50 protein-coding genes (1 of these 50 cut by a window edge) are annotated in these 57671 nt (G+C 57.4%); 39 read left to right on the top strand and 11 right to left on the bottom strand.

All coding sequences use genetic code 11. The features are described from left to right. The 8 genes from cobU to NQL71_RS10010 form a co-directional block, all read left to right on the top strand. A protein-coding gene (gene cobU / locus NQL71_RS10045; protein WP_046819404.1) for a bifunctional adenosylcobinamide kinase/adenosylcobinamide-phosphate guanylyltransferase crosses the window boundary here: on the top strand, positions 1 to 172 show its final stretch. It extends 350 nt beyond the left edge of the window; 172 of the gene's 522 nt are visible here — the last part of the coding sequence; the start codon falls outside the window, past its left edge; it ends in the stop codon at positions 170 to 172. Then, the gene (cobT, locus tag NQL71_RS10040) at positions 169 to 1224 is read left to right on the top strand and encodes a nicotinate-nucleotide--dimethylbenzimidazole phosphoribosyltransferase (protein ID WP_166619434.1); all 1056 of its coding nucleotides are present in this window, start codon (positions 169 to 171) and stop codon (positions 1222 to 1224) included. The genes cobU and cobT overlap by 4 nt, the downstream gene beginning before the upstream one ends. Beyond that, complete coding sequence (gene cobC / locus NQL71_RS10035; protein ID WP_046819406.1) at positions 1221 to 1796, top strand: alpha-ribazole phosphatase family protein; 576 nt, start codon at positions 1221 to 1223, stop codon at positions 1794 to 1796. The genes cobT and cobC overlap by 4 nt, the downstream gene beginning before the upstream one ends. 2 nt (positions 1797 to 1798) lie before the next feature. Then, complete coding sequence (locus tag NQL71_RS10030; protein WP_077184026.1) at positions 1799 to 2530, top strand: adenosylcobinamide-GDP ribazoletransferase; 732 nt, start codon at positions 1799 to 1801, stop codon at positions 2528 to 2530. Between the two features lie 21 nt (positions 2531 to 2551). Continuing rightward, positions 2552 to 2956 carry a MarR family winged helix-turn-helix transcriptional regulator gene (locus tag NQL71_RS10025; protein WP_046819408.1) on the top strand — a complete coding sequence of 135 codons (405 nt, stop codon included), beginning with the start codon at positions 2552 to 2554 and terminating at the stop codon, positions 2954 to 2956. 52 nt (positions 2957 to 3008) lie between these two features. Continuing rightward, complete coding sequence (locus tag NQL71_RS10020; RefSeq protein ID WP_046819409.1) at positions 3009 to 4217, top strand: MFS transporter; 1209 nt, start codon at positions 3009 to 3011, stop codon at positions 4215 to 4217. Beyond that, on the top strand, positions 4214 to 4336 hold the full coding sequence (locus NQL71_RS10015) for a hypothetical protein (protein WP_256721527.1): 123 nt from the start codon (positions 4214 to 4216) through the stop codon (positions 4334 to 4336). The genes NQL71_RS10020 and NQL71_RS10015 overlap by 4 nt, the downstream gene beginning before the upstream one ends. A gap of 67 nt (positions 4337 to 4403) precedes the next feature. Then, positions 4404 to 4970 (top strand): glutathione peroxidase, encoded by a 567-nt coding sequence (locus NQL71_RS10010; RefSeq protein ID WP_274642596.1) that lies wholly within the window; start codon positions 4404 to 4406, stop codon positions 4968 to 4970. A gap of 163 nt (positions 4971 to 5133) precedes the next feature. Here the strand turns inward: NQL71_RS10010 and NQL71_RS10005 are convergent, their stop codons facing one another. From NQL71_RS10005 to NQL71_RS09995, 3 genes are all read right to left on the bottom strand, one after another. Further along, positions 5134 to 6405 carry an OmpP1/FadL family transporter gene (locus tag NQL71_RS10005; RefSeq protein ID WP_046819411.1) on the bottom strand — a complete coding sequence of 424 codons (1272 nt, stop codon included), beginning with the start codon at positions 6403 to 6405 and terminating at the stop codon, positions 5134 to 5136. Between the two features lie 146 nt (positions 6406 to 6551). Continuing rightward, positions 6552 to 7034: a hypothetical protein gene (locus tag NQL71_RS10000; RefSeq protein ID WP_046819412.1), complete on the bottom strand. Its 483-nt coding sequence runs from the start codon at positions 7032 to 7034 to the stop codon at positions 6552 to 6554. Between the two features lie 1154 nt (positions 7035 to 8188). Further along, the gene (locus tag NQL71_RS09995) at positions 8189 to 8413 is read right to left on the bottom strand and encodes a hypothetical protein (protein ID WP_007898912.1); all 225 of its coding nucleotides are present in this window, start codon (positions 8411 to 8413) and stop codon (positions 8189 to 8191) included. A 982-nt stretch (positions 8414 to 9395) separates the two neighbouring features. Between NQL71_RS09995 and NQL71_RS09990 the strand changes: the two genes are divergently transcribed. Together NQL71_RS09990 and NQL71_RS09985 are read left to right on the top strand one after the other, a co-directional pair. Beyond that, positions 9396 to 9719: an SEL1-like repeat protein gene (locus tag NQL71_RS09990; protein ID WP_077184024.1), complete on the top strand. Its 324-nt coding sequence runs from the start codon at positions 9396 to 9398 to the stop codon at positions 9717 to 9719. A gap of 175 nt (positions 9720 to 9894) precedes the next feature. Next, positions 9895 to 11259: a DNA recombination protein RmuC gene (locus NQL71_RS09985; RefSeq protein WP_162837845.1), complete on the top strand. Its 1365-nt coding sequence runs from the start codon at positions 9895 to 9897 to the stop codon at positions 11257 to 11259. A gap of 35 nt (positions 11260 to 11294) precedes the next feature. Here NQL71_RS09985 and NQL71_RS09980 read toward each other — a convergent pair whose 3' ends face one another. Further along, a complete protein-coding gene (locus NQL71_RS09980; RefSeq protein WP_046819416.1) occupies positions 11295 to 14765 on the bottom strand; it encodes a hybrid sensor histidine kinase/response regulator in 3471 nt (1156 codons plus the stop codon). Positions 14766 to 14990: 225 nt separating this feature from the next. Then, positions 14991 to 15527 (bottom strand): TetR/AcrR family transcriptional regulator, encoded by a 537-nt coding sequence (locus NQL71_RS09975; RefSeq protein ID WP_274642595.1) that lies wholly within the window; start codon positions 15525 to 15527, stop codon positions 14991 to 14993. Positions 15528 to 15654: 127 nt separating this feature from the next. Between NQL71_RS09975 and NQL71_RS09970 the strand changes: the two genes are divergently transcribed. The 3 genes from NQL71_RS09970 (at position 15655) to NQL71_RS09960 (ending at position 20082) form a co-directional block, all read left to right on the top strand. Further along, on the top strand, positions 15655 to 16845 hold the full coding sequence (locus NQL71_RS09970; protein ID WP_274642594.1) for an MFS transporter: 1191 nt from the start codon (positions 15655 to 15657) through the stop codon (positions 16843 to 16845). A 105-nt stretch (positions 16846 to 16950) separates the two neighbouring features. After that, on the top strand, positions 16951 to 18102 hold the full coding sequence (locus tag NQL71_RS09965) for a TDT family transporter (RefSeq protein WP_077184022.1): 1152 nt from the start codon (positions 16951 to 16953) through the stop codon (positions 18100 to 18102). Between the two features lie 105 nt (positions 18103 to 18207). Then, on the top strand, positions 18208 to 20082 hold the full coding sequence (locus NQL71_RS09960; RefSeq protein WP_274642593.1) for an MFS transporter: 1875 nt from the start codon (positions 18208 to 18210) through the stop codon (positions 20080 to 20082). A gap of 14 nt (positions 20083 to 20096) precedes the next feature. On the opposite strand, the gene NQL71_RS09955 is transcribed toward NQL71_RS09960, so the two are convergent. From NQL71_RS09955 to NQL71_RS09935, 5 genes are all read right to left on the bottom strand, one after another. Then, on the bottom strand, positions 20097 to 21023 hold the full coding sequence (locus tag NQL71_RS09955) for a GGDEF domain-containing protein (protein ID WP_274642592.1): 927 nt from the start codon (positions 21021 to 21023) through the stop codon (positions 20097 to 20099). Positions 21024 to 21384: 361 nt separating this feature from the next. Further along, a complete protein-coding gene (locus NQL71_RS09950) occupies positions 21385 to 22125 on the bottom strand; it encodes a YciK family oxidoreductase (protein WP_046819422.1) in 741 nt (246 codons plus the stop codon). Positions 22126 to 22300: 175 nt separating this feature from the next. After that, complete coding sequence (gene mupP, locus NQL71_RS09945) at positions 22301 to 22972, bottom strand: N-acetylmuramic acid 6-phosphate phosphatase MupP (RefSeq protein ID WP_046819423.1); 672 nt, start codon at positions 22970 to 22972, stop codon at positions 22301 to 22303. A gap of 4 nt (positions 22973 to 22976) precedes the next feature. Beyond that, the gene (ubiG, locus tag NQL71_RS09940; RefSeq protein ID WP_007973655.1) at positions 22977 to 23675 is read right to left on the bottom strand and encodes a bifunctional 2-polyprenyl-6-hydroxyphenol methylase/3-demethylubiquinol 3-O-methyltransferase UbiG; all 699 of its coding nucleotides are present in this window, start codon (positions 23673 to 23675) and stop codon (positions 22977 to 22979) included. 58 nt (positions 23676 to 23733) lie between these two features. Then, a complete protein-coding gene (locus NQL71_RS09935; protein WP_046819424.1) occupies positions 23734 to 25068 on the bottom strand; it encodes a TRZ/ATZ family hydrolase in 1335 nt (444 codons plus the stop codon). A gap of 108 nt (positions 25069 to 25176) precedes the next feature. On the opposite strand from NQL71_RS09935, the gene mtnA reads away from it, so the two are divergent. The 26 genes from mtnA (at position 25177) to NQL71_RS09805 (ending at position 57003) form a co-directional block, all read left to right on the top strand. Then, positions 25177 to 26253, top strand: coding sequence for an S-methyl-5-thioribose-1-phosphate isomerase (mtnA, locus tag NQL71_RS09930; RefSeq protein ID WP_046819425.1), 1077 nt, complete (start codon positions 25177 to 25179; stop codon positions 26251 to 26253). Positions 26254 to 26701: 448 nt separating this feature from the next. Further along, complete coding sequence (gene gyrA / locus NQL71_RS09925; protein WP_077184019.1) at positions 26702 to 29356, top strand: DNA gyrase subunit A; 2655 nt, start codon at positions 26702 to 26704, stop codon at positions 29354 to 29356. A 246-nt stretch (positions 29357 to 29602) separates the two neighbouring features. After that, complete coding sequence (gene serC, locus NQL71_RS09920; protein ID WP_046819427.1) at positions 29603 to 30688, top strand: 3-phosphoserine/phosphohydroxythreonine transaminase; 1086 nt, start codon at positions 29603 to 29605, stop codon at positions 30686 to 30688. Further along, entirely contained in the window at positions 30688 to 31782 is a 1095-nt protein-coding gene (pheA, locus tag NQL71_RS09915; protein WP_007939916.1) for a prephenate dehydratase, read from the top strand. Before serC ends, pheA begins: the two co-directional genes overlap by 1 nt. Before the next feature lie 13 nt (positions 31783 to 31795). Beyond that, positions 31796 to 32908 (top strand): histidinol-phosphate transaminase, encoded by a 1113-nt coding sequence (gene hisC, locus NQL71_RS09910; RefSeq protein ID WP_077184018.1) that lies wholly within the window; start codon positions 31796 to 31798, stop codon positions 32906 to 32908. A gap of 28 nt (positions 32909 to 32936) precedes the next feature. Next, positions 32937 to 35144 (top strand): bifunctional prephenate dehydrogenase/3-phosphoshikimate 1-carboxyvinyltransferase, encoded by a 2208-nt coding sequence (locus NQL71_RS09905; RefSeq protein ID WP_046819429.1) that lies wholly within the window; start codon positions 32937 to 32939, stop codon positions 35142 to 35144. After that, entirely contained in the window at positions 35141 to 35830 is a 690-nt protein-coding gene (gene cmk / locus NQL71_RS09900) for a (d)CMP kinase (RefSeq protein WP_046819430.1), read from the top strand. The genes NQL71_RS09905 and cmk overlap by 4 nt, the downstream gene beginning before the upstream one ends. A gap of 119 nt (positions 35831 to 35949) precedes the next feature. Continuing rightward, positions 35950 to 37647 (top strand): 30S ribosomal protein S1, encoded by a 1698-nt coding sequence (gene rpsA / locus NQL71_RS09895; protein ID WP_046819431.1) that lies wholly within the window; start codon positions 35950 to 35952, stop codon positions 37645 to 37647. A gap of 214 nt (positions 37648 to 37861) precedes the next feature. Next, on the top strand, positions 37862 to 38140 hold the full coding sequence (locus NQL71_RS09890) for a lipoprotein (protein WP_046819432.1): 279 nt from the start codon (positions 37862 to 37864) through the stop codon (positions 38138 to 38140). Positions 38141 to 38271: 131 nt separating this feature from the next. Then, on the top strand, positions 38272 to 38568 hold the full coding sequence (gene ihfB, locus NQL71_RS09885) for an integration host factor subunit beta (protein ID WP_003218804.1): 297 nt from the start codon (positions 38272 to 38274) through the stop codon (positions 38566 to 38568). Positions 38569 to 38595: 27 nt separating this feature from the next. Further along, entirely contained in the window at positions 38596 to 38832 is a 237-nt protein-coding gene (locus NQL71_RS09880; RefSeq protein ID WP_274642591.1) for a lipopolysaccharide assembly protein LapA domain-containing protein, read from the top strand. Between the two features lie 228 nt (positions 38833 to 39060). Then, the gene (gene rfbB / locus NQL71_RS09875) at positions 39061 to 40137 is read left to right on the top strand and encodes a dTDP-glucose 4,6-dehydratase (protein ID WP_274642590.1); all 1077 of its coding nucleotides are present in this window, start codon (positions 39061 to 39063) and stop codon (positions 40135 to 40137) included. Further along, positions 40134 to 41027, top strand: a complete 894-nt coding sequence (gene rfbD, locus NQL71_RS09870; RefSeq protein WP_274642589.1) for a dTDP-4-dehydrorhamnose reductase — start codon at positions 40134 to 40136, stop codon at positions 41025 to 41027. The genes rfbB and rfbD overlap by 4 nt, the downstream gene beginning before the upstream one ends. Next, a complete protein-coding gene (rfbA, locus tag NQL71_RS09865; protein WP_274642588.1) occupies positions 41024 to 41914 on the top strand; it encodes a glucose-1-phosphate thymidylyltransferase RfbA in 891 nt (296 codons plus the stop codon). The genes rfbD and rfbA overlap by 4 nt, the downstream gene beginning before the upstream one ends. 375 nt (positions 41915 to 42289) lie before the next feature. Next, entirely contained in the window at positions 42290 to 43336 is a 1047-nt protein-coding gene (locus NQL71_RS09860) for an LPS O-antigen chain length determinant protein WzzB (RefSeq protein WP_274642587.1), read from the top strand. Between the two features lie 221 nt (positions 43337 to 43557). Then, positions 43558 to 44859, top strand: coding sequence for a flippase (locus NQL71_RS09855; protein ID WP_274642586.1), 1302 nt, complete (start codon positions 43558 to 43560; stop codon positions 44857 to 44859). Continuing rightward, a complete protein-coding gene (locus tag NQL71_RS09850; RefSeq protein WP_274642585.1) occupies positions 44844 to 45662 on the top strand; it encodes a glycosyltransferase in 819 nt (272 codons plus the stop codon). Before NQL71_RS09855 ends, NQL71_RS09850 begins: the two co-directional genes overlap by 16 nt. Continuing rightward, a complete protein-coding gene (locus NQL71_RS09845) occupies positions 45655 to 46872 on the top strand; it encodes a glycosyltransferase (RefSeq protein ID WP_274642584.1) in 1218 nt (405 codons plus the stop codon). The genes NQL71_RS09850 and NQL71_RS09845 overlap by 8 nt, the downstream gene beginning before the upstream one ends. 149 nt (positions 46873 to 47021) lie before the next feature. Next, positions 47022 to 48290 (top strand): hypothetical protein, encoded by a 1269-nt coding sequence (locus NQL71_RS09840; RefSeq protein ID WP_274642583.1) that lies wholly within the window; start codon positions 47022 to 47024, stop codon positions 48288 to 48290. Positions 48291 to 48331: 41 nt separating this feature from the next. Further along, positions 48332 to 49366: a polysaccharide biosynthesis protein gene (locus NQL71_RS09835; protein WP_274642582.1), complete on the top strand. Its 1035-nt coding sequence runs from the start codon at positions 48332 to 48334 to the stop codon at positions 49364 to 49366. Between the two features lie 3 nt (positions 49367 to 49369). Then, positions 49370 to 50488: a UDP-2-acetamido-2,6-beta-L-arabino-hexul-4-ose reductase gene (wbjC, locus tag NQL71_RS09830; protein ID WP_274642581.1), complete on the top strand. Its 1119-nt coding sequence runs from the start codon at positions 49370 to 49372 to the stop codon at positions 50486 to 50488. Between the two features lie 23 nt (positions 50489 to 50511). Then, positions 50512 to 51642, top strand: a complete 1131-nt coding sequence (wecB, locus tag NQL71_RS09825; RefSeq protein WP_274642580.1) for a non-hydrolyzing UDP-N-acetylglucosamine 2-epimerase — start codon at positions 50512 to 50514, stop codon at positions 51640 to 51642. A 14-nt stretch (positions 51643 to 51656) separates the two neighbouring features. Beyond that, complete coding sequence (locus NQL71_RS09820) at positions 51657 to 52910, top strand: glycosyltransferase family 4 protein (protein WP_274642579.1); 1254 nt, start codon at positions 51657 to 51659, stop codon at positions 52908 to 52910. Beyond that, positions 52910 to 53872, top strand: coding sequence for a UDP-glucose 4-epimerase family protein (locus NQL71_RS09815; protein WP_274642637.1), 963 nt, complete (start codon positions 52910 to 52912; stop codon positions 53870 to 53872). Before NQL71_RS09820 ends, NQL71_RS09815 begins: the two co-directional genes overlap by 1 nt. A gap of 2 nt (positions 53873 to 53874) precedes the next feature. Further along, positions 53875 to 54909: an MraY family glycosyltransferase gene (locus tag NQL71_RS09810; RefSeq protein WP_274642578.1), complete on the top strand. Its 1035-nt coding sequence runs from the start codon at positions 53875 to 53877 to the stop codon at positions 54907 to 54909. Between the two features lie 99 nt (positions 54910 to 55008). After that, on the top strand, positions 55009 to 57003 hold the full coding sequence (locus NQL71_RS09805; RefSeq protein ID WP_274642636.1) for a polysaccharide biosynthesis protein: 1995 nt from the start codon (positions 55009 to 55011) through the stop codon (positions 57001 to 57003). Between the two features lie 100 nt (positions 57004 to 57103). Here the strand turns inward: NQL71_RS09805 and rfbC are convergent, their stop codons facing one another. Next, positions 57104 to 57649, bottom strand: a complete 546-nt coding sequence (rfbC, locus tag NQL71_RS09800) for a dTDP-4-dehydrorhamnose 3,5-epimerase (protein ID WP_274642577.1) — start codon at positions 57647 to 57649, stop codon at positions 57104 to 57106. Between the last annotated feature and the right edge of the window lie 22 nt (positions 57650 to 57671).

Genomic DNA, 57671 nt, shown 5'->3' with positions numbered 1-57671 from the left:
AATCATTTTTGTCAGCAACGAGACCGGAATGGGTGTCGTGCCCCTGGGCGAATTGACTCGCCGCTATGTCGATGAAGCCGGTTGGCTGCATCAAGCCCTGGCCGAGCGTTGTCAGCGCGTCATCCTGACCGTCGCCGGCCTGCCCCTGACTTTGAAAGGAACTGCGTTATGAACCCCTCCTGGTGGCTGAACCCGTGCCGACCGATCGACGCCCAGGCTGTCGAACAGGCGCAAGCCCGTCAACAGCAACTGACCAAACCGGCTGGTTCCCTCGGCCAGCTTGAGGCGGTGGCGGTGCAACTGGCCGGGCTGCAGGGGCAGGTCAAGCCGACTCTGGAGCGGTTGTGGATCGCGATTTTTGCCGGTGACCATGGTGTAGTGGCCGAGGGTGTGTCGGCCTATCCACAGGAAGTCACCGGACAGATGCTGCAAAACTTCGTCAGCGGCGGTGCGGCGATCAGCGTATTGGCGCGGCAGTTGGGCGCCTCCCTGGAGGTGGTCGATCTTGGCACCATCACGCCGTCATTGAACCTGGCGGGTGTGCGTCACTTGAACATCGGTCCGGGTACGGCGAATTTCGCCCAGGCTCCGGCGATGACCGTGGCTCAGGGTGAGCGTGCCTTGCAGGCCGGCCGCGACAGCGTGCAGCGGGCCGTCGCCATGGGCGCGCAACTGTTCATCGGTGGCGAAATGGGCATCGGCAACACCACGGCGGCCAGCGCCCTGGCCTGTGCCTTGCTCGATTGTCCGGTGGTGCACCTGGCCGGGCCGGGGACGGGGCTGGATGCGTCGGGGGTCAGTCATAAAGCCCGAGTGATCGAACGCGCGCTGGCCTTGCACGGCGCTCAGCGTGGCGATGCGCTGCAAACCCTGTTCAATCTCGGTGGTTTTGAGGTTGCGGCACTGGTCGGCGCCTACCTGGCATGCGCCCAGCAAGGCATCGCGGTATTGGTGGACGGGTTCATTTGCAGCGTCGCGGCGTTGGTGGCGGTGCGCTTGAATCCATCGTGCCGCCCATGGCTGTTGTTCGGTCATCGCGGGGCTGAGCCGGGGCATCGCCATGTGCTGGAAACCCTGAATGCCGAGCCCTTGCTGGACCTCGGCTTGCGCTTGGGCGAGGGCAGTGGCGCGGCGTTGGCGGTGCCATTGCTGCGTCTGGCCTGTGACCTGCACGGGCAGATGGCGACGTTCGCCGAAGCAGCGGTGGCGGACCGTCCGGCATGATCTTGCACCTGGACCTGTTGCGCCACGGTGAAACCGAACTCGGCGGCGGCTTGCGTGGCAGCCTCGACGACGCGCTGACGGACAAGGGCTGGGCGCAGATGCGCGCAGCGGTGGCGGAGCAGGGACCTTGGGATCGCCTGGTCAGTTCGCCGTTGCAGCGCTGTGCCCGGTTCGCCGAAGAGCTGGCGGTGCAATCGGGGCTGCCGATCGAGCTGGACAGGAACCTGCAAGAACTGCACTTCGGTGCCTGGGAAGGGCAGAGCGCTGCGGCGCTGATGGAGACCGACGCCGAGGATCTGGGTTTGTTCTGGGCTGATCCTTATGCCTTTACTCCACCGGAAGGCGAGCCGGTCACGGACTTTTCCGCGCGGGTGCTGGCGGCAGTGGCGCGTTTGCAGGCGGCGTACGCCGGGGAACGTGTGCTGCTGATCAGTCATGGTGGGGTCATGCGATTGTTGCTGGCCCATGCCCGCGGTTTGCCGAGGGAGCAACTGCTCAATGTTGAAGTGGCGCATGGGGCGCTGTTCTCGCTGGCGGTCGAGCCCGATGGCGTATTAAGGGAAGTGCGCTGAACATGTTGCCATTCTGGATCGCCCTGCAATTCCTGAGCAGCCTGCCGATTCGCTTGCCGGGCATGCCGACGCCTGAAGAACTGGGGCGCTCGCTGCTGTTTTATCCGCTGGTGGGTTTGCTGTTCGGCGCGATGCTGTGGGTGTTGAACTGGCTGTTGCTGGGTACGCCATTGTTGCTTCACGCGGCAGTGTTGCTGGCGGTGTGGGTGCTGCTCAGCGGCGCGCTGCACCTGGACGGCCTGGCCGATAGCGCTGATGCCTGGCTTGGCGGATTCGGTGATCGTGAGCGCACGTTGACGATCATGAAGGATCCACGCAGCGGGCCGATTGCAGTGGTCACACTGGTGTTGGTGATGCTGTTGAAATTTGCCGCCCTGGTTGCGCTGATCGAGCAACAGCAGGCACTGGCCCTGATCATTGTTCCCTTGATCAGCCGCAGCGCGTTACTGGGATTGTTCCTCACCACGCCTTACGTACGTCCCGGCGGTTTGGGGCAGGCCCTGGCCGATCATCTTCCGCGCCTGGCGGGCAAGCAGGTGTTGGCGGCAAGCAGCCTGTTGTGTGTGCTGATCGCCGGCCTCGACGGTGTTTGGGCGTTGCTGCTGGCGGCATTGATTTTTGTCTGGCTGAGGCAGGTGATGCGGCGTCGATTGGGTGGCACGACGGGAGACACGGCGGGGGCGTTGCTGGAATTGCTGGAAGTTGCGATGCTCGCAGGACTTGCACTCATCTAACCACGGGTATATACACGCATCATGCTCGACTCCCAATGTTTATGTATCAACCTGCGTCGCGCCGCCCGTGGCGTCAGCAGGCATTACGACGGCGCTCTCGATGGCTTCGGAATCAACGTTGCCCAGTATTCTTTGCTGTGCAATCTGCAGCGCCTGGACCAACCGAGTATTTCCACCCTGGCTGAGGCCATGGGGCTGGATCGCAGTACCCTGGGACGCAATTTGCGGGTGCTGGAAGGTGAAGGCCTGGTGATGCTGGTCGAGGGCGAGGACATGCGCAATCGCATCGTCCAGCTGACCGAAGCGGGCGCCGAGCGCCTCAAAGCCGCTTTGCCAGCCTGGGAGGCAGCGCAACAGCGATTGATCGATCGCCTGGGGGCCGAAAAACGCGAAACGTTACTCAAATTGCTGGACGAACTGGCATGAGGCCGGTTCGCTCGATCATAAGCGGGTATATACCCGCGACTGGAGAACAAGAATGACATCGATGTGGCGTACGTGCGGTTGGGTATTGGTGGGCAGTGCGCTGATCCTGGCGTTGTCCCTGGGAGTGCGGCACGGTTTCGGGCTGTTCCTGGCACCGATGAGCGCCGAGTTCGGCTGGGGGCGTGAGGTCTTTGCCTTTGCCATCGCTCTGCAGAACCTGATCTGGGGCCTGGCGCAACCGTTCACCGGTGCCTTGGCCGACCGTTTTGGCGCGGCGAAAGTGGTGCTGGTCGGCGGTGTCCTGTACGCGGCAGGCCTAGTGTGCATGGGGCTTTCCGACTCGCCGGGGACCTTGTCCCTGAGCGCCGGCCTGCTGATCGGGATCGGCCTGTCCGGCACCTCCTTCTCGGTGATCCTCGGCGTGGTCGGGCGCGCGGTGCCGCCGGAAAAACGCAGCATGGGCATGGGCATCGCCAGCGCCGCCGGTTCGTTCGGCCAGTTCGCGATGCTGCCGGGCACGCTGGGGTTGATCGGCTGGCTCGGCTGGTCCGCGGCATTGCTGGCGCTGGGCGTGCTGGTGGCGCTGATCGTGCCGCTGGTGGGCATGCTCAAGGACAAGCCGCTGCCGGTACTCGGCCACGAACAAACTCTCTCTGAAGCGCTGAAAGAGGCCTGTTCCCATTCGGGATTCTGGCTGCTGGCGTTCGGTTTTTTTGTCTGTGGGTTCCAGGTGGTGTTCATTGGCGTGCACCTGCCGGCCTACCTGGTGGATCAGCATTTGCCGGCGACAGTCGGCACCACCGTGCTGGCGCTGATCGGCCTGTTCAACATCTTCGGCACCTATACCGCCGGCTGGCTCGGCGGGCGCATGTCCAAGCCGCGCTTGCTCACTGCCCTGTACTTGTTGCGCGCAGTGGTGATCGCGCTGTTCCTGTGGGCGCCAGTGACCACCACCAGCGCTTACCTGTTCGGGATGGCCATGGGATTGCTGTGGTTATCGACCGTGCCCTTGACCAACGGCACCGTGGCCACCTTGTTCGGTGTACGAAACTTGTCCATGCTCGGTGGGATAGTGTTCCTGTTTCACCAGCTCGGATCGTTTCTCGGTGGCTGGCTGGGCGGGGTGGTGTATGACCGGACGGGGAGCTACGACTTGATCTGGCAGGTGGCGATTCTCTTGAGCCTGATGGCTGCAGCCCTGAACTGGCCCGTGCGTGAGCGGCCGGTGGCGCGCCTGCAAACCCAGATGAGTGCGACATGAACAGCCTGTGGCCACGGATCATGGTGGCTGCCGTCTGCGCCTTGCTGCTGGCGCTGGCATGGTGGGGCTGGCATCAGGGCGGGTTGGCGCTGATGCAGCTGGGCCTGGGGGCATGCTAAAGGCTTGCTGGCGGGAAGTGAGGGCGAGTAACGTCGACCAAACACGAACTCTCAAGGAAGTACCGATATGCTGATGCGCTGGCTGGCGGTTCCCGCGTTACTGGTAGCCTTTACCGGATTGGCCCAGGCGGCCGAGTGCCCGGCGTTGCTGCAGGGCTCGTTGCCCAAGTTGCGCGCCAATGAATCCATCGACCTGTGCCAGCGCTTCGCCGGCAAGCCGCTGGTGGTGGTCAATACTGCAAGCTTCTGTGGTTTTGCCCCGCAGTTCAAAAGCCTTGAGGCGCTCAATCAGCGGTATAAGGAGCAGGGGCTGGAGGTGATCGGTGTGCCGTCCAATGACTTCAAGCAGGAGTCCAAGGATGGCGCCGAGACGGCCAAGGTCTGCTACGTGAACTACGGCGTGACCTTCACCATGACCGAGCCGCAGAAAGTCAGGGGCGACGATGCAACAAACCTGTTCAAGGTGCTCGCCGAGCAGAGCGGCGCGCCGAAGTGGAATTTCTACAAGTACGTGGTTGATCGCCAGGGCAAGGTGATCGCCAGTTTCTCCAGCCTGACCAAGCCCGATGATCCTGAGTTCATTGAAGCGGTGGAAAACGCGCTGGCTTCGCCGCCGTTGGCTTCAGCGCCCTGATCGACGCTCACATGGATAACGCAAACTGTAGGAGCCGGCTTGCTGGCGATGACGGCCTTCCGGCCAGCCTGATCTCATGCGTGGAAATTAAAAAGCCCCGCCTCTGTACAAGAGAGCGGGGCTTTTTGGTGTCAGGCGAAGGGTTCAGGCTCGCCGCAGGTCATCAGAAGCGGTAGGTCGCACCGACGCCGAAACCGTTCGCCCAGTTTTCATACTTGGAGCTGTAGGCCTGGCGGCCGTTGTTGTCGTTGACCTTGACCGACTCTTCACGCAGGTACGAGTACGCCACGTCGATGGTCAGGTCGTCGGTCGGGCTCCAGCCGGCGCCCAGGCTGAAGATCGTGCGATCGCCCGTTGGAATGCGTGGGGAGCGATTTTCGTTGTTGGTCGGCGACTGGTCGACCGACAGGCCGGTACGCAACACCCATTGCTTGTTCAGCTGATACGAAGCACCGATGGCGTGAGCCCAAGTGTCGTGCCAGTTCTGTTCTTCGGTGATGGTGCCAAACGCTGGGTTCAAAGCAGCAGGCACACCACTGTTCTCGACGGTGATTTCTTTCAGGCGGCTCCAGCGAGTCCAGGTGCTGCCTGCGTAGAGGGTCCACTGGTCGTCCAGTTGATGCGTGACCGAGAAGTCCACCGACTCAGGCGTGGTGATGTCCAGCGAAGCGTCGTACTTCTGGTTCGGGCTCTGACGCAGGGCCGCGAGGCCGACGTAGTTGACCTTGGTGTCACCCTCGAGCTTGTACTTCACTTTCGAGTGATAGGTCAGGCCGACGCGAGTGGAGTCGGTGGCTTGCACCAGAATACCGATGTTGTAGCCCAGCGCAGTGTCGTCACCTTTGATTTTGACTTCACCGTCCGGTGCGGCTGGGTTCGGGCTCAGCGACAGATTCGATTCCAGCTTGCCGTCGATGCGGTTGATCGTCGGACCGAAACCGATCGACACCTTGTCGTTAAAGGCGTAGCTGACGGTTGGCTGCAGGGTCACGATCGTGACTTCGCTCTTGCTGCCGAAGTAACGGCCGGCGAAGCCGTTCTCATAGTCGGTCACCAGGCCGAAGGGAGCGTAGACGCCGAAACCGACTGCCCACTGGTCATCGAGTGGCTTGACGTAGTAACCCATAGGCACGCCCATGAAAGGGACCATGTCGCCCTTGTTGGTGCCGCCATTCGACGAGCTGGCATCGCTGATGTCAGCGTGCGCGTCGATGAATGCAGCGCCGCCGGTTACTTGTTCGCGCTTGAGGCGAGACATGCCGGCAGGGTTGCCAAATACGGTGGATGCGTCGTCGGCAGCAGAAGATCGCCCGGCAAAACCTGTCCCCATCCCGCTGATGCTTTGTTCGTTGAGGGCAAAACCACTGGCGAAGATCTGGGTGGATGCTAAGGCAACGGCGAGGCTAATGGTGGTTTTGAGCATTACTTTTTTCATTATTAGAACTCCTGGTGATCACCGGGGCGAAAATTACCAACATTTTCGTCCCAGCGCCATAGGCTGTAATGCTTGATTTAGAGCGGTTTTGTAGGACAATCCGACCAGAATCGCTGCCAGTTGAGCGATCTTTGCATCCAGAGGTTTCAGCAGGCGACCTGATTCAGCGGTGATACACAAGTTTGCCAAGCGCAGGTGAAGTCTCGCAGGCGACCCTGGGGCTGGAAGGTCTGGCGCCAGATTCGCGCCATGCCCAGCAGGTCGTCTGCTTCGGGGAGGGGAGTGTTCTGTTCTTCGACCAGCAGCCAGGCGATGGCGGTGGCGTAACGCAGGTTGACGGTCAATTCCAGGTGCGGGCCGCTGAGGAAAGCATGCTGGCTGGCCAGGCCTCGAACCAGGCTCGCACGTTCCGGGTCGAGTGCCAGGTAATGGTCCCAGAGTGCCTGGTGGCGGGGTTCGGCGATTCGGTACAGGCCGTGTCCACGGCGGTCATGCAGGGCGGAACCAAGGGCTGACTGGCTGGCGGCAATGCCAAGCAGCAGGGATTCGGCGGTTGCGCTATGGCGTCCAAGGTAGATCAAGGTTGGACGGATCACATAACGGCACAGTTCGCTGGCAGCGATACCCATAAAACCCTCGATACATCAATTTGGCGACGAACCTGAAAGGCTTTGGCAGCGGTGAATCGACTCAGGCTCGTCGGAAGCGGAACAGGGCCGCTTGAGTTGAAGTCTAGTGTCATATTCACCGCGTAAAGGACTGTTTTTAAAATATTTCCGCCTGCGAGTTATAAACCTTATATCTATCCGTGCTTAGTCACCTGGAAACGTTGGGCAACAAAAAGCCCCGCATTTTGGGCGTAATGCTGTTCACTTAAGCATGGTGTTGTTAAGAACTGGATTGGGGGGATATCCATTGCTGCGGTAACGGCCACTTAGGGTTTCGCTCTTACAGCGAGTCACTTTTGGAAGAACGGAACGCCGCCCGGCCCCAAGTAACCAAAAGGCTCTTGCCCCACCACTCGGTGCCTCGCTGTGGCTCGGCATGCCCTCTCTCCGGCATTGCTCCGTGGGTCGCCGCGATGGGCCATCCCTGGCCCAGCGCGGCTAAACCGGCGTCCTGCCGGTTTCCCCACTGCGCAATGCCTGCGTTCGGCCATCGTGGTTTAACGGGGCGCCACGATCAAAGCAAAGCGAGGCGGCCTGACAGCCGACCTGGTTTCAAGTGAGCACGTTCCCCTGTAGGAGCGAGCTTGCTCCGGGCGGCGTTCCGACGATGGACGTCAACGATATCGCGCCCTGTCTGGAGGATCGCGCTATCTGGACGTCCATCGCGAGCAGGCTCGCACAATTGGATCGTAGACAGGTCCCTTAATCAGGTCGGCTGTCAGGCCGCCTCGCTTTTGCTTTGGGTTTGATTTTCTTGCCCCATCGAGAGGCTTCGTTCCGGTTCTGCGCAGTGGGCAACCCGGCATGGATGCCGGGTTAGCCGCGCTGGGCCAAGGATGGCCCATCGCGGCGGGCCCACGGAGCAGGACCGGAGCGAGGGTATGCCGAGCCTGGGCGAGGCACCGAACGCCAGGGGCAAGAGCCCTTGGTTACTTGGGGCCGGGCGGCGTTCCGTTCTTCCAAGTGACTCGCCGTAAGGGCGAAACCTTAGGTGGCCGTTACCGCAGGAATGGATATACACCTAATCCAAATATCCACCTGAAGCCCTCCAACCTAAAGTGAACAGCATTACGCTTTTTGGGCGGGGCTTCTGGTGTTTCAGTAACGCTGGCGTCTCAGGCGACCAGGGCCTGGCGCGTACGCTCGATCACTGCCTGCAGCGGTTCGGCGCTGGAGTACTGGTCGGGGTACAGGCGTTCGCTGTGACGGGCGATGCCGTGTTCGTTGACCAGGGTGAAGCTGAAACAGCCTTTGCGCGCGGCCATGATCAGGCAGTTCATCGGAGCAAAAGCGTTGGTGAGGGTGCGGATAGCATCCTGGGTATGGATTTGAGTAGACATAGTCATTGGGTGTTCCTACAAGCGACACGGATAAGAGCCGTGCAAAATTAAAACGTTCCAGTGACGACGACCACCGTTGGTCGAACGAAGAACCCGACTGGAACAAAGCAGCCAGTTTGAAGCGCTGATAATTGGCGCGCTTGGGCTGGCAGGTAGGTACTTAGGAGGGCAGGCAACACATCAGGGGCAAAGGTTCTGGGCCCGGGGTGAAGATCCTGATCAATTTGCAGGCTGGTTCGGACAGAGTAATGAGCCTGGCAACACCCTTTGTTTTCGATTCAAAGGCCGTGTTGGCGCAAGATTTACCTGGAAACCATCGAGGTGGTCGATCCCGCTTTTTCGGTGGCTGCTTCCTGTGGAAGGCTCCGGGGGGATTTGTTCGACCAGAATTGACTTTCAGCTTGGTACTAACGCCGCGGATAGTAACGGATTGATCTGGCAAAGGGAAGGGGGCTGGCAAAAAAACAGCATGCTCTCGCCACTTCATCGTCTGGCGGCTGCGTGGCGATGCCTGGGACAGCCTTGTAGTAGCCCGAAATCCGACCGGTGGTCTTCATCATTTGCATGCCCGCGACCAGCCTGGAACGCGGGTTTAGCGTGGGTTATCCCCAGCAAACTGAGAAAAATGCGCCGAAAAAGCGCAGCGATATAACCGTGACGAAGGTACTTGTGCACATTAGTTGCGCAGACTGTCACCGCGCTGTCATCCAGCCTTCAAACGCAGTGGGTGCCTGTAACCAAAATTTAAGTCAATGAAAAACATCGCTTTTTTTTACTGGTGAAAAAATCGTCAGTTTGACTGCAGGCCCCATTCCATAAGCCTTTGCGCGAGTTCAATGACGGTTGTCCACTGAGTTATCCACAGCTTCTGTGGATTGTCCCGAGCGCTTGCTCTAGGACGGGCGTGCCGGGTTTTTTTCGGCTTTACCTGTAAGAAAAAGAGAGTAGAGTGGCGCGCCTTCCGATCTGCCCACAGTGCTTTATGAAGTTTCGTACACCACCTCCTTCCTCCTCCGACAAATCGTCCACCGTCGCCTCACCCAAGCGCTTTTCGATGCGAGTGGCCGAGTGGCTGCTGGACAGCCCGCGCCTGGGCGAAAACCCGAACGTCAAACACATCGCCGGACATTTGCTCAAGCAACCGGCGCGTGAAGGAGTCGTCGCTGCACAGGGACGGCTGGGGCAACTGATGTGCCGGGAATGCGGCAACGCCCGCGATCGCCGGATTGGCCAGGATCTCTTGCGCCAGGCCGCAAGGGCAGGGGACTTGCGTGCGCAACAGGAACTGGGCCTGATCGAAGACTGAGCTGTCCAAGACCTGACGCCTTGGTTAACCTTCAGGCTTTATTTCAATGGCAGGAGTGGCTATGGCTATGGACTTGACCAGCGCATTGCTGGGGCTGGCGGGTGCGGCGCTGCCGTTGCTGGTGTTGGCCTGGCAACTGCAACGCCGGGCGAGCACTGCCCAGGCCCAGGCGACGCTGCTGGAAGAGCGCCTGGCCACGGCGCATCTGGCGCAGGATGGCTTGAATGCGCAACTCGAGGCCTGTCGCGATGAAATCGCCGATCTCGCACAGGCCAACGCTGCCAAACAGGCAGACCTCGCCGCGGTGCGGCGTGAGGTCGAATTGCTGCAAATCGAGCGTGACGATGCCCGCGATGCGGCCCATGCCTGGAACATCGAACGCGCCGGCAAAGAGGCTGAATTGCGCCGCCTGGACGCTCAGGCCGCGTCCCTCAACGCCGAGCTGCGCGAGCAGCAGGAAAGCCATCAGCAGCGCCTCAACGACCTGCAAGGCTCGCGGGACGAGCTGCGGGCGCAGTTCGCCGAGCTGGCGGGAAAAATTTTCGACGAGCGCGAGCAGCGTTTTGCCGAGACCAGCCAGCAGCGCCTGGGTCAACTGCTCGATCCGTTGAAGGAGCGCATCCAGTCTTTTGAAAAACGCGTCGAGGAAAGTTATCAGGCCGAAGCCCGGGAGCGCTTCTCCCTGGCCAAGGAACTGGAGCGCCTGCAACAACTCAATCTGCGCCTGAGCGACGAGGCCACCAACCTGACCCGCGCCCTGAAAGGGCAGAAAACCCAGGGCAACTGGGGCGAACTGATCCTGGAACGTGTGCTCGAGCATGCGGGGCTCGAGAAGGGCCGCGAGTACCAGACCCAGGTCAATCTCAAGGGCCCGGACGGCGAGCGTTTCCAGCCGGACGTCATTATCTACCTGCCGGGCGACAAACAGGTGGTGGTCGATTCCAAGGTCAGCCTGACGGCCTATCAGCAATACGTGGCTGCCGAAGACGAAGCCATCGGCCAGATTGCCATCAAGCAGCATGTGCTGTCCCTGCGAAATCATGTCAAGGGCTTGGCCGGCAAGGACTACAAGCGTCTCGACGGCTTGCACAGCCTGGACTTCGTCTTGCTGTTCGTGCCGATCGAAGCGGCGTTTTCCGCCGCGTTGCAGGCTGAGCCGACGCTGTTCCAGGAAGCGTTCGACCGCAACATCGTGATCGTCAGCCCGACCACGCTGCTGGCAACCCTGCGGGTCATCGACAGCTTGTGGAAGCAGGAGCGGCAAAGCCAGAACGCCCGGGAAATCGCCGAGCGGGCCGGGTGGCTGTACGACAAGTTCGTGCTGTTCATCCAGGATCTGGACGAAGTCGGCAATCGCTTGCAGCAATTGGACAAGGCCTACAGCTCGGCGCGCAACAAGCTGACAGAAGGGCGGGGTAACCTGGTCAGCCGTAGCGAGCAACTCAAGTTGCTGGGCGCGCGGGCGAGCAAGAGCCTGCCGGCGGATTTGCTGGAGCGGGCGATGACTGATGTGGACGGGTTGGTCGAGTTGCCGGAATAAAGATCAAAAGATCGCAGGCTGCGCTCTTTTTGACATTACAACGGCAAATGCCGACTCAACAATGCCCGCAACGCCGCCGGTTTCACCGGCTTGGCCAGGTAGTCGAGCCCCGCCGCGTGCACCTGGGCCATCGTCTCGGGTCGACCGTCGGCGCTGATCACCACGCCGGGTACCGGCTCGCCCAAGCGGGTGCGCAGCCAGGCCATCAGTTCGGTGCCGGTTTCGCCATCGTCCAGGTGGTAGTCCACCAGCGCCAGTTGCGGGCGCAACCCGTCGGCAAGCAGCGTCATGCACTCCTGGCGGTTACGTGCGGTCCAGACCTGGCAGCCCCAGCGGGTGAGCAAGCTGTTCATGCCGATCAGGATGCTGTCTTCATTGTCGATGCACAGCACATGGGCGCCACTGGGCAACTTGCCGTTGAGTTCGGCCGCCTTGGCCGGCAGCGCCGCTTGCGCGCGGGCCAGGGGCACGCTGACGCTGAACACACTGCCGCGCCCCGGCCACGAGCGCACGCGCAGCTTGTGCCCCAGCACTCGACAGAGTCCGTCGGCGATCGCCAGCCCCAGCCCTAGACCCTTCTCGGCGCGGGTCTGATGGCTGTCCAGGCGTTTGAATTCTTCGAAGATCACCTGTTGCTTGTCTTCCGGAATGCCTGGCCCGCGGTCCCAGACTTCCAGGCACAACTCACCCTGGCGGCGGCGCACACCCAGCAATATCGGCCCCTTGGCGTAGCGAAAAGCATTGGTCAGGAAGTTCTGCAGGATGCGCCGCAACAACTTTATGTCGCTATTGATGCGCAACGTGCTGCTCCTGACGCGAAACTCCAGCCCCTGGTCCTGGGCCAGTGCCTTGAACTCGGCGCCCAGGGTGTCGAACAGCTCATTGACCGCGAACGGCTTGGCATCCGGATTGATCTTGCCGTTTTCCAGGCGGGAAATATCCAGCAAGTCGCTGATCAGGTCCTCGGCCGAACGCAGCGAGCTGTCCAGGTGCTGGACCAGTTTTTGCGCCTCGGCGGACAAGCCGTCGTCCTGATGGGAAAGGGCGGCGGAGAACAGGCGGGCGGCATTCAGCGGTTGCATCAGGTCATGGCTGACGGCAGCCAGGAACCGGGTTTTCGACTGGTTCGCCGCCTCGGCGGTACCCTTGGCTTCGGTCAGGGCCACGTTGAGTTGCGACAGCTCGTGGGTGCGCTCGGTGACGCGCTGTTCCAGGCCCTCGTTGGCCTCGGTCAACGCCTGCTCGGCTTCGCGGAACGCGGTAATGTCGGTGAAACTCATGACGAAGCCGCCGCCGGGCATCGGGTTGCCGATCAACTCGATCACCCGGCCGTTGGGAAACAGCCGTTCGGAGGTGTGGGCGCGGCCCTGGCGCATCCAGTGCAGGCGACGGGCAACGTGCACTTCCGCTTCGCCGGGGCCGCACAAACCGCGCTCGGCATTGTAACGGATGATATCGGCAATCGGGCGGCCGACGCTGATCAGGCCGTCCGGGTAGTTGAACAGCTCCAGGTAGCGACGGTTCCAGGCCACCAGTTTCAGCGACTGGTCGACCACGCTGATGCCCTGGGTGATGTTCTCGATCGCCCCTTGCAGCAGCGCGCGGTTGAACTGCAGCACTTCCGAGGCTTCGTCGGCGATGCGCACCACGTCCTCAAGCTGCATTTCCCGGCCTTCGATGGCGGCTTTCACCACGGCGCGAGTCGATGAAGCCCCCAGCACACCGGCGAGCAGGCGTTCGGTGTGGGCGATCCATTCACCGTCGGCGTTCTGGTTCGGATTGAAGCCCTTGCCCTGGCGGTAGGCAAAACGGATGAAGCTCTGCCGGGCGCGTTCTTCACCGACGAAGCGTGCGGCCAGCTGCAGCAGATCGTCGATCTGTACCGCGAGCATCGAGCGGGCGCTGGGCCGGGCACTGATTTCCTGGCCGATGAACCGACCTGCTTGCCAGTGCTCCGACACACGGGTGCGCGACAGCACCGAGACCCAGGCGAACAACGTGAAGTTGCCCGCCAGGGACAGCACCACGCCCTGGGTCAGCGGGGTGATCGGCAGGTTCAGCGGGTTGCTGTGCAGCCACGCCAGGCCCGGGAAACTGCTCAGGGACAAACCGAGGCTGTGGGCCGCAATCGGCAGGATCAGCGTGTAGAACCACAGGAATGTGCCCGCGGCGAGGCCGGCGAAGACGCCGCGGCGGTTGGCCTGTTTCCAGTACAGCGCGCCGAGCATCGCCGGTGCCAGTTGCGTCACGGCGGCGAAGGCGATCTGGCCGATGGTCGCCAGGCTGGCGGTCGAGCCCAGCAGGCGATAACTGACGTAGGCCAGCAGCAGGATGACCACGATGCTGACCCGGCGCACCGACAGCATCCACTGGCGGAACACCTCGAACGGGCGCTCGGCATTGTTGCGACGCAGTAGCCACGGCAGCAGCATGTCGTTGGAGACCATGGTCGACAGCGCCACGCTGGCCACGATCACCATGCCGGTGGCCGCCGATGCGCCGCCGATGAAGGCCAGCAGCGCCAGGGCCGGATGCGCCTGGGCCAGCGGCAGGCTGATGACGAAGGAATCCGGCAATACCGAACTGGGCAGCATCATCTGGCCCGCCAGCGCGATCGGCACGACGAACAGGGCCGCCAGGGCCAGGTAGGCCGGGAATACCCATTTGGCCAGGCGCAGATCCTGCGGGTCGATGTTCTCGACCACGGTGACGTGGAACTGCCGCGGCAGGCAGATGATCGCCATCATCGCCACGCCGGTCTGCACCACCATCGATGGCCAGTTGATGGTTTCCTTCCAGTATTCTTCCAGGCGCGGGGCGAGCATGGCCTGGTCGAACAGGTCGTCGAAGCCGTCGTACAGCCCGAAGGTCACGTAGGCGCCCACCGCGAGGAAAGCGAACAGCTTGACCAGCGATTCGAACGCAATCGCCAGCACCATGCCGCGGTGGTGTTCCGTGGCGTCGAGGTTGCGCGTGCCAAAGACAATGGTGAACAGCGCCAGCACCAGGGACACCACCAGCGCCGTATCCTGCGCGCGAACCCCCATGGCATCGGCGCCGGCACCGATCAGCAGGTTCACCCCGAGCACGATGCCCTTGAGCTGCAACGCGATGTAGGGCAACACGCCGACCAGGCAGATCAGGGCCACCACCACCGCCAGGGATTGCGACTTGCCATAGCGGGCGGCAATGAAGTCGGCAATGGAGGTGATGTTCTCCTGCTTGCTGATCATCACCATTTTCTGCAGGACCCACGGCGCGCCGATCAGCAAGAGGATCGGCCCGAGGTAGATCGGCAGGAAAGACCAGAGTTGCTCGGCCGCCTGGCCCACCGCGCCGAAGAACGTCCAGCTGGTGCAGTAGACCGCCAGAGACAGGCTGTAGACCCAGGCTCGCACTCGCGGCGGCAGGGGCGCGCTGCGACGGTCACCGTAGAAGGCGATGGCGAACATGATGGCCATATAGGCCAGGGCGACGATAGCAATCAGCCCGCTGGACAGCGACATGGGAACTCCAGGCAACCAAAGACACCCGAGCCTCCCGCCCGGACAGACAGTCTCGCACGATGGCTGGGGTTAGTCAGTGTCGACCAAGGTCGTGGCGTGGCGGGGTGTCGCAGGAGAGATGGCCCTTGGAGCTCGGGTGTTCGATCTGGCCTCTTCGCGAGCAGGCTCGCTCCCATAGGGGATCGTTATCTCCTGTGGGAGCGGGCTTGCTCGCGAGTGGCGTCGTCACTGATTCAACGCAATCTCGATCAACCGATGCAACTCCTCACCTTCCAGCGGCGCCTCGGAAAACAGGATCCGAAACACGATGGGTGCCGCCACCATGTTGATCAACCGATCGACACCGGGCTTCGGCTGGTCCGGATAGCGATCCAGAATCACCTGCAATTGCCCGCCAATGATGGTCGCGCAATAGCTCGGTTTCAGGCTCGATTGCACGTCACGCAGCATGTTGCGGCCAGGCGCGGAACTCATCTCGTCGAGGTATTGGTCCGCCCAGGCTCGAATATCGCCCGCCAGGCTGCCGGTGTTGGCTGACTCGGTTTCCGGCTGCATGCGGGCCAGGGCGACGTCTGCCAGCAGCGCCGACAAATCGCCCCAGCGCCGATAGATGGTCGAGGGCGTGACGCCTGCACGCGCAGCGATCTGCGGCACGGTGACGCTGGCGCGGTCTTGCTCTTCGAGCAGTTCGCGCACGGCGTTATGGATCGATTCCTGAACCCGGGCGCTGCGGCCGCCGGGGCGTAAAGTGGTCGCTGTCATCGCATGTTTCCTGTTTCGCGGGCTCTGTGGGGCCATGTATCGGACCTTAACACAAAGAATTTGCTTTAAGCGCAAGCCGGTAGCACACTCCGCAAAAGCAAAAAATTAGCTTTTGCGGAGTGTGCCCATGTCCCGTTCTCATTCTAACCGTGCAAGCCTGTGGTTCCTGGCCATCACTTTGCTCGGGTTCCTGGCGGCTTCCACGGCGCCGACGCCTTTGTATCACCTGTATCAGGAGCAGCTGCAGTTTTCGGCTGCCATGCTCACGTTGATTTTCGGCGTGTATGCCCTCAGCCTGCTGGCCGCGCTGCTGACGGTGGGTTCGCTCTCGGATTACCTGGGGCGCAAGCCGGTGATTTTCACGGCTGTCGTGCTCAATAGCGTGGCGATGCTGGTGTTCATTTACGCTGATAGCGTCGCCTGGCTGATCGGTGCCCGGGTGTTGCAAGGGTTCGCCACCGGCATGGCGACAGCCGTGCTCAGTGCCTCTTTGTTGGATGTCGATCGCCAGCAGGGGGCGCTGATCAACAGCGTTGCGCCCTTGCTCGGCATGGCCATGGGCAGCATGGGTTGCGGCCTGTTGGCGGAGTTTGCGCCGGCGCCCCTGCGGTTGACTTACTGGCTGCTGCTCGCCCTGTTTGTGTTGCAGGCCGTGTATGTCTGGCGTTTACCAGAGAGCGTATCGCCACAGCCCGGGGCATGGGCATCGTTGCGACCGACACTGAATGTGCCCGTTCAAGCGCGCTCGACTTTGTGGCGGGTCCTGCCGCTCAATGTGGCGACCTGGGCACTCGGCGGTTTCTACGCATCGCTGGCGCCGTCGCTGGTGCGTACGGCCACCGGTTCGACCTCGAACCTGATTGGCGGAGCAACGGTCGCAGCCTTGACGTTGACCGGTGCGGCGATGATTTTCACCCTGCGCAATCAATCCGCCGCCAAAGCGCTGCAACTGGGCACAAGTCTACTGCCGGGCGGTATCGTGCTGATCCTGCTGGGCGTGCACGGCGCCAGTCTGCCGCTGTTTTTCCTTGGCACGCTTGTCGCTGGCTGTGGCTTCGGTGCCGGTTTCCTCGGTGCCGTGCGCAGCCTGGTGCCGCTGGCCTTGCCCCATGAACGGGCCGGATTGATGTCGGCGTATTACGTGCTCAGCTACCTGGCATTTTGCCTGCCGTCGTTCCTGGCCGGTAACCTGACGCATACGTTCGGCCTGGTGGCGACGGCCGATGGTTATGGAGTGGGGCTGATTGTCCTGTCCATCGGCGCCTTGCTGATGGCGTGGCGTCAGCGAGCGGCTAAGGTGTGTGTCGCAGGCGATTGATGGCTTATTCGTAAAATAGATAAGATATAGAGATATTACCCGTTATATCGATATTCGATCCGGATCTATGATGGGCTCCACCTCACCAGAGGAGAGGAGTTCGCCATGACATGCCCCGACACCATCAAGCCCGGTATCAAACCGTTCAGCCATTTGCAGCATCCGCGCGAGGTCATCCGCCAGTTCACCCCTAACTGGTTCGCCGCCACCATGGGCACCGGCGTGCTGGCCTTGGCGCTGGCGCAACTACCCGTTGCCCATCCCGTTCTGCGCGTCATTGCCGAAGGTCTTTGGCTGTTCAATATCTTTCTGTTCCTGTTGTTCACCCTGCTGTACGCAGCGCGGTGGGCGATGTTTTTCGATGAGGCGCGGCGGATTTTCGGCCACTCCACGGTCTCGATGTTTTTCGGCACGATCCCCATGGGCCTGGCGACCATCATCAACGGTTTCCTGGTGTTCGGTTTGCCGCGCTGGGGCGACGGCGTGATCGCGCTGGCCGAGACGCTATGGTGGCTGGATGTGGCGATGTCGCTGGCATGCGGCGTGCTGATTCCCTACCTGATGTTCACCCGCCAGGAACACAGCATTGACCAGATGACGGCGGTTTGGCTGTTGCCGGTGGTCGCGGCGGAAGTGGCGGCGGCCAGCGGTGGCCTGCTGGCGCCGCACCTGGTCGATGCCCATTCGCAACTGGTGATGCTGGTGACCAGCTATGTGCTCTGGGCATTTTCCCTGCCGGTGGCGTTCAGCATCCTGACGATCCTGTTGCTGCGCATGGCGTTGCATAAACTGCCCCACGAAAACATGGCCGCTTCAAGCTGGCTGGCGCTCGGGCCGATCGGTACCGGGGCCCTGGGCATGTTGCTGTTGGGTGCGGATGCGCCAGCAATTTTCGCCGCCAATGGCTTGCCGGGCGTGGGTGAAATTGCGGCGGGGCTGGGCCTGGTTGCCGGGATCACGCTGTGGGGCTTTGGCCTGTGGTGGATGTTGATGGCCGTACTGATCACCCTGCGCTATCTGCGTGGCGGCATTCCGTTCAATCTCGGCTGGTGGGGTTTCACCTTTCCGTTGGGCGTCTATTCCCTGGCAACGTTGAAACTGGCCAGCACGCTGCACCTGGCGTTTTTCAGTGTCTTCGGTTGTGTGCTGGTGAGCCTGCTGATCGTGATGTGGCTGATCGTCGCCCGGCGTACCGTGCAAGGTGCCTGGCGTGGCGAGCTGTTTGTCTCGCCGTGTATTGCAGGATTGAAGAAATAACCTGAAAAGATTAGGTAATGTGTGGCCTGGATCGACGTGCGACATTCCAATCAATGTACCCACGCCACTCGCTACCTACTCATAAGCTTCAGGGACACATGGACGATGAGTCACCCTTCACAATTCACCTTGCTGCGCACCCGGCGTTTCCTGCCGTTCTTCGTGACCCAGTCCCTCGGGGCGTTCAACGACAACATCTTCAAGCAGTCGTTGATCCTCGCCATCCTTTACAAGCTGTCGATCGAGGGTGACCGTTCGATCTGGGTCAACCTGTGTGCGCTACTGTTCATCCTGCCGTTTTTCCTGTTCTCGGCGCTGGCCGGGCAGTTCGGCGAGAAGTTCGCCAAGGACGCGCTGATCCGCCTGATCAAGCTTGGGGAAATCGTCATCATGGCGGTGGGCGCGGTGGGCTTCCTGTTCGATCACCTGTCGTTGATGCTGTTGGCGCTGTTTGCCATGGGCACGCACTCGGCGCTGTTCGGGCCGGTGAAGTACTCGATCCTGCCCCAGGCCCTGCATGAGGACGAACTGGTAGGTGGCAACGGCCTGGTGGAAATGGGCACCTTCCTGGCGATCCTGGCCGGGACCATCGGTGCTGGCATCATGATTTCGTCCACTCATTACGCACCGATCGTTTCCACCGCGATCATCGCCATCGCCGTACTCGGTTACCTGGCCAGCCGCGGTATTCCGCGGGCGGCAGCGGCCACGCCAGAGATGCGCCTGAACTGGAACATCTTCAGCCAGTCCTGGGTCACGCTGAAGCTGGGCCTGGGGCAGACCCCGGCAGTGTCGCGTTCGATTGTCGGCAACTCATGGTTCTGGTTTGTCGGGGCGATCTACCTGACGCAGATCCCGGCCTATGCCAAGGAATGGATGCACGGCGATGAAACCGTCGTGACCTTGATCCTGACGGTTTTCTCGGTCGGCATCGCCGTGGGTTCGATGCTTTGCGAAAAACTCTCCGGGCGTAAAGTCGAAATCGGCTTGGTGCCGTTCGGCTCGTTCGGCCTGACCGTGTTTGGCTTGTTGCTGTGGTGGCATTCCGGCGGGATTCCCGACAGTGTCCTGGGCCATGGCTGGATCGAGATTCTCGGTTTCGGCCACACCTGGCTGGTGCTGCTCGATATTCTCGGCCTGGGGGTGTTCGGCGGTTTCTACATCGTGCCGTTGTACGCCCTGATCCAGTCACGCACCGCCGAGCATGAGCGGGCCCGGGTGATCGCCGCCAACAACATTCTCAACGCGCTGTTCATGGTGGTGTCGGCGATTGTCTCGATCATTCTGCTGAGCATGGTCCAGCTGTCGATCCCGCAGTTGTTCCTGGTGGTGTCGTTGCTCAACATCGGCGTCAATGCCTACATCTTCAAGATCGTGCCCGAGTTCACCATGCGTTTCATGATCTGGCTGCTCAGCCATTCCATGTACCGCGTGGAGCATCGCAACCTGGACCTGATTCCCGATGAGGGGGCGGCGCTGCTGGTGTGCAATCACGTGTCGTTCGTCGATGCCTTGCTGATTGGCGGTGCGGTGCGGCGGCCGATCCGCTTCGTGATGTACTACAAGATCTATAACCTGCCGGTGCTCAATTTCATCTTTCGCACCGCGGGGACGATTCCGATCGCGGGCCGTCAGGAAGATATCCAGATCTACGAGAAAGCCTTCACTCGCATCGCCCAATACCTGAAAAACGGCGAGTTGGTGTGCATCTTCCCTGAGGGCAAATTGACCGCCGATGGCGAGATCAACGAGTTCAAGGGCGGGCTCACGCGCATTCTCGAAGAAACCCCGGTGCCGGTCATTCCCCTGGCATTGCAAGGGCTGTGGGGGAGTTTCTTCAGCCGTGATCCGGGCAAGGGGCTGTTCCGTCGGTTGTGGTCGCGGGTGACGCTGGTGGCGGGGCCGATGGTGGCCGTTGAAGCGGCGCAGCCTGCCAGGCTGCAGGCCATGGTGGGCGAGCTGCGCGGCACGTTGCGGTAAGTTGTGCGGGGATATCACCCCGCCATCGTCAAGCGATTGCGCCCCTCGCGCTTGGCCACATACAGCGCACTGTCGGCCCTGCGCAGCAGGCTCTCGGCAGATTCTCCGGGCAGCAGGGTCGAGCAGCCGAGGCTGACGGTCAGCTCGACCGTGCAGCCATTGGCTGGATAATCCTCGGCCTGCACTGCGCACCGCAGGCGTTCGCCGACCAGGGCTGCCGCTTCCCGGCTGGTGTTGGACAGCAGTATCAGGAACTCTTCGCCACCGTAGCGAAACACCATGTCGACGTTGCGCAACTGATTCTTGATTGAGGCCGCCACCGCCTTGAGTACGTCATCGCCGGCGCCGTGCCCATGGGTGTCGTTGACCTGCTTGAAGTGATCGATGTCCAGCATCAACAAGGACAGGGGTTGCATGTGACGTCGTGCCAGCTCGATTTCCCGCTGCAGCGTCTGGTCCATGGCGATGCGATTGCCGGTGTCCGTCAGCGGGTCGCGCAACGCGCTTTGGGTGGCGGCGCGGTACAGCAGGGTATTGCGCATAGGGAAGAGCAGCGCGGCCAGCAGAGATTCCAGGTAGCCCTGTTCCTGCTCGCTGAAACGCTGGTTGCGGCGAAAGATCAGTTCGCCCAGGTGCTCGCCTTCGTGGCTCAGGCTGTAGCTGATCGAGTGGTGGCCCCGCAGGCCGAATTCCAGGCGCAAGTCACTGCTCTGGTGCTGATAGCTCAAGGCATCGAGCGGGACCAGCCGCTGGATTTCGCGGTAGAACAACCCGAGTATGCGTTGAGGCTCAAGGCTGGTTTGCAGCTGCAGGTTCAATTGCTGGCGCAACTGAGCAACGCTGACGGGCCTCTCCAGAATGGGTGGCTGCTGACCAAAGCCCAGGCGTTGCAATTTGGCGCTATCAAAGTCAATTGCGTTGGTCTGGGAAGGTGGTTTCATATGGCGCGCGCCCTTGAGCAGTAAGACTGTCTTACAAGCTGGGTGCGAGCAGTCTCAAGGCTGCGCGTCGAACTGGTCCGTCAGTCCCGTAGGACATTTCGTACAAGCTTAATCTGCTTTATCGTAGATGAGTAATCTGCAATTTGGCATCGCCCCCTCTGCTTTTTCGCAGCGTGTCTGGGCAAAACCGGAGCGAAAGTCGTGCCATTTACCCGATTAAAACAAAAATCTTTATTAATCAATTAGTTGTGGTTGGCTTGCGTTGTGCAAAGAAAAAGTGCGACGGTTGTTTGACTGTGAATGCGCTGTCGCTGGAGTACCGCGCCGGGAAGCCGACGCGGCACAAAAGCGACGTACGGTATTATTGGGCGTTGAACGCCTGGCCGTTGATACCGGTACTGTCAGGGCCCATCAGGTAGAGGTAGACCGGCATGATCTCCTCAGGGGTCGGGTTGTTCAGCGGGTTTTCCCCGGGATACGCCTGGGCGCGCATGCTGGTGCGGGTGGCTCCCGGATTGATGCTGTTGGAGCGCACTGGCGCCACGTTGTCGACTTCGTCGGCCAGGGTTTGCATCAGGCCTTCGGTGGCGAATTTCGAGACACCGTAGGCGCCCCAGTATGCGCGGCCCTTGCGGCCAACGCTGCTGGAGGTGAACACCACGGAGGCATCCTGGGACAGCTTGAGCAGTGGCAACAGGGTGCTCGTCAACATGAACATGGCGTTGACGTTGACCTGCATGACGCGCATGAAGTTTTCGCCTGACAGCTGTTCGATCGGGGTGCGGGGGCCGATGATCGACGCGTTGTGCAGCAAACCATCGAGGTGGCCGAATTCGCCTTCGATCATCGCGGCCAGCTCATCATACTGATGGGGCAGGGCGGTTTCGAGGTTGAACGGGATCACCGCCGGTTGCGGATGGCCGGCCGCTTCGATCTCGTCGTAGACCTGGGTCAGGTTGGCTTCGGTCTTGCCCAGCAACAGGACGGTGGCGCCATGGGCGGCATAGGTTTTGGCGGCGGCGGCACCAATGCCGCGGCCAGCGCCGGTGACCAGGATGACCCGGCCTTTGAGCAGATCGGGGCGGGCGGAATAATCAAACATGAAAAACCTCACGAAAACAGACGACAGATCGCGGCGCGGCCATTCGCGGGCAAGCCCGCTCCCACAGGTCCGGTTGAGGGTACAGAATTTGTGATCACCCCGGACCTTGTAGGAGCGGGCTTGCCCGCGAAGGCGTCAGCATTCACGCCGTATTCCAAAAATCAGGAACCGGCTCTCAGCAGCTACACAAAGCGCTATCCAGAACCTTGCGCAACTCCAGCGGATGATCGACCACCACATCCGCACCCCAATGCCGCGGATTGTCGTCCGGGTGGATATAACCGAACGTCACGGCCGCCGTCCTGGTGCCGGCATCGCGCCCCGATTCGATATCGCGCAAGTCATCGCCCACGAACAGCACGCTGGCCGGGTCGAGGTCGAGCATCTTGCAGGCGAGGATCAGCGGCTCCGGATCAGGCTTGCTGTTCTTCACATGGTCCGGGCAGATCAGCAGCGCCGAGCGCTCGGCCAGCCCCAGTTGCTGCATGATCGGTTCGGCGAAACGCAGCGGCTTGTTGGTGACCACGCCCCAGATCAGGTTGGCCTTCTCGATGTCGGCCAGCAGTTCGCCCATGCCGTCGAACAGCTTGCTGTGAACCGCGCAGCCAACGAGGTAGCGCTCGAGGAACTCCAGGCGCAACGCCTCGAAACCCGGCGATTCCGGGTCCATGGCAAAGGTCACTGCGACCATCGCCTTGGCGCCGCCGGAGATTTCGTCGCGGATGTGCTTGTCATTGATTGGCGGCAACCCACGGTCGGCACGCATCGCCTGGCAAATCGCAATGAAGTCCGGCGCGGTGTCGAGCAGGGTGCCGTCCATGTCGAAAAGAACTGCTCTGATACGCATCGGCTTACTCCTCGCGCAAAGTCTGGATCATGTAGTTGACGTCCACGTCGGCCGCCAGTTTGTAATGCTTGGTCAACGGGTTGTAGGTCAGGCCGATGATGTCCTTGACGGTCAGGCCGGCCATGCGGCTCCAGGCGCCGAGCTCGGAAGGGCGGATGAATTTCTTGAAGTCGTGGGTGCCGCGTGGCAACAACTTCATGATGTATTCGGCGCCGACGATGGCGAACAGGTAAGCCTTCGGGTTGCGGTTGATGGTGGAGAAGAACACCTGGCCGCCCGGCTTGACCATGCGGAAGCACGCGCGGATCACCGAGGACGGGTCGGGTACGTGCTCGAGCATTTCCAGGCAGGTGACCACGTCGAACTGCTCCGGCATTTCCTCGGCCAGGGCTTCGGCGGTGATCTGCCGGTATTCGACGTTCACGCCCGATTCCAGCTGATGCAGTTGTGCCACCGCCAGCGGCGCTTCGCCCATGTCGATGCCTGTCACGGTCGCGCCGCGCTGGGCCATGGCCTCGCTGAGGATGCCGCCGCCGCAACCGACATCGAGGACCTTCTTGCCGGCCAGGTTGACGCGTTCGTCAATCCAGTTGACCCGCAGCGGGTTGATGTCGTGCAGCGGTTTGAATTCGCTCTCGCGGTCCCACCAGCGATGGGCCAGGGCTTCGAATTTGGCGATTTCGGCGTAGTCGACGTTGCTCATGGTTTAAGTCCTCTAAAACTTGAAAAATCCTGTAGCCCCGAAGGTGAGTCCGGGGGGCTTACGATTCTTTGCGGCCGCTGATGCGCAGGCCCCAGGCCTTGGCGGTGGCGACGAGTTGTTGCTCATCCAGGCGCGTCAGGCGACGGTCGTCGAGCAGTTGCTTGCCCGCGACCCAAAGGTGTTTCACGCAGTCGCGGCCGGACGCATATATAAGCTGCGAAACCGGGTCGTAGATCGGCTGCTGGGCCAGGCCCGAGAGATCGAACGCCACGATGTCGGCGGCCTTGCCGATTTCCAGCGAACCCACCTGGGCTTCGATCCCCAGTGCGCGTGCACCGTTGAGGGTGGCCATGCGCAAGGCACTGTGGGCGCCCAGCGCCGTGGCCGAACCCGCGACAGCCTTGGCCAGCAGGGCGGCGGTGCGGGTTTCGCCCAGCAGGTCCAGGTCATTGTTGCTGGCGGCGCCGTCGGTGCCGATGGCCACGTTGACGCCGGCCTGCCACAAACGCTCTACCGGGCAAAAACCGCTGGCCAGCTTCAGGTTCGATTCCGGGCAGTGAATGACATGGGTGTTGCTTTCTACCAGCAGCGCCAGGTCTTCCTCGCTGATCTGGGTCATGTGAACCGCCTGGAATCGCGGCCCCAGCAGGCCCAGGCGCGCCAGGCGGGCCAGCGGCCGTTCACCGCGCTGTTCGAGCGCTTGCTGCACTTCGAAAGCGGTTTCATGCACATGCATGTGGATCGACGCATCCAGCTCTTCGGTGATCACCCGGATTTTTTCCAGGTTTTCATCGCCCACGGTGTAGGGTGCATGGGGGCCGAAGGTGATTTTGATGCGTTCGTGATGCTTCAGGTCGCCAAACAGCTCGACACCCTGGCGAATTGCTTCGTCCGCCGTGCTGGCGCCCGGGATCGGAAAGTCGAGGATCGGAATCGCGATTTGTGCGCGAATGCCGCTGTTGTGCACGCACTCGCTGGCAACCTTCGGGAAGAAATACATGTCAGAGAAGCAGGTGATGCCGCCTTTGAGTTGTTCGGCGATGGCCAGGTCCGTGCCGTCGCGGACGAAATCCTCGTCGACCCACTTCGCTTCGGCCGGCCAGATGTGGTTTTCCAGCCAGGTCATCAGCGGCAGGTCGTCGGCCAGGCCGCGGAACAGGGTCATCGCCGCATGGCCGTGGGCGTTGATCAGGCCGGGGCTGAGCAGGATGTCCGGCAATTCGCGCACTTCGGTTGCGTTAAGCTGCAGGGCGGCGCTGCGTGGACCGATGAACGCGATGCGCCCGTCGCGGATGCCCAGGGCATGATCCTTGAGCACGACGCCAGCGGGTTCGACGGGTACCAGCCAGGTCGGCAGCAACAACAGATCGAGCGCAAGGGCAGTGTTCGGCATCGAGGATCGGTTCCACGGCTTTTATAAAGGATGGCGAAGTATACCCGAGCGTCTTCGCCGGGGGATCGCTATAATCGGCGGCTTTTGTTTCTGACTGCGGGGTGTTTGATGCGCGATCGACTGTTGGCTGCGGAGAAGGTGAAAGCCATCGATTGGCGTGATGGCGCCCTGTACCTGCTGGATCAGCGTGTGCTGCCGTTCGAGGAAACCTGGGTCGCCTGCACAAGCTCGGCAGCCGTAGCGGAGGCCATTCGCTCGATGGTGGTGCGCGGCGCGCCGGCCATTGGCATCAGTGCCGCCTATGGCGTTGTACTGGCAGCGCGCGCCCGGTTTGCCGAGGGCGGCCACTGGCAAGCGGCGCTGGAAGAGGATTTCACGCTCCTTGCCGATTCCCGTCCGACTGCGGTCAACCTGTTCTGGGCGCTGGGTCGCATGCGCGAGCGCCTGGATCGCCTGAAAAAACACGCGGACCCCTTGTCCGTGCTGGAAGCCGAGGCCCTGGCCATTCATGAGAGTGACCGTGAAGCCAACCTGACCATGGCACAACTGGGCGTCGACCTGATCCGCAAGCACCAGGGCAACGCCCAGGCGATCATGACCCACTGCAACACCGGTGCACTGGCCACCGGTGGCTTCGGCACGGCACTGGGGGTGATTCGCGGTGCGTTCATCGAGGGCATGGTCGAGCGCGTGTACGCCAGTGAAACCCGTCCATGGCTGCAAGGCTCGCGACTGACGGCCTGGGAGTTGGCCAACGAAGGCATTCCGGTGACCCTGCATGCCGACTCCGCCGCGGCGCACATCATGAAGATCAAGGGCGTCACCTGGGTCGTCGTCGGCGCGGACCGCATCACCGCCAATGGCGACGTGGCCAACAAGATCGGCACCTATCAGATGGCGGTCAACGCCATGCACCACGGCGTGCGCTTCATGGTAGTGGCACCGAGCTCGACCATCGACATGAACCTGGCCAGTGGCGACGACATCGTGCTCGAAGAGCGGGATGGGCGCGAGCTATTGGAGGTAGGTGGCCAGCGGCTCGGCGCCGATGTCGATGCGTTCAACCCGGTGTTCGACGTGACCCCGGCGGACCTGATTGATGCGATCGTCACCGAAAAAGGCATCGTCGAGCGCCCCGATACCGCGAAAATGACCCAGTTGATGTGCCGCAAGCGCCTGCATTGATGACCTGTGGTGTCTATTAAATCGCCTTCGCGAGCAGGCTCGCTCCCACAGGTGATCGAGGTGTGATCGCAATGGTCGACACGACAAAGATCCATTGTGGGAGCGAGCCTGCTCGCGAAGAGGGCCTGAAAGACTATGAATAACCCAGAATCACCCCCCCGAATTCTCATTCATCGCGGCTCTAAGCCTCTCTCGTCTCCTATCAGCCTGTCATCGGTCAACTAACTATGCTCCATGCGCATCAGGGGGATAGGTGCGTGGCGGCTCTTGTGATAACATCCGGCGGTTTCCAAGGTAGTCCTGCGGGGCGACCTTCACTGCGCAGATCCATGGCATAACTCGTTGATTTGTCGTAAGTCGGTGCATGGCACTCAGCCTGCAGCGGCGAGCTTCGTTCGTCCCATATGGATGTGACGAAGTTTCACCAGAAAAAGGAATCAGGCTTCTCATGGGCGAACTGGCCAAAGAAATCCTCCCGGTCAATATCGAAGACGAGCTGAAGCAGTCCTATCTCGACTACGCGATGAGCGTAATTGTCGGGCGGGCACTGCCGGATGCGCGCGATGGCTTGAAGCCCGTGCACCGGCGCGTGCTGTTCGCGATGAGCGAGCTGGGCAACGACTTCAACAAGCCGTACAAGAAATCTGCCCGTGTTGTCGGTGACGTGATCGGTAAGTATCACCCGCACGGTGATACCGCGGTGTACGACACCATCGTTCGGATGGCGCAGCCATTCTCCCTGCGCTACCTGCTGGTAGACGGCCAGGGCAACTTCGGTTCGGTGGACGGCGACAACGCCGCGGCCATGCGATACACCGAAGTGCGCATGACCAAGCTGGCGCACGAGCTGCTGGCCGACCTGCATAAGGAAACCGTGGACTGGGTGCCGAACTACGACGGCACCGAAATGATCCCGGCGGTCATGCCGACCCGTATTCCCAACCTGCTGGTCAACGGCTCCAGCGGTATCGCCGTGGGCATGGCGACCAACATTCCGCCGCACAACCTCGGTGAAGTCATCGACGGTTGCCTGGCGCTCATCGACAATCCCGAGCTGACCGTCGACGAGCTGATGCAATACATCCCGGGTCCAGACTTCCCGACTGCTGCGATCATCAACGGTCGCGCCGGCATCATCGAGGCCTACCGCACCGGTCGCGGCCGCATCTACATGCGCGCCCGCTCGATGATCGAAGACATCGACAAGGTCGGTGGTCGCCAGCAGATCGTCATCACCGAACTGCCTTACCAGCTGAACAAGGCCCGCCTGATCGAGAAGATCGCCGAGCTGGTCAAGGAGAAGAAGCTCGAAGGCATCACCGAACTGCGCGACGAGTCCGACAAGGACGGTATGCGCGTCGTGATCGAGCTGCGTCGTGGCGAAGTGCCTGAGGTGATCCTCAACAACCTCTACGCCCAGACCCAGCTGCAAGCGGTATTCGGCATCAACATCGTCGCGTTGATCGACGGCCGGCCACGCATCCTGAACCTCAAGGACCTGCTGGAAGCCTTCGTGCGTCACCGTCGCGAAGTGGTCACCCGCCGTACCGTGTTCGAACTGCGCAAGGCGCGCGAGCGTGGTCACATCCTCGAAGGTCAAGCGGTTGCCCTGTCGAACATCGACCCGGTCATCGCCCTGATCAAGGCCTCGCCAACCCCGTCGGAAGCCAAGGAAGCGCTGGTCAGCACCCCTTGGGAGTCCTCGGCTGTGGTGGCGATGGTGGAACGTGCCGGTGCCGATTCGTGCCGTCCGGAAAACCTCGACCCGCAATACGGCCTGCGCGACGGCAAGTACTTCCTGTCGCCAGAGCAGGCGCAAGCCATCCTGGAACTGCGTCTGCATCGCCTGACCGGCCTGGAGCACGAAAAGCTGCTGGCCGAGTATCAAGAGATCCTCAACCAGATCGGCGAGCTGATCCGCATCCTCAACAGCGCCACGCGCCTGATGGAAGTGATCCGCGAAGAACTGGAAGTGATCCGCGCCGAATACGGCGACGTGCGTCGCACCGAGATTCTCGATGCCCGTCTCGACCTGACCCTGGGCGACATGATCCCGGAAGAAGATCGCGTTGTGACCATCTCCCACGGTGGCTATGCCAAGACCCAGCCGCTGGCTGCGTACCAGGCCCAGCGTCGTGGTGGTAAAGGCAAGTCGGCCACCGGCGTCAAGGATGAGGACTACATCGCTCACCTGCTGGTAGCCAACAGCCACACCACGCTGCTGCTGTTCTCCAGCAAAGGCAAGGTGTACTGGCTCAAGACCTACGAGATCCCGGAAGCGTCCCGCGCGGCCCGTGGTCGTCCGCTGGTCAACCTGCTGCCGCTCGATGACGGTGAATACATCACCACCATGCTGCCGGTCGAGGAATACACCGAAGGTCACTTCATCTTCATGGCCACCGCCAACGGCACCGTGAAGAAGACCCCGCTGGAATCCTTCAGCCGTCAACGCAGCGTCGGCCTGATCGCGCTGGAGCTGGACGAAGGCGACGTGCTGATTTCCGCGGCCATTACCGATGGCGAGCGCGAAGTCATGCTGTTCTCCGACGGCGGCAAGGTGACGCGCTTCAAGGAATCCGACGTTCGCGCCATGGGCCGTACCGCCCGCGGTGTGCGCGGCATGCGCCTGCCGGAAGGGCAGAAGCTGATTTCCATGCTGATCCCGGAAGAAGGCAGCCAGATCCTCACCGCTTCGGCGCGTGGTTATGGCAAGCGCACCGCGATCACCGAGTTCCCTGAGTACAAGCGTGGCGGCCAGGGCGTGATCGCCATGGTCAGCAACGAGCGTAACGGCCGTCTGGTCGGAGCGGTCCAGGTGCTCGATGGCGAGGAAATCATGCTGATTTCCGACCAGGGCACACTGGTTCGTACTCGAGTCGACGAAGTGTCCAGCCTGGGTCGTAACACCCAGGGCGTGACCTTGATCAAGCTGGCCAACGATGAAACGCTGGTCGGTCTGGAGCGGGTCCAGGAGCCGTCGGAAGTCGAAGGTGAAGAGCTGGAAGGCGAAGAAGGTGCCGGGTTCGAAGGCAATGTCGTGATCGACGACATCGTCGAGGACCAGCAACTCGACGCCGCTGCTGACGAAGAACCACAGGAATAAGCGGGTAAGCAGGGGGCGGATGAGAATTCGCCCCCTTGTTGTTTGTCCGTAACGAAATATCGACACCTCCGGAGATCCCTTGTGGGAGCGAGCCTGCTCGCGATGCAGGCGCCGCGGTACCTCTGAAGCACCGCGGTGATGCATTTGCGAGCAGGCTCGCTCCCACAGAATCCCGATTCGTCAGGGCTCCGGTGTCGGCTGATAACGATTTATGCGTGATACCACCAAATCAGAGCGAGATTGGATGTGAGCAAGAGAGCCTATAACTTCTGTGCCGGTCCTGCGGCGCTTCCCGAAGCTGTCCTGCAGCGCGCCCAGGGTGAACTCCTCGACTGGCACGGCAAGGGCCTGTCGGTCATGGAAATGAGCCATCGCAGTGATGAGTTCGTGTCCATCGCCACCAAGGCCGAGCAGGATCTGCGTGATCTGCTGAATATCCCGTCGAACTATAAAGTGCTGTTCCTACAGGGCGGCGCCAGCCAGCAATTCGCCCAGATTCCCCTGAACCTGTTGCCGGAAAGCGGCTCTGCGGACTATATCGACACCGGTATCTGGTCGCAGAAAGCCATCGAGGAAGCTTCGCGCTACGGCCACGTCAATGTTGCCGCCACTGCCAAGCCCTACGACTATTTCGCCATTCCTGGCCAGAACGAATGGCAGCTGTCCAAAGACGCGGCCTACGTTCACTACGCGCCGAACGAAACCATCGGCGGCCTGGAATTCCAGTGGATTCCCGAGACCGGTGACGTTCCGTTGGTCGCCGACATGTCCTCGGACATCCTCTCGCGCCCGGTGGATGTCTCGCGCTTCGGCATGATCTACGCCGGTGCCCAGAAAAACATCGGCCCGAGCGGCATCGTCGTCAACATCGTGCGTGAAGACCTGCTGGGTCGCGCTCGCTCCATTTGCCCGACCATGCTCAATTACAAGGTCGCGGCCGACAATGGCTCGATGTACAACACCCCGCCGACCCTGGCCTGGTACCTGTCCGGCCTGGTGTTCGAATGGCTGAAAGAGCAGGGCGGTGTCGAGGCGATCGGCAAGCTCAATGACGTCAAGCAGCGCACGCTGTACGACTTCATCGACGCCAGCGGCCTCTACAGCAACCCAATCAACAAGTCGGACCGCTCGTGGATGAACGTGCCGTTCCGCCTGGCGGACGACCGTCTGGACAAGCCGTTCCTGGCCGGTGCCGACGAGCGTGGCCTGCTGAACCTCAAGGGCCACCGTTCCGTGGGTGGCATGCGCGCCTCCATCTATAACGCCGTCGACATCCACGCGATCAACGCGCTGGTTTCGTACATGGCAGAGTTCGAGAAGGAACATGGCTAATGTCTGAGCAAGAACTCAAGGCACTGCGCCTGCGCATTGATGCCCTGGACGAAAAAGTCCTGGAACTGATCAGTGAGCGCGCACGCTGCGCCCAGGAAGTTGCGCGAGTAAAGATGGCCTCGCTGGCCGAAGGCGAAGTGCCGGTGTTCTATCGTCCTGAGCGCGAAGCTCAGGTGCTCAAGCGAGTCATGGAGCGCAACCAGGGGCCGCTGGGCAACGAAGAGATGGCGCGGCTGTTCCGCGAAATCATGTCCTCGTGCCTGGCCCTCGAGCAGCCGCTGAAAGTGGCGTACCTCGGCCCTGAAGGCACCTTCACCCAGGCTGCGGCCATGAAGCACTTCGGTCACGCCGTGATCAGCAAGCCGATGGCGGCCATCGACGAAGTGTTCCGCGAAGTGGCGGCGGGTGCGGTGAACTTTGGCGTGGTCCCGGTGGAAAACTCCACCGAAGGCGCGGTCAACCACACCCTCGACAGCTTCCTTGAGCATGACATGGTCATCTGTGGTGAAGTGGAACTGCGCATCCACCATCACCTGTTGGTCGGTGAAAACACCAAGACCGACAGCATCAGCCGCATCTACTCTCACGCCCAGTCCCTGGCCCAGTGCCGCAAGTGGCTGGACGCCCATTACCCGAATGTCGAGCGCGTGGCGGTGTCCAGCAACGCTGAAGCGGCCAAGCGGGTCAAGGGTGAGTGGAACTCGGCGGCGATTGCCGGCGACATGGCGGCCGGCCTCTACGGGTTGACCCGCCTGGCGGAGAAAATCGAGGACCGTCCGGACAACTCCACGCGTTTCCTGATGATCGGTAACCAGGAAGTGCCGCCGACCGGCGACGACAAAACGTCGATCATTGTCTCGATGAGCAACAAGCCGGGTGCGCTGCATGAATTGCTGGTGCCGTTCCACGACAACGGCATCGACCTGACGCGAATCGAGACCCGTCCGTCGCGCAGCGGTAAATGGACCTACGTGTTCTTCATCGATTTCGTCGGCCACCACCGCGATCCGCTGGTAAAAGGTGTGCTGGAAAAGATCAGCCAGGAAGCAGTAGCACTCAAAGTGCTGGGTTCCTACCCGAAAGCAGTTCTCTAAGGGGCGGTAGCAAATGAGTGGCAATTTCCTCGCTCTGGCACAGCCGGGCGTGCAACAACTTTCGCCATACGTTCCGGGCAAGCCCGTGGACGAACTGGCACGTGAGCTGGATCTCGATCCGGCCAGCATCGTCAAGCTGGCGAGCAACGAAAACCCGCTGGGCGCCAGTCCCAAGGCACTGGCGGCCATCCGTGAAGAGTTGGCTGAGCTGACTCGTTATCCGGACGGTAACGGCTTTGCACTCAAGACCCTGCTGGCCGAGCAGTGCCGCGTCGAGCTGAGTCAGGTGACGTTGGGCAATGGTTCCAACGACATCCTGGAGCTGGTCGCGCGCGCCTACCTGGCGCCGGGCCTGAATGCGGTGTTCAGCGAGCATGCGTTTGCGGTCTACCCGATCGTGACCCAGGCCGTCGGCGCCCAGGCCAAGGTGATTCCGGCCAAGGACTGGGGGCATGACCTGCCCGCGATGCTCGCGGCCATTGACGCCAATACCCGCGTGGTCTTCATCGCCAACCCGAACAACCCGACCGGGACCTGGTTCGATACCGAGGCGCTGGACGAATTCCTCCAGGACGTGCCGGAGCACGTGTTGGTCGTGCTGGACGAGGCCTACATCGAATACGCCGAAGGCAGTGACTTGCCGGACGGCCTGGACTTCCTGGCGGCTTACCCGAACCTGCTGGTGTCGCGCACCTTCTCCAAGGCCTACGGCCTGGCGGCCTTGCGCGTGGGTTATGGTTTGTCCACCGCGGTGGTCGCCGATGTGCTGAACCGCGTGCGCCAGCCGTTCAACGTCAACAGCCTGGCCCTGGCCGCTGCTTGCGCTGCGCTGCAGGACGCCGAATACCTGGCGGAAAGCCGACGTTTGAACGAGTCGGGCATGCAGCAACTGGAAGCGGGTTTCCGTGACCTGGGGCTGGGCTGGATTCCGTCCAAAGGCAACTTCCTTTGCGTGGACCTCGGCCAGGTTGCAGCGCCGGTGTTCCAGGGGCTGTTGCGTGAAGGCGTGATCGTGCGTCCGGTGGCCAACTACGGCATGCCGAACCACTTGCGCGTGACCATCGGTCTGCCGGCGGAAAACAACCGCTTCCTCGAGGCGCTGGCCAAGGTTCTGGCCCGTGGTTGATGTCACTACAGTGCAATCTGCTGAGCCCATGATCGGTCGCCTGGTGGTGGTCGGTCTGGGTTTGATCGGCGGTTCGTTTGCCAAGGGTTTGCGCGAAAGTGGCCTGTGCCGCGAAGTGGTCGGGGTCGATCTTGACCCGCAGTCGCGCAAGCTGGCGGTTGAACTGGGCGTGGTGGATCGCTGCGAAGATGACCTGGCGCTCGCTTGCCAGGGCGCGGACGTGATCCAGCTGGCGGTGCCGATCCTCGCCATGGAAAAAATGCTCGGCCGTTTGGCCGGCATGGATCTGGGGCAAGCGATCCTGACAGACGTTGGCAGCGCCAAGGGCAATGTCGTGCGGGCGGCGGCCGAAGCCTTTGGTGGCATGCCGGCGCGTTTCGTGCCGGGCCACCCGATCGCCGGTTCCGAGCAGAGCGGGGTGGAAGCCTCCAATGCCGAACTGTTCCGTCGCCATAAAGTGATCCTGACGCCGCTGGAGCAGACCGATCCGCAGGCCTTGGCCGTGGTCGATCGCCTGTGGCGCGAGCTGGGCGCCGATGTCGAGCACATGCAGGTCGAGCGCCACGACGAAGTGCTGGCGGCCACCAGTCATCTGCCGCACTTGCTGGCATTCGGCCTGGTCGATTCGCTGGCCAAGCGCAATGAAAACCTTGAGATCTTCCGTTACGCTGCGGGCGGTTTCCGCGATTTCACAAGAATCGCCGGGAGCGACCCGGTGATGTGGCATGACATCTTCCTCGCTAACCGCGAAGCTGTCCTGCGCACACTCGATACATTTCGCAGCGACCTCGACGCCTTGCGCGACGCGGTCGATGCAGGGGATGGGCACCAATTGTTGGGCGTTTTCACTCGCGCCCGGGTTGCCCGCGAGCATTTCAGTAAAATCCTGGCCCGTCGGGCCTATGTGGACGCTATGAATTCCAACGATCTGATTTTCCTGGCTCAACCTGGTGGCCGCCTGTCCGGTCGGATTCGCGTACCAGGTGACAAGTCGATTTCCCACCGTTCGATCATGCTGGGCTCCCTGGCCGAAGGCGTCACCGAAGTCGAAGGTTTCCTCGAGGGCGAAGACGCCCTGGCGACCTTGCAGGCGTTCCGTGACATGGGCGTGGTCATCGAAGGCCCGCACCATGGTCGGGTGACCATTCACGGTGTTGGCCTGCATGGCCTGAAACCCGCGCCGGGCCCGATCTACCTGGGTAACTCCGGTACGTCGATGCGCCTGTTGTCCGGCCTGCTGGCCGCGCAGGACTTCGACAGCACCCTGACTGGCGACGCTTCGCTGTCCAAGCGTCCGATGAATCGCGTGGCCAATCCGCTGCGTGAAATGGGCGCCGTGATCGAGACCGCCGCAGAAGGCCGTCCGCCGATGACCATTCGCGGTGGCAACAAGCTCAAGGGTCTGACCTACACCATGCCGATGGCCAGTGCCCAGGTTAAATCCTGCCTGCTGCTGGCGGGTCTGTACGCCGAAGGCAAGACCACCGTGACCGAGCCTGCACCGACTCGCGACCACACCGAGCGCATGTTGCGCGGCTTCGGCTACCCGGTCAGCGTCAACGGTGCCACCGCATCGGTCGAGTCCGGCAACAAGCTGACCGCGACCCACATCGAAGTACCGGGCGACATCTCGTCGTCGGCGTTCTTCCTGGTGGCCGCATCGATCGCCGAAGGCTCGGAGCTGGTGCTGGAGCATGTCGGCATCAACCCGACCCGCACCGGCGTGATCGACATCCTGCGCCTGATGGGCGCTGACATCACCCTGGAAAACCAGCGTGAAGTTGGCGGCGAGCCGGTGGCTGACCTGCGCGTTCGGGCAGCTAAACTAAAAGGTATCGAGATTCCCGAGGCGCTGGTGCCGTTGGCAATCGACGAATTCCCGGTGCTGTTCGTTGCCGCTGCCTGCGCCGAAGGGCGTACCGTCCTGCGCGGCGCCGAAGAGCTGCGGGTCAAGGAGTCGGACCGGATCCAGGTCATGGCCGATGGCTTGCTGGCACTTGGCGTCAAGTGTGAGCCGACCCCGGATGGCATCATCATCGATGGCGGCTCGATCGGTGGCGGTGAAGTGCATGGTCACGGCGACCACCGGATTGCCATGGCCTTCAGCGTTGCCTCGCTGCGCGCCACCGCGCCGATCCGCATCCACGACTGCGCCAACGTCGCTACCTCGTTCCCCAACTTCCTCGCGCTGTGCGCGCAGGTCGGTATCCGCGTTGCGCAAGAGGCTGAGTCGTGAAGAGCATTGCACCGGTCATCACCATCGATGGGCCAAGCGGCTCGGGCAAAGGCACCATAGCCGGGATCCTGGCCAGGCGCCTGGGCTGGAACCTGCTGGATTCCGGTGCGCTGTACCGCCTGCTGGCCTTCGCCGCACACAACCACGGCGTCGACCTGACCAATGAAGAGCTGCTGAAGAAACTGGCCGCTCATCTGGATGTGCAGTTCATCGCGGCGACCGAAGGCCAGCTGCAGCGCATCATCCTGGAAGGGGATGAAGTCAGCGATGTGATCCGTACCGAAAGCGTCGGCTCGGGTGCCTCGCAAGTGGCTGCATTGCCCGCGGTGCGTGAGGCGCTGCTGCAGCGCCAGCGCGCTTTCCAGGAAGCGCCGGGCCTGGTGGCGGATGGTCGCGACATGGGTACCGTGGTATTTCCGGATGCTCCGCTGAAGATTTTCCTGACCGCCAGCGCCGAGGAAAGGGCGCGTCGTCGATATTTGCAGTTGAAGGGCAAAGTCGAGGGTGTTAGTCTGTCGAGTCTGCTAGATGAGATACGTGCGCGCGATGAGCGTGACACCCAGCGAGCGGTAGCCCCGCTCAAGCCGGCGGCTGACGCCATACAGCTGGATTCCACGGAATTATCCATCGACCAGGTGCTGGAACGCATCATGAGCGAGATCGCCATTCGCGATATCGCCGGGTGACCAAGAAGGCCGCAGGGGACCAGTCATAGTCCTGTGGCGCTTCTTCTTAATGAAACTAACCCACACCGTCTGGGGTGTGGAGATGGGCGTATTCTTCGCCCTCATCAACAGGAATTAAAATGAGCGAAAGCTTTGCGGAACTCTTTGAAGAAAGCCTAAAAACCCTGAACCTTCAGGCAGGCTCCATCATCACCGGTGTTATCGTTGATATCGATTACCAAGCTCGCTGGGTAACCGTTCACGCTGGCCTGAAGTCTGAAGCACTCATCCCGCTTGAGCAGTTCTACAACGACGCTGGCGACCTGACTATCAACGTCGGTGACGAAGTTCACGTTGCGCTGGACTCGGTAGAAGACGGCTTTGGCGAAACCAAGCTGTCCCGTGAAAAAGCCAAGCGCGCTGAATGCTGGATTGTTCTGGAAGCTGCCTTCGCAGCCGAAGAAGTGGTCAAGGGCGTTATCAACGGTAAGGTTAAAGGCGGCTTCACTGTCGACGTTAACGGCATCCGTGCGTTCCTGCCAGGTTCTCTGGTTGACGTCCGTCCAGTGCGCGACACCACGCACCTGGAAGGCAAAGAGCTGGAATTCAAGGTCATCAAGCTGGACCAGAAGCGCAACAACGTTGTCGTTTCCCGTCGTAGCGTCCTGGAAGCCGAGAACTCCGCCGAGCGCGAAGCTCTGCTGGAATCCCTGCAGGAAGGCCAACAAGTCAAAGGTATCGTCAAGAACCTCACCGATTACGGCGCATTCGTCGATCTGGGTGGCGTCGATGGCCTGCTGCACATTACCGACATGGCTTGGAAGCGTATCAAGCATCCTTCCGAAATCGTCAACGTTGGCGACGAGATCGATGTCAAGGTTCTGAAGTACGATCGCGAGCGCAATCGTGTTTCCCTGGGCCTGAAGCAACTGGGCGAAGATCCATGGGTTGCTATCAAAGCCCGTTACCCAGAAAGCACTCGCGTTACCGCGCGTGTAACCAACCTGACCGACTACGGCTGCTTCGCTGAGCTGGAAGAAGGCGTTGAAGGCCTGGTACACGTTTCCGAAATGGACTGGACCAACAAGAACATCCACCCTTCGAAAGTCGTACAAGTCGGCGACGAAGTGGAAGTTATGGTTCTGGACATCGACGAAGAGCGTCGTCGTATCTCCCTGGGCATCAAGCAGTGCAAATCTAACCCATGGGAAGATTTCTCTGGCCAGTTCAACAAGGGCGATAAAATCTCCGGCACCATCAAGTCGATCACCGATTTCGGTATCTTCATTGGTCTGGACGGCGGCATCGACGGCCTGGTTCACCTGTCCGACATCTCCTGGAACGAAGTTGGCGAAGAAGCTGTTCGTCGTTTCAAGAAGGGCGACGAGCTGGACACCGTTATCCTGTCGGTTGACCCAGAGCGCGAGCGCATCTCCCTGGGTATCAAGCAACTGGAAAGCGATCCGTTCTCCGAGTACGTTCAAGAGAACGACAAAGGCGCAATCGTTAAGGGCATCGTGAAAGAAGTTGACGCTAAAGGCGCCATCATCACCCTGGCCGACGATATCGAAGCGACTCTGAAAGCCTCCGAAATCAGCCGTGACCGCGTTGAAGACGCGCGCAACGTTCTGAAAGAAGGCGAAGAAGTAGAAGCCAAGATCATCAGCGTTGATCGCAAGAGCCGCGTAATCCAGCTCTCGATCAAGTCGAAAGACGTTGAAGAAGAGAAAGAAGCCATCCAAAGCCTGCGCGACAAGCCGCAAGCTGGTTCGGATGCTCCAGTAGCCACCACCCTGGGTGACCTGCTGCGTGCTGCACAAGCGGAAAAACAGAACTAAGTTCTGACTTTCTGTAAAAAAGGGCGACTTCGGTCGCCCTTTTTTGTATCCGAAATTTGGCCTGCATCCCGGGGCCTGATCTTCTGCGCCAAAGCCGCGAAACATTGGCCGGCCAAAACTGTCTGTTTCTTTAGCAGGATCAATCGCTTATTTGCAGCTAGTCTTAGCTTGGGGTAATCGACGCTCAGGCTGTGTGCCTGGCATAAGGATGTGAATGAAAAGGCTCGTGATCGTCATGGCAGTGCTGGCATTGGCGGGTTGTGCCACTGGTGCGAAAACGCATGCCGTGCGTGGGGTCAGTGGCATCGAGATCGATTGCTCAGGGCTGGGGTCGAGCTGGGAGAGGTGCCAAAAGCGCGCAGCCAAGGAATGCAAGGGTGCTGGCTACAAAGTCCTAGCGAGGTCCGATGACGCCAAGGAAGAGGAAGAGTTCTTCTTCGGTTTCAATCCTGCGGGCCTGGTTACGCGGACGATGCTGGTTATCTGCAAGTGAGTGGGCGGGCAGGGCAATGCAGTGCCCGGAGTAGAAAAAAACACGGTACAGGATGGGGCTGTTCAAATTTGTCAGGGCATGCTAAAACCTTTGAAGCGCTGATCTAGCTGCTTGAAAAAGAAGGGAAAATTATGACGAAGTCGGAGTTGATCGAACGAATTGTCACCCATCAAGGGCTGCTCTCATCCAAGGATGTGGAGCTGGCCATCAAGACCATGCTCGAGCAAATGTCACAATGCTTGGCCACCGGCGATCGTATCGAGATCCGCGGGTTTGGCAGCTTCTCACTGCACTATCGTGCGCCGCGGGTAGGGCGTAATCCGAAGACCGGTCAATCGGTTAGCCTGGATGGCAAGTTTGTACCGCATTTCAAGCCGGGGAAGGAATTGCGGGATCGGGTAAATGAGGATGAGGAGGAGGGGGTTTGACGACCTTTGAATTTCAAGGAGTTGGCAATGCGTAACTTGAAACGTGTGATGCTCGCCGTCGTCGTCTTGTTACTGGTCCTGGCGATTCTCGCGTTCGTGCTTGAGAACCAGCAGCCAGTTTCCTTGCTATTTCTTGGCTGGTCAGGACCGCATGTACCCGTTTCTCTGGCGGTACTCTCTGCGCTCTTGCTTGGAATGTTGATTGGCCCCTTCCTGGGGTGGTTCATCAGGCGCACATCCATACGTTCCAAGTATCCTGGTTGACTGCAGCACATGTCGAATTATGTGTTTTCCTTCAATTACTGCTTGTCTACATCCATTAGTAAAAACGTCACTAAGCTGTAAAATGCATCGATTGTTCGAAAGCGGCTCGTTCCGAGGTCGGGCGGACTGATTCTGCAAGTAGCCTCGGGTCATTGCTGGCTTTTGCATTCATGGATTAGACAGTGCTCGGTTGGCGGCCCTGTCGGTAACTCAAGGGTATGTTTTCGCGTGAAAATTCTAGTAACCGGCGGCGCCGGATTCATTGGTTCGGCGGTAATCCGTCATATCATTTCCACCACTTCCGATTCTGTCGTGAACGTCGATAAGCTCACTTATGCGGGCAACCTTGAGTCTTTGGCAGGAGTCAGCCAAGACCCCCGATATGTGTTCGAGCGCGTTGATATATGTGATCGTGACCAGGTCGATAGGGTTTTGCGCGAGCATCAGCCGGACGCCATCATGCATCTGGCCGCAGAATCTCATGTTGATCGCTCCATCTCCGGTCCGTCCGAATTCATCCAGACCAATATCATCGGTACATACACCTTGCTGGAAGCGGCGCGACACTACTGGCTGGCGCTCGAAGATGCGCGTAAAGCCAGTTTCCGTTTTCATCACATTTCGACTGATGAAGTGTATGGAGATCTGGAAGGTCCCGAAGACCTTTTTACCGAAACGACACCCTACCAGCCAAGTTCACCGTACTCCGCCAGCAAGGCCAGTTCCGATCACCTGGTTCGTGCATGGGCGCGCACCTACGGCTTGCCGACACTGGTAACCAATTGCTCGAACAATTACGGCCCCTGCCATTTCCCGGAGAAGTTGATCCCGCTGATCATCCTGAATGCGCTGGAAGGCAAACCGCTTCCTGTGTACGGCAAAGGCAACCAGGTGCGTGACTGGCTTTACGTCGAGGATCATGCCCGCGCACTGTACAAAGTCGTTACTGAAGGCGTGATCGGCGAGACGTACAACATCGGCGGCCATAACGAAAAGCAAAATATTGAAGTGGTGCATACCTTGTGCGCATTGCTTGATGAGCTGCGTCCAGATTCCGTGCATCGTCCGCACGCCAGCCTGATCACCTACGTCCAGGATCGTCCCGGGCATGACCAGCGCTACGCGATCGATGCAAGCAAAATTCAGCGCGAACTGGGATGGACTCCGCAAGAGACTTTCGAAACCGGCATTCGCAAGACGGTTGAATGGTACCTGGGCAATACCGAATGGGTAGAGCACGTCAAGAACGGCAGCTACCAGCAGTGGATCGACCAGAACTACACGGATCGCTCGAGCAAGACATGAAAATCCTTCTATTGGGTAAAAACGGCCAGGTAGGGTGGGAGCTTCAGCGTTCCCTGGCGCCACTGGGCGAGCTGATCGCACTGGATCGTCAAACGCATGATGGGTTGTCTGGCGATCTGTCTGATCTCGACGCGTTGCGCGCGACGATTCGTCAGGTCAAGCCAGACATCATCGTCAATGCGGCTGCCTATACCGCCGTGGACAAAGCCGAGTCGGACACCGAATTGGCGGATGCGGTGAACGGTCGGGCGACCCAGGTCATGGCTGAAGAAGCCGCTGCCATGAATGCCTGGCTGGTTCACTATTCCACCGATTACGTCTTTAACGGGCAGGGCACAACGCCCTGGCAGGAAACAGATCCTGTCGCTCCCGTTAATCATTACGGTTCCAGTAAATTGGCAGGCGAGCAGGCGGTAATTGCCTCTGGGTGCAAGCACCTGATTTTCCGTACCAGCTGGGTATACGGCGCTCGTGGTAACAACTTCGCCAAGACCATGCTGCGACTGGCCAAAGATCGCGAGACATTGAGCGTCATTGCGGATCAGATCGGCGCACCGACAGGCGCCGACCTGATTGCCGATGTTACGGCGTTGGCCATTCAGCAAGCTGTGCAGCGCCCAGAGTTGTCCGGCCTGTACCACCTGGCAGCCAGCGGGGAAGTTTCCTGGCATGGCTACGCGAGTTACGTGATCGAATTCGCCAAGGCGAATGCCGAACAACTGGCCGTCACAGCTGTCGATCCCATAGAAACTAAGGCGTACCCAACGCCCGCACGCCGTCCTCTGAATTCGAGACTGAATACTCGTAAGCTGCGTGACAATTTTTCCCTGCAGTTGCCGGACTGGCAAAGTGGTGTAACCCGAATGCTTATGGAATTTCTGAATAAATGACCACGACAAATCGTAAAGGCATCATTCTCGCTGGCGGTTCGGGCACACGTTTGCATCCGTTGACTCTCGGTGTATCGAAGCAGATGCTGCCGATCTACGATAAACCGATGATCTTCTACCCGTTGTCCGTGTTGATGCTTGCCGGGATGCGTGAAATTCTCATCATCTCCACTCCGGAAGACTTGCCATGCTTCCGAAAGCTCCTGGGTGATGGCAGCTTATACGGCATCAAGCTCACATACGCAGAGCAACCGAGCCCTGATGGCCTTGCGCAAGCATTTATCATAGGTGAGGAATTTATTGGCAGCGATCCATGCTGCCTGATCCTGGGTGATAATATTTTTTACGGTCAGCACTTTTCCGACAATTTACGCTCCGCCGCTGCCCAACAACAAGGCGCCACGGTATTTGGCTACCATGTTTCCGATCCGGAACGCTTTGGTGTTGTCGAGTTTGATAAATCTGGCCGCGCCTTGAGCATCGAAGAGAAGCCGCTTAAGCCAAAATCCAGCTACGCGGTCACCGGTTTGTACTTCTACGACAATCAAGTCGTGGAGATCGCAAAGAGCATTAAACCCTCCGAGCGTGGAGAGCTGGAAATCACCGATGTCAACCGTGCCTACCTGGAAAAAAATGCCCTGAATGTTGAAATGCTAGGGAGGGGTTTTGCCTGGTTGGATACTGGGACACATGACTCGCTGCTGGAAGCAAGCCACTTCGTTCACACCATCGAGCAACGGCAGGGTCTGAAAGTCGCGTGCCTGGAAGAAATTGCCTACAACAGCGGTTGGATCACTGCCGAGCAATTAGGCGCCCAGGCAGCATCATTAAAGAAAACAGGTTATGGGCAATACCTGCAGAAACTGCTGGATCATCCTTCCCATTGAGCCGGGATTATTGATTTCCATGCGGCTATCGGAATCGTGCACCGACGTCTGCTAGTAATAAATCCCAGTGGCACGCTTCACTGGGACGTACGGTTGCATGCGGTAGATAAATTGGCGTCTTCAATCGGTAATATCGATGTTGATCCTGATCGAAAGTAGCAGAACGGTCACCTGAAAATAGCCGGGCTTAGAACATCAACTTTTCCTGACGGTAGGACGGTGTCACTGCGTAACACCCGTTGTGCGAGTATTACCCCCAGGGAAAATCTGATGCTCAATGGGGCTGAAGGGGGAGCGCGGAATCTGATAAATGGATGCTGAAGAGGAAGAAGTTTGCATCCAATCCACCGAATTATTGAAAAGGTTTAACCTGATATGGCGAACAACCCGGCAACTACGCAGGGCGTGAATGAGATCAACCTGTATGAACTGGTTGCGGCGTTATGGGCTCAAAAAATTCTGATAATCAGCGTCGCCTTGATCGCGACCCTGGCGGCTGCATCGTATGCATTTTTCAGTAAGCCGGTCTATGAGGCGCGTGTTTTCCTCCAGCCGCCGACCTTGAACGGAATCGCCGATTTCAACTACGGGCGGACCAGAGATTCAGAGCTGACACCCTTTACGATCAGAGATGTCTATGACGTGTTCACACGATGCCTCCAGAGTGAAACATTGCGCCGTTCCTTCTTCAAGGAAGTCTATTTGCCGTCACTCCCCGAGTCCGAGCGCCGTGGGTCGCAAGATGTGCTGTATTCCAACTTCTTGAGAGATCTCTCCATCGGATTCCCGACGAAGGAGCAGCCAGATCGCTATTCAGTCGTCGCCCAAGGCGAAGACCCAATCCAGGTGACTGAATGGGTGAAAACATTTGCAGCCAGGGCGGGTGCAGCTGCCGAGAATGAAATGATTAAAAATACCACCCGTGAAGCGGAGGTTCGAGCCCGGAACCTTGGTCAGCAGATCAGCACAATCCAGGAGACCGAAAGCCGAATCCGCCAGGACTCCATTACGCGATTGCGAGAAGCGCTGACGATTGCCGAAGCGATTGGCTTGCAAAACCCTCCAATCATTACCGGCAATCTTTCCGCAGAGGTGTCTGCGGCAATGGATGGGCAGCTGACTTATATGCGCGGTAGCAAGGCGCTCAAAGCTGAAATCGAAAACCTGGAAAACCGTAAGTCGGACGACCCTTTCATAGAAAAGCTGAGAGCGTTGCAGATCAAGCAAAGCTTCTATCAAGATTTGCAGGTTAGTCCAGAAACCGTGTCGGTATACCGCCAAGACGGTCCGATCGAACAACCAGACCGTCCAATAAAGCCCAAGAAAGGCCTTATCATTCTCCTGGGGCTGGTCGTGGGCGCGATGCTGGGTTTCATGATCGCTTTGATTCGCTATTTGGTACTGACCAGGAAGGGGAGCTAATTTTGGGGTATCGGGACAGACGTAGTTGTTCAGAGGTCCATTCTGAAGGTTGATGGTCGCGTAGCCCTCCTGAGTGCACAAGCATTAGCTGAGACAGCGTTCTTGCGAGGTGCGGACGCTGTTTTGGAGGCTGTTGGCCCCCAATCTGAATTATGTAACCCACGCCAGCAACCTTGAGTCGCTTGCAGAGGCGGCATGATTTCATTACGTGAGTTGTTAGAATGTCCCTTAGAAAGAATACATTGTGGAACTTGATAGGTAGCGGTGCTCCATTTTTGTTGGGCGCTGTAACGATACCTTTCTTGCTCAATAGAGCGGGTGTCGAGGTTTTTGGGATTTTGACCCTGGTTTGGGTTCTTATCGGCTATTTTAGCTTGTTTGATTTTGGTCTTGGTCGTGCGCTAACGCAAACGGTCGCTAAAAAACTGGCCGGGGGGACAGGCGAAGAAGTTTCAAGAATTATAAATCTCGGTCTTATCATGGTTTTGGTAGCTGGGATATTTGGCGGCGCTCTTCTCGCATTGACTGCATTTCCTTTAGGTACCAAGTGGTTGAGTGTCAGCCCCGAGTTACAGCAGGATGTCGTCATCTCTCTATTTATAGCATCCGTAGGCATACCACTTACAACTTTGACGTCTGGTCTGCGAGGCGTATTGGAAGCTTATGAGGAATTTGGCAAGGTCAACGTTCTGAGGGTGTTGTTGGGGCTAGCAAATTTTGGTATGCCCGCTATCACCGTCTTGATTTGGGGCCCGATGTTGGAGTGGATGGTCGCGAGTCTGGTCTTGGCTAGATTTATTGTCTTTTTGGCCCACGGTTACCTGGTTCGGCAGAAGACAAAATTTTATTGGATCAAACCAAAATCGCACCCCGAAGAAGTCAAGGGTTTACTGACGTTTGGATCCTGGATGACCTTATCGAATCTCATCAGTCCTTTGATGGTGACTGCCGACAGGTTTGTAATTTCATCTGTTGTAGGCGCTAGTTTGGTCGCTTATTACACTGTTCCATTCGAAGTCTTGATCAGGTTTCTAATCCTGCCCGCGGCTTTGACTGCCGCGTTGTTTCCAAAGTTGTCGGCACTGATCGCGGTGGATATAGCAGGCGCCGAACGGCTTTTTAAGAAGTCTGCATTGCTCATAGCTGTCGTAATGTTGGTTATATGCGCAATTGCTTCAATAGGGTCGTTTTGGGGAATGACATTATGGCTGGGGCAGGACTTTGCGGAACATTCCTGGCGTCTGGCATCGATATTGGCAATTGGCATTTTGTTTAATTCTATTGCACAAGTTCCTCATGCTGCAGTGCAAGCTGCGGGAAATGTAAAAGGTACTGCGCTTGTTCATCTGGCAGAGTTCTTTATATATTTCCCCTGTCTTTTTATGTTCGTTCATAGTTTTGGCTTGATCGGAGCGGTTGTGGTCTGGGTTATGAGGGCATTCATCGATATGTCTCTAATGTTTGTGCTAGCGCACAATGTATTTTCAGGGAATAAGAAGGGGGCTATATGCGCCGCGAAGTAGCCATAGGGATAGTCGTATATAACGCCGGTGAAAACTTGCTTGATCGCTTGAAGATGGCTGTGTCGGCAGGCTATAGCGTTTATGTATTTGATAATTCACCTTCTTATGACTCGGTGAAGAAATTAGCTAAAAGCCTGGAAGGTATAAACTATTTTACCTGTGGTAATAATGTCGGCTTGGGCTATGGTATTTCGACCGTATGTGCCCAGGCGGAAGTGGATAATTTCCAGGCGTTGATATTTTTCGATCAGGACACGGGCTTCAGCGAAGATACCCTGAATTTTGTAGAGAAATTTTATTTGGATAGAAAGCAGCTGGTTTCCAAATACAGCGCTTTCTTGTTTAACTCAAAAAATCATTCCGACGCCTCCCTGAATTCGGATGGGCTGAGGGACGTCAATTTAGCGATTAATAGTGGTAGCCTGTATTTTCTGGAGAACTTGAAAAAACAGGGATGGCATGATGCTAGCTACTTTGTCGATGGTGTTGATTATAAATTCTGCCTAGAATCGGCAAAGCATAAAATGAAAATTGGCGAGTGTTCTTATACGCCAGGATTCGATCATGTGACGGAACAGGAAGATAGCCTTTATTCACTGTTTGGTAAGGACTATCAGCTCAGGCCTTATTCCTGGCGGCGCATCGTGGATACTTCAGTTTCCAGTGTGAGGCTGATTACGTATTCGCTGCTAAATGGTGAGTGGAAGTTTTTAAAGATATTGGTGCGATTGTTCGCGATTTATCTTGCTACTCAAGTCTATGTTCGAGTTGTCAATTTCTGGAGCCGTAATAAAAATGTCTAATTCGGGCAGTGTAGAAAATATAGATTATAAAGTTTTCACCGTCTGTAATTTGGCTTATTTGCCAAAGGCACTGGTGTTGGCTGAGTCACTATTGGCTTTCAATCATACAAAGCTGAAAATTTTTATATTCGATAAGAAGGTTGAGGGTGATCTGCCACATGACCTGGCAGACTTTGAGTGGGTAGAAGATCTCGGCTTGGAGAATTTTAGTCAGTACGCATTCAAGTACGACATCACCGAGTTTAGTACCAGCCTGAAGCCATGGTTGACACTGAGACTTCTTGAATCCGTAGAGAAAGTTGTTTTTTTAGATCCTGATACTTGTTTGTTCAATTCGCTTGATCCTCTGCTTAATCTGCTCGATGAGAAAGAAGTTGTCCTTACTCCGCATTATGTAACTCCTCACCCGGAAGGTGATGTAGGCATGATGAGGTTCGGGTCCTTCAATATGGGATTTTTTGCAGTAAATAGCTCGTCAGAGAGCATCAGGTTTCTGAAATGGTGGAACGAACGCTGTCTGGATCTTTGTTATTTTGAAACTCAGTTTGGATTATCCACTGACCAGAAATGGGTGAGCATTGCACCATGCTTTTTCCCGAATCTTCATATCTCCTTTGATCTTGGCTATAATGTGGCCTTTTGGAATGCGCATGAGCGCGTGGTTTCCAGAAATCCACAAGGTGGATATTTGATCAATAATCAATATCCCCTGATTTTCTTCCACTTCAGTTCATTTGATGAGAAGAATCCGGATTTGCTTAGTAAACGCGCATTTGCAGACAGAGAGTCGGGGCGAACAGACTATTCTGAGCTGGCTCATGGTTACAACACGTCGCTGCAGCGGTTGAAGATTCCGATCTCGAAAACCAAATACGGTTTTGATTTCATGTCTAATGGCGATTATATTTCGCCGACGTTGCGCCGTGCATACGCGAGTGTCTTAGATGATCTGCCATCTGGTCATGATCCGTTTGACTCAAATGGACCAGTCGCGGAGTTTGCAAAAAAGAACTATTTGGTCAGTGATAAGTTAGGGTATCAGCCAAGTGGTTTTGGTGATATAGCAAGTAACAAAGGGAAGTTTGTACTGGTTAACAAGCTTATGAAAATGGCTCTTTATGCCCTTGGGCCAAACCGATTCATGAACTTTTCCCGTTTGCTCGTGTATCTTTCGAGTTTCCGGTTGAATCGGGATATGTGGAAACTGTAATTGAAGGGGCTTGCAGTGGTGAGGGTCAGTTCGAACAAAGCTGACCTTTAGGACTGTCAAGTACGGTTGGACGCGCTTGAGGGGGTTGGCAAAATCCCTCTTCGCGCCTGGTCCTACAGTTTTTCTATCTGAATCGCGCGGATCTGACATTGAATATTCAAGTCGAAAATTCCAGGGCACCAAAGCTAGGCATATTGGCAATTTATTTGTTGTGGATTGCCTGTTTGTTTGATCCGATTGGGCAAATTTATCATCTTAAATTTGTAGCAATAGGTCTTGTTTATATTGTTCTTGGGCTAACAATCATTCTAGAAAGTACTAGAATTCGAATTGATGTATTTTATGTTTTTGCATTCGTCCTGGTTGTTCTTTATCTTCCTGCTTATGGGTTGATAATGGCTGTTTTGCAAGGAGGTGTGTCAGGAGCGTTTATAGATACATCTTATATTTCGGCTTCTGTATATATGGTCTGCTCTCTATTGTATTTGGCGCCTGGGTATTTGCCTTGGGCCTATCGCGCGCTGGTTGTATCGTTGCGGCTTTTATGTGCTGTGATTCTAATCAGCTTCCTGTTTATCGCGACCGATACGTTTACTGACTTTGTGTACTTTTTTGTTGCCAATGGAGTGGCTTACATTGGCGAGCGAGAGTATGCGGGTGTTGCGTTTTATTATATTTATTATATCGCATCGCCAATGCTGATTTTTCTACTGTGCCATGAGACGTGGAAAATGTTGGACAGGCCGTCACTAAAAACATGCCTGCCTCTACTTTTTCCTATCGTCGCTTTATTCCTGTCTGGTACCCGGGCCAGCATTATTTTATCGTTGTGTGCTCCTGTTTTCGTGTGGATGTGGCATCGCTTTGGTCGAGGTGCCATTGGGCTTATATTCTTTTCCATTATCCTGGCCTTCACAGCGTTGTTATTTATTGATGTGCCTATCGTCAACGAGATGTTCGGGGCTGGTGAGCAGAGTAACGCTACGAAAATAGGATACCTCAGCAGTTACGGTGAAATTTTCACCAGTCCTCAGGTGGTGTTGTTTGGTCAGGGATTCAACGCGCATGTGTGGTCACCTGTCTTGCAGAATATGTTGCCGGAAGGTGCCAGTAAAACAGAACTGACATATGTGGAGATGCTTAGAGTATTTGGTCTATTTGGCTGCGCAATGCTGGTCTTTTTGCTCGCATACCTGTCGCTCAGCGCAAAAGTGGCGAAGTCTGCCTATCCATGGATTGCTCCTTCAATATTCCTGTATTCGGCAATATCTGCGATCAATCCCTACATATTTTCTTCAAATGGGATGCTTTTGATAGGTTTTGCGACGGCGGCCATTGCATTTGCGCCGTCGGCAACCGCCCAGAAGTCAATGCCGGACATGAGTCACAATGGATCGGTTGTCCCTAATGGGCTATGATTATGCAAGTACATACTTTTTGACTTTATAAGGGCTTGGCGATGTTCGAAAATAAAACACTGCTTATCACGGGAGGCACGGGTTCCTTTGGGAATGCCGTATTGAAAAAATTCCTGTCTACAGAGATCAAAGAGATTCGGATTTTCAGCCGGGATGAGAAAAAGCAAGATGATATGCGTAAGCGCTATGCCAGTTCGAAGCTGAAATTTTACATAGGCGATGTTCGTGACTATCAGAGTGTTCTGAACGCAACTCGTGGTGTGGACTATATTTTTCATGCCGCAGCACTAAAGCAGGTTCCTTCCTGCGAATTTCATCCTATGGAGGCGGTGAAAACCAATGTTATAGGTACTGACAACGTGCTTGAAGCTTCGATTCAAAATGAAGTTAAGCGTGTTGTGTGCTTGAGCACGGATAAAGCCGTATACCCTATCAATGCAATGGGTATTTCAAAAGCCATGATGGAAAAGGTCATGGTCGCAAAATCCCGCAATGTCGATGAAGCTAAAACAGTTATTTGCGGTACGCGTTATGGCAATGTGATGGCCTCGCGTGGGTCGGTGATTCCGTTGTTTGTTGATCAGATTAGAGCAAAGCAGGCGTTGTCAATTACAGATCCAAACATGACGCGTTTCATGATGACTCTGGCCGATGCAGTGGATCTAGTCTTGTATGCGTTTGAGCATGGGAACAATGGAGACCTCTTCGTTCAGAAGGCACCAGCCGCGACAGTGGAGACGCTTGCCCGCGCGTTGACTTCGATGTTGGGACAGCCCGAGCATCCTATTCAGATTATAGGCACACGACACGGCGAAAAGCTCTATGAAGCCCTGTTGAGTCGGGAAGAAATGGCCTGTGCGGAAGACATGGGTGAATACTTTAGAGTGCCGCCAGATTTGCGTGACTTGAATTACAGCAAGTTCGTAGAACAAGGTGAGGAGAAAATTTCCACTATGGAAGATTATAACTCCCACAATACCGAGCGCTTGGACGTTGAGGGTATGAAGAAATTGCTCTTGAAACTTGATTTTATGCGTGCTATCCAGCGCGGCGAACACGCAGTGCCCGAGGAATAAAGAATGAGAGTATTGATTACCGGTGCCAATGGATTTGTAGGCAAGAACCTTATCGCTCACTTAAAAGAGCGTAAAGACGTCGAGGTGCTGCGGTTCTGCCGAGAAGACGATATCGTCAGCCTGGACTCACTCGTATCCGAGGTGGATTTCATTTTCCACTTGGCCGGTGTCAATCGTCCTCAGTTTGTCGAAGAGTTCAAGGTCGGTAACGCCGAATTGACTCATGCGCTATGCTCTGCAATCAAGTCGTGTGGTCGAAAGGTCCCTGTGCTGTATACCTCGTCAATCCAGGCCGATTCGGGTAACGCTTATGGCGACAGTAAGCGTGAGGCGGAAGAAGCGTTGTTGAAACTCTCTGCCACATTTGGTAATAAAGTGCATCTGTTCAGGTTGCCAAACGTATTTGGCAAGTGGGCTCGACCTAATTACAACTCTGCTGTAGCGACATTCTGTCATAACATTGCAAATGACTTGCCCATCAGTATTAATGATGCCGATGCGAAAATTTCACTTGTTTATATTGATGATGTCATAAGAACGTTCATTTCTGCGATGGACGGAACACAATTCGGTAGTCCGTTCGTGAAGGTCGAACCCAATTACAGCATTACGGTGGGTGACCTTTCTGCTCAGCTCTATGCTTTTAAAAATAGCCGGGAGTCTATGATAGCCGAGCGCGTAGGTACCGGACTGGTACGCGCGCTGTACTCCACATACCTAAGCTACTTGCCACCCGAAGAGTTTACCTACGAAGTTCCCAAGTACGGAGATGATCGCGGCGTATTCGTGGAGATGCTCAAGACCAAGGATTCGGGTCAGTTCTCATACTTCACTGCGCATCCGGGCATCACTCGCGGTGGTCATTATCACCATACCAAGACAGAAAAATTTCTAGTTATCTCCGGCAAGGCCTGCTTCCGGTTTCGCCATATAGTGTCGGGTGAGTTTTATGAACTGTTCACCGATGGCGTAACGCCGAAAATTGTTGAGACCGTACCTGGCTGGAGTCATGACATCACTAACGTTGGCGAAACTGAAATGATCGTCATGCTGTGGGCGAACGAGATCTTTGATCGTGAGCTTCCGGACACCTACACTATGCCAGTGGGCACCAAAGCCTGATCGAATTAGGAACGAGTATCACGATGAAAAAGTTGAAAATTGTTACTGTTGTTGGCACCCGTCCAGAAATCATTCGCTTGTCGCGCGTTATCACCGCGCTGGACAAGTATTGCGATCATGTACTGGTGCATACAGGACAGAATTACGATTATGAGTTGAACGAGATATTCTTCCAAGATCTCGGAATTCGAAAGCCAGATCATTTTCTGAATGCCGCAGGCAGTAGCGGTGCTGAAACCATCGGGAATGTAATCATTTCTGTGGATCGGGTACTGGCGACTGTTCAGCCAGAAGCGTTGCTGGTCTTGGGCGATACCAATAGTTGCATGGCTGTCATCCCTGCCAAACGGCGTAAGATTCCAACGTTCCACATGGAAGCCGGTAATCGCTGCTTCGATATGCGCGTGCCTGAAGAAATCAACCGTAGAATCGTTGATCATACGGCTGATATTAATCTTACCTACAGCACCATCGCCCGGGATTACTTGCTAAAAGAAGGTCTTTCACCTGATATGGTGATCAAAACCGGTAGCCCGATGTATGAAGTGCTGAATTATTATCGTGATGGAATCGAGTCTTCTGACGTATTGACACGGTTGGGGCTGGAAGCCGGTAAGTTCTTTGTAGTCAGTGCGCACCGTGAAGAAAATATCGATTCTGATAAAAACCTGCTAAAGCTGGTTGATGTCCTTAATACTGTCGCAATTACATTCGGCTATCCGGTCATTGTCTCGACTCATCCACGCACCCAGAAGCGTGTTGATGCGATGGGCATTGTATTCCACGAGAACGTGAAGTTGCTCAAGCCGTTGGGCTTCAAGGATTACAACAAGCTGCAACTGGAATCCAAAGCGGTACTTTCCGACAGCGGCACAATCAGCGAAGAATCTTCAATACTTAATTTCCCCGCATTGAATATCCGTGAGGCCCATGAGCGTCCGGAAGGCATGGAAGAGGCTGCGGTGATGATGGTGGGGCTCGAGGTTGAGCGAGTACTGCAAGGATTGATGGTTCTTGATACACAAGCGTCCGGGTCGGAGCGCACCCTACGTTTGGTCGAAGATTACAGCATGCCCAATGTGTCTGAAAAGGTAGCCCGGATCGTGCATAGTTACACCGACTATGTGAATCGCATCGTCTGGAAACGCTACTAATTCGAGTTGTGAACATGTCTGAGAAGAAACTGAGAATCCTGGTGGTCACGCAATATTTTTGGCCTGAAAATATGCGGATAAACGACCTGGTTCGCGATTTTACCGAGAAAGGACATTCGGTCACCGTGCTGACGGGGCTGCCCAACTATCCAGAGGGGACCGTATTCGCCGAGTTTCAGGCAACGCCTGAGCGTTTCGATGACTACTTTGGCGCCAAGATTGTCAGGGTCCCGATGCTGCCGCGGGGTAAGCGCAGCATTAATCTGGCACTGAATTATCTCAGTTTCTTCACTAGCGCTTCAGTTGTTGGGGCCTACAAGCTGCGTGGCGAAAAATTCGATTCGGTTTTTGTCTATGCCGTCTCTCCGATCATGGCTGCCATCCCCGCATTGGTCATTGGCCGGTTGAAGAAAGCACCGGTGTTTGTATGGGTGCTTGACCTCTGGCCTGAAACCCTCAGAGCCGTGGGTGTATTGAAGAAGCCTGCACTGCTGTCAATGGTCGGTAAAATGGTTTCATGGATCTACAACCGTACTGATTATTTGCTGTTGCAGTCCCATGGTTTCTTTGAAAACGTGCAGAAATATTGCACGAAAGATATTCCGTCCGAGCGACTGGTTTACTTTCCAAGCTGGGCAGAGGACGATTTTACCGCGGTCGAGAATAGAGCCTCTTCCTTGCTGTCGCGTGACGAAACGGTATTTACTGTGTTGTTCGCGGGCAATCTAGGTGAAGCGCAAGACCTTCCCGCGGTGCTGGACGCAGCCGAAGCGTTAGTGAACAAGGTTTCCGTGCGCTGGGTAATCGTCGGCGATGGACGTATGAGTGATTGGTTAAGTCAACAAGTCCAGTCCAGAGGTCTTGGAAACGTTTTGTTATTAGGTCGGCATCCTCTCGAGGAAATGCCTGCTCTGTTCGCCTGTGCGGATGCGTTGCTTGTCTCACTCAAAACCAACGATGTTTTCGAGAAGACCATACCTGGAAAAGTACAGGCTTATCTTGCCTCGGGAAGGCCGCTGCTAGGAATGATCAACGGCGAGGCAGCAAGAGTGATCGCTGACTCCGGTGCAGGTCTAACATGCTCTTCCGGTGATTCGAAAGGTCTGGCGGAGATAACGTTGGCACTTGCGCAAGCAGACGCAGGCCGATTAAGTGCAATGGGCGAATCCGGTCGGCAGTATTACTTGGATAATTATTCGAAGAATCGGCTTTTAACCCGACTGGAAGATCTTTTTAGAAACGCCTCCCTGAGAAAGGCCAGCCAATGATGCCGCATTCTATTTTATTGACCGGAGCGACTGGTTTTGTTGGTGGCGCCATTCTTAAACGCTTGCACAACGAAAAGGTGCATGCGGTTTCTGCTGTTGTCCGAAAGGAATCGCAGCTCAAGGCGCAGGACGTTCCGACCTTGCGCATTGGCTCCTTCGATGGCGAAACCCAGTGGATGGGCGATCTAGCAAAATTTGATGTGATTATTCACTCTGCGGCACGAGTGCACGTCATGAATGATGCCGAGTCAGATCCACTCGCTGCGTTTCGCAACGTCAACGTTGCTGGAACCATGAATCTTGCTCGTCAGGCGGCCGCTTGCGGTGTTCGACGGTTTATTTTTATCAGTTCAATCAAGGTAAATGGCGAAGGAACGACGCCAGGTACTTTCTACACCGGAGATGATGCCCCCGCTCCTGCAGATCCGTACGGCATTTCAAAAATGGAAGCTGAGCAGGGCCTGCGCCAGCTCTCGACGGAAACCGGGATGGAGGTGGTGATTATTCGCCCGGTTCTGGTCTATGGGCCAGGGGTCAAAGCGAACTTCCTGAGCATGATGCGCTGGCTGGATAAGGGAATCCCCTTGCCTTTCGGTGCGATTCATAACAATCGAAGTCTCGTTGCGCTGGATAACCTGGTAGATCTCGTGGTGACTTGTATTGATCATCCTGCAGCTGCCAATCAGACCTTTCTTGTGAGTGACGGAGAGGATTTATCCACTACCGAACTGTTGACCAAGATGGCGAAAGCACTTAAAAAACCGGCGCGACTTGTTCCTGTTCCCAGCTGGGTGCTTCAGTGTGGCGCAGCGATGTTGGGTAAAAAAGCGCTGTCCCAGCGTCTATGTGGATCCCTTCAGGTCGATATTACCAAGACTCGCACTCTACTGGGCTGGACGCCGCCGGTCAGTGTTGAAGAGGCGTTGGCTGCAACCGCATTACATTTTCGGGAACATCAATAACAATGATTTACTTGTGGCTAATACCTGCTATCGCCATTCTTTCCTTGGTGCTGACTGCAGCTTTACGTCGTTATGCGCTAAGTCGCAGTATCATCGATATCCCCAACGCGCGAAGTTCACATTCCATCCCCACGCCCCGCGGTGGAGGAGTGGCGATCGTAATCGCTTTTCTCGTAGCGCTTCCTGTTCTTGGTTTTGCAGGATTGGTTCAATGGTCACAGCTCATTGCCGTGGGTGGCGCTGGTATCTTGATCGCCGTGATCGGGTTCATGGATGATCATGGCCATATAGCCGCCAGATGGCGTCTGCTGGGTCATTTTGCTGCTGCGGTATGGGCGCTCTTATGGATTGGAGGATTTCCTCCTATCGTCATTTTCGGAATGAACATGGAGCTTCATTGGTTCGGATATATCCTGGCCGCCATCTATCTGGTCTGGGTCTTGAATCTTTATAACTTCATGGACGGAATTGATGGCATTGCCAGCATCGAAGCCTTGTGTGTCTGCCTTGGTGCATGTTTGCTCTACTGGATCAATGGAACTCCGGCGCTCATATGGGGGCCGCTGGTATTAGCCATGGCGGTTCTGGGTTTCCTCTACTGGAACTTTCCCCCAGCGCGCATTTTCATGGGGGACGCTGGCAGTGGGTTCCTTGGCATGACATTGGGCGTGTTGTCGATTCAGGCAGCCTGGGAATCGTCAGGCCTTTTCTGGTCATGGTTGATTCTTCTGGGAGTTTTCATCGTCGATGCCACGTTCACGCTTTTACGGAGATTGATCCGAGGCGATAAGGTCTATGAGGCCCATCGCAGTCACGCGTACCAGTTCGCGTCACGACGATTCGGCAGGCATCTGCCAGTTACATTGGCTGTTGGTGCAATAAATCTGTTCTGGCTGTTACCTATCGCTTTCTGCGTCACTTACTGGGGCATGGATGGCGCCATCGGCCTTGTGATGGCGTACATCCCGCTGATCATTCTCGCTGTCAAATTCCATGCGGGAGCACTTGAAAGCTCGGTCTCTCCATCCACCAGTTGAGGCTTCGTACATTGATTTAACGGGTGTTGCAGGTGTCCGAATAGGTACAATAATCAAGTCATTCCAGTTTAGGAGCGGGACAAGGTGTTTGAAGCGTTTATGGAGAGGGTACGAGCTCTTTTGCTGGGGCTGCCACGCCACCAAAAGCGACTGATACAGGTTTGGGCCGACGTCGTCCTGGTTTGGGCGGCACTCTGGTTGGCGTTTGTGGTTCGCCTCGGCATCGATGAGATGGTCAACCCTTTTATCGCGCATTCCTGGCTTTTCCTGATCGCTCCAGTCGTGGCCATACCCTTGTTCATCCGCTTCGGGATGTATCGGGCGGTGATGCGCTATTTCGGCAATGATGCGCTGATCGCTATTATCAAGGCTGTGAGCCTGTCATCGCTGATCCTTGGCGTCGTCGTCTACTGGTACAGCAACCATCAGAATATCGTTCCTCGTTCGATCATCTTCAATTACTGGTGGTTGAGCCTGATCATGATTGGCGGGTTGCGCCTTGCAATGCGCCAATACTTTTTGGGCGACTGGTTTACAGCGGTGCAGCATGTGCCCTTTGCCAGCAGGGACGACGGTCTCCCGAGAGTCGCCGTATACGGTGCCGGCGCAGCGGGAAACCAGCTTGTTGCGGCATTGCGCATGGGCCGGGCGATGCGTCCGGTGGCGTTCATCGATGACGATACTAGCATCGCCGATCGGATCATCTCGGGCCTGCATGTATACAAGCCCGAGCAAATCCAGCGAATGATCGACGAGACAGGTGCGCAGGAGGTCCTGCTTGCGATTCCGTCGTCGAACAGAGGCCGTCGCCGTGAAATCCTGACATTCCTTGAAGGCTTTCCGCTGCACGTCAGAAGTGTGCCAGGGTTCATGGACCTGGCCAGTGGCAGGGTCAAGGTCGATGACATCCAGGAAGTGGATATCGCTGACTTGCTCGGTCGTGACTCGGTACCCGCGCAGGGAGAGTTGCTCGAGCATTGCATCAAGGCCCAGTCGGTTCTGGTTACTGGAGCAGGCGGTTCAATCGGCTCTGAGCTTTGCAGGCAAATTCTGGCTTTGCGGCCAACGACGCTTTTACTGCTCGATCATAGTGAATTTAACCTCTACAGCATTCTGTCTGAGCTTGAGCAGCGCATCACACGGGAATCATTGCCGGTTCGGCTGTTGCCAATCCTCGGTTCTGTACGCAACCCGGAAAAGTTGCTGGACGTGATGAAAACCTGGCACGTCGACACGGTCTATCATGCCGCGGCCTATAAGCACGTGCCCATGGTAGAGCACAACATCGCCGAAGGCGTTCTGAACAATGTGATCGGCACGCTCAATACCGCGCAAGCTGCTCTGCAGGCCGGTGTGGCCAACTTCGTGTTAATTTCCACGGACAAGGCCGTGCGGCCGACCAATGTGATGGGGAGCACCAAGCGTCTGGCGGAACTGACACTGCAAGCCCTCAGCCGCGAAGTTGCCCCAGTACTCTTTGGCGACACCAGCAATGTATCGCGGGTCAATAAAACCCGATTTACCATGGTCCGATTTGGTAATGTTCTGGGGTCTTCGGGGTCGGTAATTCCGTTGTTTCACAAACAGATCAAATCCGGCGGGCCGCTGACGGTTACTCACCCGAAAATCACCCGTTATTTCATGACCATTCCGGAGGCGGCGCAACTGGTGATTCAGGCCGGGTCCATGGGGCAGGGTGGTGACGTGTTCGTGCTGGACATGGGCGAGCCAGTGAAAATTGTAGAGCTGGCGGAAAAGATGATTCATCTATCCGGCTTGAGTGTCCGATCCGAGAAAAACGTAAACGGCGACATCTCCATCGAGTTTTCCGGCCTGCGTCCGGGCGAGAAGCTTTATGAAGAGTTATTGATCGGCGACAACGTAGTTTCCACTCAGCACCCGATGATCATGAGTGCCAATGAAGATCATCTGCCATGGGAAGTGCTCAAGGCCAAGTTGACAGAGTTGCTCTCTGCAGTTGAGCACGACGACTACACCCGAGTGCGTCAATTACTGCGTGACACCGTCAGCGGATATGCTCCAGACGGCGAGATTGTCGACTGGATCTATCAACAGCGGCGCCTCGAGCCCTGAGCGGTCCAGGCTATAGCGCGGTCGGTGTTGGAAGCAGCTTCGGGGAAGCTGCTTTCCATCACGATTGAGCGACTGTATCAGATGGACAAGGCCGAACGGCTCACGGAAACAGGTCAGCCTCTTGCAGGGATTTGCCTTCCTGGTCCTTGGCCGAGAGTTGTGGCTCTTCAGTGAGTTGCCAGTCGATGTTCAAAGTCCGATCATTCCAACGAATGCAGCGTTCGGCGGACGGGGTGTAGTAATTTGTAGTTTTGTAAAGAAACTCGGCAAATTCGCTCAGGACCACGAAGCCATGTGCGAAGCCTTCCGGAACCCAGAGCTGACGGTGATTTTCAGCCGAGAGTCGAACGGCCACCCACTTGCCGAAATGCGGTGAGCTACGCCGAATGTCCACAGCCACGTCGAGAACCTCTCCGAAACTGACACGCACCAGTTTCCCCTGAGGGTTGTCAAGTTGATAGTGCAAGCCGCGCAGCACACCTTTTTTCGAGCGGGAATGATTGTTCTGAACAAATTTTGTGTTCACACCAGTAGCTTCTTTGAAAGCCTTCGCGTTGAAGCTTTCATAGAAGAAGCCCCGCTCGTCACCATATACCTTGGGTTCGATGATCAGAACACCGGGTAAGTCGGTGGTGACTACTTTCATTGCTTTTCTCCAGCGGTGATTG

This window comes from Pseudomonas serbica, assembly GCF_028823535.1.
Classification (GTDB): Bacteria; Pseudomonadota; Gammaproteobacteria; order Pseudomonadales; family Pseudomonadaceae; genus Aquipseudomonas; species Aquipseudomonas serbica.
This window is presented reverse-complemented; position numbering and strand designations above follow the sequence as displayed.

Excerpts from the sequence above, each read along its gene's own strand:
- cobT (WP_166619434.1), top strand. The coding sequence starts at position 169 with ATGAACCCCTCCTGGTGGCTGAACCCGTGCCGACCGATCGACGCCCAG.
- cobC (WP_046819406.1), top strand. The coding sequence starts at position 1,221 with ATGATCTTGCACCTGGACCTGTTGCGCCACGGTGAAACCGAACTCGGC.
- NQL71_RS10030 (WP_077184026.1), top strand. The coding sequence starts at position 1,799 with ATGTTGCCATTCTGGATCGCCCTGCAATTCCTGAGCAGCCTGCCGATT.
- NQL71_RS10025 (WP_046819408.1), top strand. The coding sequence starts at position 2,552 with ATGCTCGACTCCCAATGTTTATGTATCAACCTGCGTCGCGCCGCCCGT.
- NQL71_RS10020 (WP_046819409.1), top strand. The coding sequence starts at position 3,009 with ATGACATCGATGTGGCGTACGTGCGGTTGGGTATTGGTGGGCAGTGCG.
- NQL71_RS10015 (WP_256721527.1), top strand. The coding sequence starts at position 4,214 with ATGAACAGCCTGTGGCCACGGATCATGGTGGCTGCCGTCTGCGCCTTG.
- NQL71_RS10010 (WP_274642596.1), top strand. The coding sequence starts at position 4,404 with ATGCTGATGCGCTGGCTGGCGGTTCCCGCGTTACTGGTAGCCTTTACC.
- NQL71_RS10005 (WP_046819411.1), bottom strand. The coding sequence starts at position 6,405 with ATGAAAAAAGTAATGCTCAAAACCACCATTAGCCTCGCCGTTGCCTTA.
- NQL71_RS10000 (WP_046819412.1), bottom strand. The coding sequence starts at position 7,034 with ATGGGTATCGCTGCCAGCGAACTGTGCCGTTATGTGATCCGTCCAACC.
- NQL71_RS09995 (WP_007898912.1), bottom strand. The coding sequence starts at position 8,413 with ATGTCTACTCAAATCCATACCCAGGATGCTATCCGCACCCTCACCAAC.
- NQL71_RS09990 (WP_077184024.1), top strand. The coding sequence starts at position 9,396 with ATGAAGTTTCGTACACCACCTCCTTCCTCCTCCGACAAATCGTCCACC.
- NQL71_RS09980 (WP_046819416.1), bottom strand. The coding sequence starts at position 14,765 with ATGTCGCTGTCCAGCGGGCTGATTGCTATCGTCGCCCTGGCCTATATG.
- NQL71_RS09975 (WP_274642595.1), bottom strand. The coding sequence starts at position 15,527 with ATGACAGCGACCACTTTACGCCCCGGCGGCCGCAGCGCCCGGGTTCAG.
- NQL71_RS09970 (WP_274642594.1), top strand. The coding sequence starts at position 15,655 with ATGTCCCGTTCTCATTCTAACCGTGCAAGCCTGTGGTTCCTGGCCATC.
- NQL71_RS09965 (WP_077184022.1), top strand. The coding sequence starts at position 16,951 with ATGACATGCCCCGACACCATCAAGCCCGGTATCAAACCGTTCAGCCAT.
- NQL71_RS09960 (WP_274642593.1), top strand. The coding sequence starts at position 18,208 with ATGAGTCACCCTTCACAATTCACCTTGCTGCGCACCCGGCGTTTCCTG.
- NQL71_RS09955 (WP_274642592.1), bottom strand. The coding sequence starts at position 21,023 with ATGAAACCACCTTCCCAGACCAACGCAATTGACTTTGATAGCGCCAAA.
- NQL71_RS09950 (WP_046819422.1), bottom strand. The coding sequence starts at position 22,125 with ATGTTTGATTATTCCGCCCGCCCCGATCTGCTCAAAGGCCGGGTCATC.
- mupP (WP_046819423.1), bottom strand. The coding sequence starts at position 22,972 with ATGCGTATCAGAGCAGTTCTTTTCGACATGGACGGCACCCTGCTCGAC.
- ubiG (WP_007973655.1), bottom strand. The coding sequence starts at position 23,675 with ATGAGCAACGTCGACTACGCCGAAATCGCCAAATTCGAAGCCCTGGCC.
- NQL71_RS09935 (WP_046819424.1), bottom strand. The coding sequence starts at position 25,068 with ATGCCGAACACTGCCCTTGCGCTCGATCTGTTGTTGCTGCCGACCTGG.
- mtnA (WP_046819425.1), top strand. The coding sequence starts at position 25,177 with ATGCGCGATCGACTGTTGGCTGCGGAGAAGGTGAAAGCCATCGATTGG.
- gyrA (WP_077184019.1), top strand. The coding sequence starts at position 26,702 with ATGGGCGAACTGGCCAAAGAAATCCTCCCGGTCAATATCGAAGACGAG.
- pheA (WP_007939916.1), top strand. The coding sequence starts at position 30,688 with ATGTCTGAGCAAGAACTCAAGGCACTGCGCCTGCGCATTGATGCCCTG.
- hisC (WP_077184018.1), top strand. The coding sequence starts at position 31,796 with ATGAGTGGCAATTTCCTCGCTCTGGCACAGCCGGGCGTGCAACAACTT.
- NQL71_RS09905 (WP_046819429.1), top strand. The coding sequence starts at position 32,937 with ATGATCGGTCGCCTGGTGGTGGTCGGTCTGGGTTTGATCGGCGGTTCG.
- rpsA (WP_046819431.1), top strand. The coding sequence starts at position 35,950 with ATGAGCGAAAGCTTTGCGGAACTCTTTGAAGAAAGCCTAAAAACCCTG.
- NQL71_RS09890 (WP_046819432.1), top strand. The coding sequence starts at position 37,862 with ATGAAAAGGCTCGTGATCGTCATGGCAGTGCTGGCATTGGCGGGTTGT.
- ihfB (WP_003218804.1), top strand. The coding sequence starts at position 38,272 with ATGACGAAGTCGGAGTTGATCGAACGAATTGTCACCCATCAAGGGCTG.
- NQL71_RS09880 (WP_274642591.1), top strand. The coding sequence starts at position 38,596 with ATGCGTAACTTGAAACGTGTGATGCTCGCCGTCGTCGTCTTGTTACTG.
- rfbD (WP_274642589.1), top strand. The coding sequence starts at position 40,134 with ATGAAAATCCTTCTATTGGGTAAAAACGGCCAGGTAGGGTGGGAGCTT.
- rfbA (WP_274642588.1), top strand. The coding sequence starts at position 41,024 with ATGACCACGACAAATCGTAAAGGCATCATTCTCGCTGGCGGTTCGGGC.
- NQL71_RS09860 (WP_274642587.1), top strand. The coding sequence starts at position 42,290 with ATGGCGAACAACCCGGCAACTACGCAGGGCGTGAATGAGATCAACCTG.
- NQL71_RS09855 (WP_274642586.1), top strand. The coding sequence starts at position 43,558 with ATGTCCCTTAGAAAGAATACATTGTGGAACTTGATAGGTAGCGGTGCT.
- NQL71_RS09850 (WP_274642585.1), top strand. The coding sequence starts at position 44,844 with ATGCGCCGCGAAGTAGCCATAGGGATAGTCGTATATAACGCCGGTGAA.
- NQL71_RS09845 (WP_274642584.1), top strand. The coding sequence starts at position 45,655 with ATGTCTAATTCGGGCAGTGTAGAAAATATAGATTATAAAGTTTTCACC.
- NQL71_RS09835 (WP_274642582.1), top strand. The coding sequence starts at position 48,332 with ATGTTCGAAAATAAAACACTGCTTATCACGGGAGGCACGGGTTCCTTT.
- wbjC (WP_274642581.1), top strand. The coding sequence starts at position 49,370 with ATGAGAGTATTGATTACCGGTGCCAATGGATTTGTAGGCAAGAACCTT.
- wecB (WP_274642580.1), top strand. The coding sequence starts at position 50,512 with ATGAAAAAGTTGAAAATTGTTACTGTTGTTGGCACCCGTCCAGAAATC.
- NQL71_RS09820 (WP_274642579.1), top strand. The coding sequence starts at position 51,657 with ATGTCTGAGAAGAAACTGAGAATCCTGGTGGTCACGCAATATTTTTGG.
- NQL71_RS09815 (WP_274642637.1), top strand. The coding sequence starts at position 52,910 with ATGCCGCATTCTATTTTATTGACCGGAGCGACTGGTTTTGTTGGTGGC.
- NQL71_RS09810 (WP_274642578.1), top strand. The coding sequence starts at position 53,875 with ATGATTTACTTGTGGCTAATACCTGCTATCGCCATTCTTTCCTTGGTG.
- NQL71_RS09805 (WP_274642636.1), top strand. The coding sequence starts at position 55,009 with ATGGAGAGGGTACGAGCTCTTTTGCTGGGGCTGCCACGCCACCAAAAG.
- rfbC (WP_274642577.1), bottom strand. The coding sequence starts at position 57,649 with ATGAAAGTAGTCACCACCGACTTACCCGGTGTTCTGATCATCGAACCC.